The sequence below is a fragment of the Pseudomonas sp. GW823-FHT02C02 genome, assembly GCF_058797635.1.
Map to the genome: position 1 here is coordinate 1 of NZ_JBXAJV010000025.1, position 56716 is coordinate 56716.

Here is a 56716-nt window from a genome sequence, read left to right on the forward strand (position 1 = left end):
CCCCCCCCCCCCCCCCCCCCCCCCCCCCCCCCCCCCCCCCCCCCCCCCCCCCCCCCCCCCCCCCCACTCCTACAGTTGTTTTGTGTCGGTTGGGAGATTGTATATCCGGCCTCACGGCTTATTGGGAATGCCGTACTTGCGCAGTCGATGGGCGATCGCCGTGTGGGAAGTTTGCAGGCGGCTGGCCAGTTGCCGAGTAGAAGGGTAGCTGACGTAGAGTTTTTCCAGCAGCGTCTTTTCGAACTCTTCCATCGCTTGCTCCAGGCTATCGACATCGCTGTCACTCTGGCGCGCCACCGAGGTGCCGGCGATGTCGAGGTCGCCGATGTCCACCAGGCTGCTTTCGCAAATCGCCGCCGCACGGAAGATCACGTTCTGCAATTGCCGCACGTTGCCCGGCCAGCGGTTACCCAGCAGTGCAGGATAAGTCCCGGGCGCCAGACGACAGACCGGGCGCTGGATCTGTGCGCAGGCCTGCTGCATGAAATAGCGCGCCAGCAGCAGGATGTCCTGACCGCGTTCGCGCAGGGGCGGGACTTCGACATTCAGGACGTTGAGGCGATAGAACAAGTCTTCGCGGAACGAACCTTCGCTGACCATTTTTTCCAGGTTGCGGTGAGTTGCGCTGAGGATTCGCACATTGACCTTTACCTCGCGATCACCCCCGACTCGCCGGAAGCTGCCGTCATTGAGGAACCTCAGCAACTTCGCCTGCAGGTACGGCGACATTTCACCGATTTCATCGAGAAACACCGTGCCCTGGTTGGCCAGTTCCATCAGCCCCGGTTTGCCGCCCCGTTGCGCACCGGTAAAGGCGCCAGGGGCGTAGCCGAACAGTTCGCTTTCGGCGAGGTTCTCCGGCAATGCGGCGCAGTTCAGCGCCAGGAACGGCGAACCGTGCCGGGCGCTGATGGCGTGGCAGGCCCGCGCCACCAGTTCTTTGCCGGTTCCGGTTTCGCCCTGGATCAGCAACGGCGCATCCAGTGCTGCCACGCGCTGGGCGCGTGCCTTGAGGGTACGGATCGCCGGGGACTCGCCGAGCAACGCGTCGAAACCTTCGGCATGGTCGTGGTGCAGCGCCGAGAGGCGTTCGCCGATGCGGTTCGGTTGATACAAGGTCAGCAGGGCGCCGGCGTCGGTGATCGGGGTGGCGTCCAGCAGCAGGGTCTGGCCGTTGACGGTGATCTCGCGCAGCGGCAGGCGGAAGCCGTTTTCGAGTAATACGCCAAGCAGCGCCGGGTCGGCAAACAGATCGGCGACGCTTTCACCGGCCGGTTCGCGACCATACAACGCGATCAGCGCCGGGTTGGCCAGCAGCACTTTGCCGTCACTGTCCAGGGCCAGCACCGGGTCGGTCATGGCGGCGAGCAGCGCATCGAGCTGCAAGTGCCGCCGTTGCCCCGGAAGGATGTCGACCACCGTCATCGCTTGCACGCCGCGCACGCTGAGCAACGCATCGCGCAGCTCTTCGAGCACTTCCGGGCTCAGGGTCGGAGCGTCGATGTACACGTTGGGCGGGACCATTTCCACCGCATCCAGATTGAGATTACGCCCACCGAGCAGGGCCAGGACTTCCTGGGTAATGCCGACGCGGTCGATGAAGCTGACGTGGATACGCATGGGGCGGTTTTCAATCTGGCAAGCGGAGGGGGGCAAGTATGCCTTGGGGCGGGTCTCAGGTGAAATGCACGTGTTCAACCTGCAGGAGCGAGGCTTGCCCGCGTAGAGGCCATCAAGACCACTAAAAGCTTCGCGGGCAAGCCTCGCTCCTACAGGTCGTGGGGCCGCAGTCTTTCAGTCGGCATCCATAGCGAATGAAAGTCCGTCATCGCGAGCAGGCCCGCTCCCACAAGGGGACGCAGGCTACTCAAAGTTTTTGAGATCTACCGGGTCGCCGGATTTCATATCCAGCTTCTTCCGAATGTCTTCAAATACCTCGTCGTAATTTTTGTGAACCGAGCCGATCTGGCTGTGTGTCCTTGGAATACCGTACTTCTCGGCGATATTCGTTATGTTGTTGGCGAAGTTGTAGGCCTCAACCTTGGGTAGAAAGAAGGTTTCGCTCATATCCTTTCCCTGAATGCTGCCATGCATGGTGAACTGGATGCCTTTTTCCCCTTTGTCGTTATTGCTGACCTCATAGTCGAAGTGCAGGTTGTAGCTGACATCATCCGAGGTCAGCGCGTGGCGCTCGATGTGCAAGTGACCGGGGGCGAACGTTGCCATTGACGTTTCTCCTTATAAATAAGTAATGCCAGGTGTCGCCGTGCTGATGCGCGTGCCGGCCGTGCCCTGGACGATCGCTTCGATGTCCGAGAGTGAACCGATCACCGCGGTTTTTCCAGTATGGCGGGCAAACTCGCAGGCGGCCTGCACCTTCGGTCCCATGGAGCCGGCGGCGAAGCCGAGTTTTTCCATTTCGTCAGGGTGGGCTCGGGCGATGGCTTTCTGGGTCGGTTTGCCGAAGTCGATGCAGGCGGCGTTGACGTCGGTGGCGATCACCAGCAGATCGCTTTCCAGCTGTTCGGCCAGCAGCGCCGAGCACAGATCTTTGTCGATCACTGCTTCCACGCCTTGCAGTTTGCCGCTGGCGCCGTACATCGTCGGGATGCCGCCACCGCCCGCGCAGATCACGATGCTGCCTTTTTCCAGCAACCATTTGATCGGGCGGATTTCGAAGATGCGTTTCGGTCTCGGGCTGGCCACCACGCGACGGTATTTGTCGCCGTCCGGGGCAATCGCCCAGCCTTTTTCGGCGGCAAGTTTTTCCGCTTCGGCCTTGGCGTAGACCGGGCCGATGGGTTTGGTGGGGTTCTGGAACGCCGGGTCGTTGGCGTCGACTTCGACCTGGGTCAGCAAGGTGGCGAAGGGCACTTCGAAGTCCAGCAGGTTGCCCAGTTCCTGTTCGATGATGTAGCCGATCATGCCTTCGGTTTCGGCGCCGAGTACGTCCAGCGGATAAGGCGAAACCGAGGTGTAAGCGGCGGCCTGCAACGACAGCAACCCGACTTGCGGGCCATTGCCGTGAGCGATCACCAGTTCGTTGCCAGCATAAATCTTGGCGATCTGTTCAGTGGCGATCCGGATGTTGGCGCGTTGATTGTCCGCGGTCATGGGTTCACCACGGCGGAGCAGGGCGTTACCGCCCAGAGCAACGACGATACGCATAATGCAGTCCTTCTAAATGAGGTGACTCGGTCTCCCTGGTGAAACCCGATCAGTGTGGGAGTGAGCGTGCTCGCGATGACCATTTAACACTCAACAGAGACGTTGACTGTTACTCCGCTATCGCGAGCAGGCTCGCTCCCGCAGGGGCTTTGTTCCAGCCGGGAGAGCCGGGTGGGCCGTTAGATATCCGCCAACGCCGACACCAGGATCGCCTTGATGGTGTGCATGCGGTTTTCCGCTTGCTCGAAGGCGATGTTGGCCGGCGATTCGAAGACTTCTTCAGTCACCTCCACGCCGTTGGCCAGGTGCGGATAGCGTGCGGCGATGTCCTTGCCGACCTTGGTTTCGCTGTTGTGGAACGCCGGCAGGCAGTGCATGAATTTCACCCGCGGGTTGCCGGAGGCTTTCATCATCGCGGCGTTGACCTGGTACGGCAGCAGTTGCTCGATGCGCTCGTCCCACGCTTCTACCGGCTCACCCATCGACACCCAGATGTCGGTGTGGATGAAGTCCACGCCCTTGACCGCTGCTTTCGGGTCTTCGGTGATGGTGATGCGCGCGCCGCTTTCTTCGGCGAAGGCTTTGCACTGGGCGATGAAATCAGCGTGCGGCCACAAGGCTTTGGGCGCGGCGATGCGCACGTCCATGCCGAGTTTGGCGCCGATCATCAGCAGCGAGTTGCCCATGTTGTAACGGGCGTCGCCCAGGTAGGCGTAGCTGATGTCGTGCAGCGGCTTGTCGCTGTGCTCACGCATGGTCAGGGTGTCGGCGATCATTTGTGTAGGGTGGAATTCAGCGGTCAGGCCGTTGAACACCGGTACGCCGGCGAACTTGGCCAGCTCTTCGACGATTTCCTGTTCGAAGCCCCGGTACTCGATGGCGTCGAACATCCGCCCCAGCACGCGGGCGGTGTCTTTCATGCTTTCCTTGTGGCCGATCTGCGACGACACCGGGTCGATGTAGGTGACGTGGGCGCCCTGGTCATGGGCCGCGACTTCGAAGGCGCAACGGGTGCGGGTCGAGGTTTTTTCGAAGATCAGCGCGATGTTTTTGCCTTGCAGGTGCGGACGCTCGGTGCCGGTATATTTGGCGCGCTTGAGGTCGCGGGACAGGTCCAGCAGGTAGTTGAGCTCGCGAGTGGTGTGGTGCATCAGCGAGAGCAGGCTGCGGTTGCGCATATTGAAAGCCATTTTGGATCTCCTTGGGTTTCGGTTATCCGCCTGCTTCGCGCTTTATGAGCGCGAAGCAGGGCATAAAAATTAATAGTCGATAGGGTCACGAATGATCGGGCAGGTCATGCAGTGGCCGCCGCCACGGCCGCGTCCGAGTTCACCGGCGCTGATGGTGATGACTTCCACACCGGCCTTGCGCAGCAGGGTGTTGGTGTAGGTGTTGCGGTCATAACCGATCACCACGCCGGGCTCCACGGCCACCACGTTGTTGCCGTCGTCCCATTGCTCGCGTTCGGCGGCGAAGCTGTTGCCGCCGGTTTCCACCACGCGCAGCGCCTTGAGGTTGAGGGCCTTGGCGACGGTGTCGAGGAAGTTGGTTTCTTCGCGGCGGATGTCGATGCCGCCCGGCTTGCTGTCGTCAGGGCGCAGGGTGAAGGCGACGATCTGGTTTACCACTTCCGGGAAAATCGTCACCAGGTCGCGGTCGCAGAAGCTGAACACAGTGTCCAGGTGCATCGCTGCGCGGGACTTGGGCAGGCCGGCGACGATGACTTTCTCCACGGCGTTGTGCTTGAACAGGTTCACCGCCAGTTGGCCGATGGCCTGTCGGGACGAACGTTCGCCCATGCCGATCAATACCACACCGTTGCCGATGGGCATCACGTCGCCGCCTTCCAGGGTGGCGCTGCCGTGATCCTGGTCCGGGTCGCCGTACCAGATTTCAAAATCGGCGTTGGTGAACTGTGGGTGGAATTTGTAAATGGCGGTGGTCAGCAGGGTTTCCTGACGTCGCGCCGGCCAGTACATCGGGTTCAGCGTCACGCCGCCGTAGATCCAGCAGGTGGTGTCGCGGGTGAACTGGGTGTTGGGCAGCGGCGGCAGAATGAAGCTGGAGTGGCCGAGGAAGTCGCGGAACATCTGGATGGTCTTGCCGCCGAAGCTGTCCGGCAGGTCATCGGCGGAGACACCGCCAATCAGGAACTCGGCGATATGCCGCGGTTCCAGGCTACGCAGCCACGAACCCACTTCGTTGATCAGGCCGAGGCCGACCGAGTTGGCGGTGACCTTGCGTTCCAGAATCCAGTCGAGGGCTTCGGGGATGGCGACGATGTCGGTCAGCAGGTTGTGCATTTCCAGCACTTCGACGTTGCGTTCGCGCATCTTGGTGACGAAGTCGAAATGGTCACGCTTGGCCTGGGCCACCCACAGCACATCATCGAAAAGCAGTTCGTCACAGTTGTTCGGAGTCAGCCGCTGGTGGGCCAGGCCTGGGGAGCAAACCATGACTTTGCGCAGTTTGCCGGCTTCGGAATGGACGCCGTACTTAACTTTTTCGGTGGTCATTACAGTGATCCTCCAGATGACAAATGAGTCGAGTGTTACAGGGTCAGGAAGCCGTCATACAGGCCGTAGGCCGCCACCAGGGCGCCAGCGACAACAGCGGCGAAAATCAGCTTCTCGACGTTGGTGAAAATCGGTTTGTTGAGCTCCATCTTGGCCTTGGCGAACAGGATCGCGCCGGGGGCATAGAGCAGGGCAGAGAGCAGCAGGTATTTGACGCCGCCGGCATAGATCAGCCAGACCGCGTAAATCAACGCGACGGCACCGATGAACAGGTCTTTGCGACGTTCAGCCGCAGCGTTTTCATAGCTCTCGCCACGCACCGCCAGCAGCAGGGCATAAGCCGCGGACCACAGATACGGCACCAGAATCATCGAGGTGGCCAGGTAGATCAGCGACAGGTAAGTGCTGGCCGAAAACAGGGTGATGACCAGGAACAGCTGCACCATTGCGTTGGTCAGCCACAAGGCGTTGACCGGCACCTGTTTGGCGTTTTCCTTGCGCAGGAACGCCGGCATGGTGTGGTCCTTGGCGGCGGCGAACATGATCTCCGCACACAACAGTACCCACGACAGCAGCGCCCCGAGCAGCGAGATGATCAGGCCGACGCTGATCAGCACGGCGCCCCATGGACCGACGACGTGTTCCAGCACCGCGGCCATCGACGGGTTCTGCAGTTTGGCCAGTTCCGGTTGGGTCATGATGCCCAGCGACAGCACGTTCACCAGCACCAGAAACAGCAACACGGTGATAAAACCAATTACGGTGGCCTTGCCGACGTCGCTGCGTTTTTCTGCTCGGGCCGAGAAAATACTCGCGCCTTCAATGCCGATGAACACCCACACGGTGACCAGCATCATGTTGCGCACCTGGTTCATCACACTGCCCAGGTCCGGGTTTTTCAGGCCCCAGATGTCGGCGGTGAAGATGTCCAGTTTGAAGGCGAAAATCGCGATCAGCACAAACAGCACCAGTGGCACGACCTTGGCGACGGTGGTCACCAGGTTGATGAACGCCGCTTCCTTGATCCCGCGCAACACGAGGAAATGCACGCCCCAGAGCAGCACCGACGCGCCGATCACCGCAGCGACGGTGTTGCCTTCGCCGAAGATCGGGAAGAAATAGCCGAGGGTGCTGAACAGCAACACGAAATAACCGACGTTGCCCAGCCACGCACTGATCCAGTAACCCCAGGCAGACGAGAAACCCATGTAGTCGCCGAAACCGGCCTTGGCGTAGGCGTAGACACCGCCGTCCAGGTCAGGCTTGCGGTTGGCGAGGGTCTGGAACACGAAGGCCAGGGTCAGCATGCCGACCGCGGTAATCGCCCAACCGATCAGCACGGCACCGACATCGGCACTGGCGGCCATGTTTTGCGGTAAAGAGAAGATCCCGCCACCAATCATTGAGCCGACAACCAGCGCCACAAGTGCGCCGAGTTTCAGTTTACCGGGGGATTCAGACATTGCATGACCTCCAATGCAGGAGAAAAGAGACAGCAGATTAATGCTGTTAGCTATTCAGACATCTGACATAGATCAGTACATCGACACATTCCAATGTTAATGAAAGACTTATGAAACTTTTACGGGCATAAGGATATCGCTGGAAAAGCCCTTTCCAGAGGCTTCGGCCAGTTCAGGCGTGAATGATGCATAGCACTTTTGAATTTTGACCTTAGTCCGGTTTTGGCTTTCTGCCAATTTTGTCATCTGTTTTCGGTGTGGAATGGATTTATCAAAATTGACATACAAAACTGTTACACACCGATCCCATAGAATTATCGGCTATAAATAGAAGGCGTTATTTTCCGTTAGTTAATAAACGCTTAAACCCGTTATCCATTTAGTTAAAGTTATGCCTCAATGGCCATGCCGTAAAAAAGGGACGCAAGATGGTGCAAACGACGCAAAAGCTTCGCCTCAGTGCGCTGATCGCCCTGGTCGTCGGTTCTATGATCGGCGGCGGGATTTTTTCCTTGCCGCAAAACATGGCGGCGCGTGCCGATGCCGGGGCGATATTGATTGGTTGGGCGATCACTGCGGTCGGCATGCTGACCCTGGCCTTCGTGTTCCAGACCCTGGCCAATCGCAAACCCGAACTGGATTCCGGGGTGTACGCCTACGCCAAGGCCGGGTTCGGCGATTACATGGGGTTTTCATCCGCCTGGGGTTACTGGATCAGCGCCTGGCTGGGCAATGTCGGTTATTTCGTGTTGCTGTTCAGCACCCTCGGTTATTTCTTTCCGGTGTTTGGCCAGGGCAACACGCCGATCGCCATCGGTTGCGCCTCGGTGCTGCTGTGGGCCGTGCATTTTCTGGTGCTGCGCGGGATCAAGGAGGCGACGTTCATCAACCAGCTGACCACCGTGGCCAAGATCGTGCCGCTGATCATGTTCATCGTCATCGCCGCCGTGGCCTTCAAGGCGGACGTCTTCACCCGCGATATCTGGGGAAGCAGCAACCCGAATTTCGGCGGTGTCATGGAGCAGGTGCGCAACATGATGCTGGTCACCGTGTTCGTGTTCATTGGCATTGAAGGCGCCAGTGTGTACTCGGCCAGGGCGGAGAAACGCTCGGACGTCGGCCGGGCAACGGTGATCGGTTTTCTCGGCGTGTTGGCATTGCTGGTACTGGTGAATGTGTTGTCCCTGGGGATCATGAGCCAGCCGGAATTGGCCACCCTGCAAAACCCGTCACTGGCGGCGGTGCTGGAGCACATTGTCGGTCCTTGGGGGGCGCTGCTGATCAGCATCGGCCTGGCGATTTCGCTGTTGGGTGCATTGTTGTCCTGGGCGCTGCTTTGCGCCGAAATCCTTTTCGCCACGGCTAAAGACAAGACCATGCCGGCCTTTCTCACCAAGGAAAACGCCAACCATGTACCGGTCAATGCGCTGTGGCTGACCAACGTAATGATCCAGATTTTTCTGCTGATCACGCTGTTTTCGGCAGGCACTTACACCAGCCTGATCTACCTCGCGTCGTCGATGATCCTGGTGCCGTATCTGTGGTCGGCAGCGTATGCGGTGCTGTTGAGCGGACGCGGCGAAACCTACGAACACGCGTCGGCCGAGCGGACCAAGGACCTGATGATCGGCGGCATCGCCCTGGGTTACGCGGTGTGGTTGTTGTATGCGGGCGGGGTGAAATATCTGCTGCTGTCGGCGTTGCTGTATGCACCGGGGGTGATCTTGTTTGCCAAGGCCAAGCGAGAGCAAGGCGAGCCGCTGTTTACCCATATTGAGAAAGGCATTTTCACCTGCGTCATCAGCGGGGCGGGGCTGGCGGCGTATGGGTTGTACAGCGGGTTGCTGTCGTTGTGAGGTGGCGGCTGGCACCGGTTTTGTATTGAGTGTTCTGGCCCCATCGCGAGCAAGCTCGCTCCCACAGGTTTTGTGTTCGACGCAGATCCAATGTGGGAGCGAGCCTGCTCGCGATAGCTATCTGACGGTCACCACCACTGCGCGCGATGGGCACCCAATTCCGAAGCCGGAAGTGTCCACTGCAACGGTGTGCCGGTGATTTTCAAAGGCACATGAAGCCGATGCGCCGGCCCCCAAGGCGTTTGCTCGATCAACATCCCCTGATCATTTTCATCTTCAGCTCGTAGCGCCTCATCCGTCCCTGCACCGTTTTCAATCAACAATTTCGCCGTTCGCGCCAACGACAACCTGGCCGACCCACCCCGTCCCAATAACGTGATCGCTGCAGCCGCCATCAAATACCCGGTCGCATGATCCAGCGCCTGAACGGGCAGCGGCGTCGGTTTGTCCGCTTTCTTCCACTGCCGGCCCGCGTCGGCAATGCCGCTGCTCATCTGTACCAGGCTGTCGAAGCCACGGCGGTTGCGCCACGGGCCGCTCCAACCGTAGGCGTTGAGGCACACATCAATCAGGCCCGGCGCCAGTTTTTCCCGCTCGGCGACACCGTAACCCAACTTTTCCAGTGCGTCGGCGCGGTAGCCGTGGAGCACGATATCGGCGTCCTTGAGCAGGCTTTCGAACACCGCTCGATCGTCGTTGTTGTGCAGGTCCAGCCGTGCGCAGCGTTTGCCCAGCGTGACTTCGGGCACCACGCCGGGTTCGTTCCAGGTCGGTGGGTCGATGCGCAATACATCGGCGCCGAGGCCGGCGAGAAAACGACTGGCGACGGGGCCGGCCAACACGCGGGTCAAGTCCAGCACCTTGATGCCTGCCAACGGTTGCGCCACAGAACCTTTCCAGGGTTTCGCGTGTTGACCGCTGCCGGCGCTGAACTGAATCAACGGCTCGGCGTTCACCGCCAAGCCTTGGGGATGCGCCTGCCATTGTGCCCAGCTGCGCATCTCGGCGGCGCAGCCGCCGGCATCGACCACGGCCTGTTCCAGATCGGTTTTCGCCCATTGCGCAACCTTGCTCGCCATCGCCGCACGGTCGGCACAAGTGCCGAGCACGCTTTCGGCGGCGGCGCGGTGATGCGGCGCGTTGGTGTGCAAGCGGATCCAGCCGTCCTGGGTCGCGTAATCACCGGCCACCGGGTCCCACAGCGGCGGAACGCTCCAGCCCTCGGGGCGGATCGAGGTGGCGAACCAGAAAGAGGCCAGGCGGCGGTCGACTTCAAGGCTGGGCAAGCGACCGGTGTGTTGTTGCAGTAATTCGCTGACTGCCTGGCCGGCGGCGGCGATGCTGGCACAGGCCAGATCAGTGACGGCAAACGCCGAGGGCAGGGCGCCGCTCGACGTAAAGGGAATTGGCGTGTGAGGCAAGCCAAGCGCGGCTTGAATGGACGTGAGTAAACCAGTCATCGAAGGCCCTCCGGAACGAGAGCCCGAGCATAGATCAAACAGGTGATGAAGCGGATGAAACCTGTAGGAGCGAGGCTTGCCCGCGAAGAACGATAATGCGGTCTATCTGAAAACCGCAGCGCTCCCTTCGCGGGCAAGCCTCGCTCCTACAGGGCTGTGGCTGTTACACCCGGAACTGATCCATCAATTTCATCTGGTGGGTGGTCAGCGAGTTGAGCTGGCTGCTGATCTGCGCCGATTCGGTGGCCTGGCCGGTCAGGGTTTCGGTGACGGTGCGGATCGCCGAGACGTTACGGTTGACCTCTTCGGCCACCGCGCTTTGCTGTTCGGCGGCGCTGGCGATTTGCAGGTTCATGTCGCTGATCACGGTGACCGCGTCGCTGATTTTGCCCAAGGCCTGGACCGCTTGCTGGATCTGTCCGGCATTGCTGTGGGCCTGGGTCTGGCTCGAATGCATGGTGGCCACCACGCCGCGTGTGCCGGTCTGGATGCGCTCGATCACGACGCGGATTTCTTCCACCGAGTCCTGGGTGCGTTTGGCCAGGTTGCGCACTTCGTCGGCCACCACGGCAAACCCACGACCGCTTTCGCCGGCACGGGCCGCTTCGATCGCCGCGTTGAGGGCGAGCAAGTTGGTTTGTTCGGCAATGCTGCGGATCACTTCCAGCACCGAACCGATCTGCTCGCTGTTCACCGCCAGCGCCTCGACTTCGGTCACAGCCTTGCTGACTTCGTCGGCCAGTTGATTGATGTCGCGGGTGCTGCGCTCGATGATCGACATGCCATCGCGCGCCGATTGATCCGCACCTTTGGCCGCATTGGCCGCGTTCGACGCACTGTTGGCGACTTCGTGGGCGGTGGCGCTCATTTCGTTTGACGCTGTGGCGACCTGGTCGATTTCGCGGAACTGCACCTGCATGCCTTCGCTGGTCTGACGGGCGATTTCCGAGGATTGGTCGGCGGTGCCACGAGCGTCGGTGATGCTTTGTTTGATCTGCGCGATGGTCGGTTGCAGCTTGTCGAGGAAGCGGTTGAACCAGCTGACCAGTTCGCCCAGTTCATCTTTTTTGCTGTAGTGCAGGCGTTGGGTCAGGTCGCCGTCGCCGCTGGCAATCGCCTTGAGCATCTCGGCGACGCTGTTGATCGGCCGGGTCACGCCGGACGCGGTGAGCCAGATCAGCAACAGACCGACCAGGCCGGCCGCGACAGCCACCAGCACCGCTTTGATCGTGCCGCTTTGCTGGGCGTCATCGAGCACCGCTTGCAGCTTGACCGAATCGGCCAGCAGCACTTGCTTGGGCAGGTCAATCACCACGCCCCAGGCTTTGGAGTCGCTGATCGGGCTGACCGGGTACACCGCACGAATCACTTCGCCTTGTTCGAGGATCTTCGGCGTGCCGCCGCTGAGCAGTTGCAGGATGTCCTTGCCGTCAGCGCCGAGGGTCGCATCAATGCCTTTGCCGACCTTGCTCGCATCGACGCTGTAACCAGCCAATACACCGCTGCCGGAGACAATCAGCATGTGCCCGGCGCTGTTGAACAGGTCACGCTGGGAATCGACCGCGGCCGCTTGCAGGGCGTCGAGGGCGATGTCGACACCGACCACGCCGATGGACTTGCCGTCCACCAGCAGCGGGACGGAAATGGTGGTCATCAGCATTTCCTTGCCGCCGACGGTGTCGGCATACGGGTCCAGCAAGCAGGTGCGTTTGCTGTCGCGAGGGCAGGTGTACCAGCTGTTGTACGGCGTGCCGCTGAGGCTCAGGGTGGTTTTGGTCATGTCGTCTTCGACCATGATCGTGTTGATCCCGGCCCCGCCGGCACGGCTCCAGTAACTGGCAAAACGCCCGGATTCGTTGGACTGGCGGGCCGCATCGTTGGCGAACTCGCTGTCCTTGCCGTCCAGGCCGTTGGGTTCGAACGCCAGCCAGATCCCCAGCACTTTGCTGTTGCGCTCAAACGCGGTTTTCAGGCTCTGGTTCAACTCCTCACGCAGGGCCCCGGCCTCAAGCGAACGCTTGGCGGCCATGGCGCGCATGTCCTTGATCTGATCGGCCAGGGCAGTCACCACCAACAGGCTTTCACCGAATGTCTTCTGCACCCGCACCGCTTGCTCGGCGGCCTTGGCCTGGAGCAGGTCCTGCACGCTGGTGGTGAGCATCTTGCGGCTGGAGGCGCTGACCAGCTCATCGTTCTGATTGGTCTGGTAGAAGTTCATACCGACGATCAACGCGACCACGCCAAGCAGGCACAGGCCGGACAGCAAGACGATTTTCAGACGGATAGAGAGAGAGTCGAACATAGGGCGAACTCGCGAAGGGATGAAGTGTTGGCTGTGGGCCGATGTCGACCCGGTTCGCCAAGTCCATTCAGCGCCATTCAATGCTCATCGGCGTGGGACGAGGATGCATGATGGTGGCCCCGACGAACGGTAGGGGTTGAACGTTTGCGCGGAAAAATCTGCCGAAAACAGGGCTTAAAACGGGGGAAATCGCGGGGAGATTCTGAGGCTGGCGTACCTGATCCTTCTTGAACGGACGATGATGTCCATTATCCGTTCAAGGGGGTCAGTGATGGATCCGAAAGCGGTTCAGGCGCGACCCAACAGATAGGTCGCGTAATCGGGGATGCGGTGGGCGTGAGCCTGCTCCATCATCGGGCTGCTGAGCAGGTAGTCGGCGCTGCATTCGTTGCACGCCACCGGAATGTTCCAGACCGCCGCGACCCGCAGCAACGCCTTGATGTCCGGGTCATGGGGTTGCGGTTCGAACGGGTCCCAGAAAAACACCAGCATGTCGACCCGCTGCTCGGCAATGCGCGCACCGAGTTGCTGGTCGCCGCCCAAGGGGCCGCTGATCATGCTTTCCACCGGCAGCTCCAGGCGTTGTTGCAACAACAGCCCGGTGGTGCCGGTGGCGACCAGTTCATGTTGCGCAAGCTTGTCCTTCTGCCGCTCGGCCCAGTCCAGCAAAAATACCTTGCAGTGGTCATGGGCGACCAGGGCGATACGCTTGCGCGCCGCCATGGTCTTTTGCGTGAAGCTGATACCGATCATCGGTTTAGCTCCCCGTTACTCAGCGTTGCACAGCGCCAGGCAGTTATCGAGCATGCGGTTGGAGAAGCCCCATTCGTTGTCGTACCACGCCAGTACCTTGAGCAGCTTGCCGCTGGATTTGGTGTGGTTGGCGTCGAAGATCGACGACAGCGGGTTGTGATTGAAGTCGCTGGATACCAGCGGCAGGGTGTTGTAGCCGAGAATCTTCGAGTGCTGGGCGGCTTCTTTGAGCAGTGCATTCACTTCATCGGCCGACGCTTCGCGCTTGAGCTGCACGGTCAGGTCCACCAGCGACACGTTGATCACCGGAACACGTACCGCCATGCCGGTCAGTTTGCCGGCCAGTTCCGGCAGCACCAGGCCGACCGCTTCAGCGGCGCCGGTCTTGCTCGGGATCATGTTCTGGGTGGCCGAACGGGCGCGGTACGGGTCGGTGTGGTAGACGTCGGTCAGGTTCTGGTCGTTGGTGTAGGCGTGGATCGTGGTCATCAGACCGCTTTCGATGCCCAGTTCGCGGTGCAGCACCTGCGCCACCGGGGCCAGGCAGTTGGTGGTGCACGATGCGTTGGAAATGATCTGGTGCGATTGGCGCAGAATGTCGTGGTTGACCCCGTAGACAACGGTGGCGTCGGCGCCTTTGGCCGGGGCCGAGATAATCACTTTGCGCGCGCCGGCCGTAATATGCGCGGCGGCTTTGGCACGGTCGGTGAACAGACCGGTGCACTCGAACACCACATCAATTTTTTCCGCGGCCCAAGGCAACTCGGCCGGGTTGCGAATGGCACTGACGGCAATACGGTCACCGTTGACGGTCAGGCTTTCCTGATCGTGCTGGACATCGGCGTCGAACGTGCCGTGAACGGTGTCGTACTTGAGCAGATGAGCGTTCATCGCGCTGTCGCCAAGGTCATTGATGGCAACGATCTGCAGATCCTGGCGATAGCCTTGGGTATACAGTGCGCGCAGGACGTTGCGGCCAATTCGGCCAAAACCATTGATTGCGATTCGAAGAGTCATTTAACAGGGCCGCCGTCGTTTTGTTGTTGGAATTACAAGATTATTCGCATAAAAATAGAAAACAAGCCTTTTTAATGGCAATATTTTGTTCAATCTACAACGAGTGACCTGAATCAACTGGTCCGACCGATCAAGAAAACCGTCTGTCATCCCATCGACACCGGCTCTTGCTCAGCATAGACAATCAGGTCGCCACATCCGTTAGCCTGGAGTTCTACACATGCATCCCCGCGTCCTTGAGGTCACCGAACGGCTTATCGCCCGTAGCCGCGCAACCCGTGAGGCTTACCTTGCGCTTATTCGCGATGCAGCCAGCGACGGTCCGATGCGCGGCAAGCTGCAATGCGCCAACTTCGCCCACGGCGTGGCCGGTTGCGGCACTGAAGACAAGCACAGTCTGCGGATGATGAACTCCGCCAACATTGCGATTGTTTCGTCATATAACGACATGCTCTCGGCGCATCAGCCTTACGAAGTCTTTCCTGAACAGATCAAAAAAGCCCTGCGCGAGATCGGCTCCGTCGGCCAGTTCGCCGGCGGCACCCCGGCCATGTGCGATGGCGTGACCCAAGGCGAGCCGGGCATGGAGCTGAGCCTGCCGAGCCGTGAGGTGATCGCGCTGTCCACCGCCGTGGCGCTGTCCCACAACATGTTCGATGGCGCGCTGATGCTCGGCATCTGCGACAAGATCGTCCCGGGCCTGATGATGGGCGCACTGCGTTTCGGTCATCTGCCGACGATCTTCGTCCCGGGCGGGCCGATGGTGTCGGGCATTTCCAACAAGCAGAAAGCCGATGTGCGTCAGCGTTATGCCGAAGGCAAGGCCAGCCGCGAAGAGCTGCTGGAATCGGAAATGAAGTCCTACCACAGCCCGGGTACCTGCACTTTTTACGGCACCGCCAACACCAACCAGTTGCTGATGGAAGTCATGGGCCTGCACTTGCCGGGCGCCTCGTTCGTCAACCCGAACACCCCGTTGCGCGATGCCCTGACCCGCGAAGCGGCGCATCAGGTGACGCGTCTGACCAAGCAGAACGGTGACTTTATGCCGATCGGCGAAATCGTCGACGAGCGTTCGCTGGTCAACTCCATCGTGGCGCTGCACGCCACCGGCGGATCGACCAACCACACCTTGCACATGCCCGCCATCGCCATGGCGGCCGGCATTCAACTGACCTGGCAGGACATGGCCGACCTCTCCGAAGTCGTGCCGACCCTGAGCCACGTCTACCCGAACGGCAAAGCCGACATCAACCATTTCCAGGCGGCGGGCGGCATGTCATTCCTGATCCGCGAACTGCTGGAAGCCGGGCTGCTGCACGAAAACGTCAACACGGTGTTGGGCCACGGCTTGAGCCGTTACACCATGGAGCCGTTCCTCGAAAACGGCGAGCTGGTCTGGCGCGAAGGCCCGATCGAAAGCCTCGACGAAACCATTCTTCGCCCGGTCGCGCGTGCGTTCTCGCCTGAGGGCGGCTTGCGGGTGATGGAAGGCAACCTCGGACGAGGCGTGATGAAAGTCTCCGCCGTTGCCTTGGAAAACCAGATCGTCGAAGCGCCAGCCATGGTGTTCCAGGATCAGCAGGACCTGGCCGACGCGTTCAAGGCCGGTTTGCTGGAGAAGGATTTTGTCGCGGTGATGCGCTTCCAGGGCCCGCGCTCCAATGGCATGCCGGAGCTGCACAAAATGACGCCGTTCCTCGGCGTGCTGCAGGATCGCGGCTTCAAAGTCGCGCTGGTGACCGACGGGCGCATGTCCGGCGCGTCGGGGAAAATCCCGGCAGCGATTCATGTCAGTCCCGAAGCTTATGTCGGCGGTGCTCTTGCGCGGGTGCAAGAGGGCGATATCATCCGCGTCGATGGCGTCAAAGGCACCCTGGAGCTTAAGGTGGACGCCGAAGAATTTGCAGCGCGCACCCCGGCCAAGGGCCTGTTGGGCAACAACATTGGCAGCGGTCGCGAACTGTTTGGTTTCATGCGCATGGCCTTCAGCTCCGCAGAGCAGGGCGCCAGCGCCTTTACTTCTGCCCTGGAGACGCTTAATTGAAACTGGCTTTGGTCGGTGACATCGGTGGGACCAACGCACGTTTCGCGTTGTGGAAAAACCAGCAGCTGGAAGCGATCCAGGTGCTGGCAACGGCCGACCACGCCAGCCCGGAAGAGGCGATTGCCCTCTATCTGGGCGGGCTTGGCCTGGCGCCGGGTTCGATCGGCTCGGTATGCCTGTCGGTGGCCGGCCCGGTAAGCGGTGATGAATTCAAGTTCACCAATAATCACTGGCGGCTCAGTCGCAAAGATTTTTGCAAGGCATTGCAGGTCGATCAGTTGTTGCTGGTCAATGATTTTTCGGCGATGGCGCTGGGCATGACCCGTTTGCAGCCTGGTGAGTTTCGGGTGGTTTGCGAAGGCACGCCTGAGCCGCTGCGACCTGCCGTGGTGATCGGTCCGGGCACGGGGCTGGGTGTCGGCACCTTGCTGGACCTGGGCGAAGGCCGTTTTGCCGCCTTGCCAGGGGAGGGCGGTCACGTCGATCTGCCCTTGAGCAGTCTGCGTGAAACCCAACTGTGGCAACACATCTTCAATGAGATCGGGCATGTCAGCGCTGAAACGGCGTTGAGCGGCAGCGGTTTGCCGCGGGTCTACCGGGCGATTTGTGCGGTGGACGGTCATGAGCCGGTGCTCGATACTCCGGAATCGATAACCGCTGCCGGTCTGGCGGGTGACCCGATTGCGCTGGAAGTGCTGGAGCAGTTCTGCTGCTGGCTCGGTCGTGTCGCCGGCAACAACGTGCTGACCACGGGGGCTCGCGGTGGCGTGTATATCGTCGGCGGAGTGATTCCGCGGTTTGCCGATTTCTTCGTTGAAAGCGGCTTTGCCCGGTGCTTCGCCGACAAGGGCTGCATGAGCGATTACTTCAAAGGCATCCCTGTGTGGCTGGTGACGGCGCCGTATTCCGGGTTGATGGGTGCGGGTGTGGCGCTCGATCAGGCCTGAAATGCGATCAACCTGTAGGAGTGAGCCTGCTCGCGATAGCGGTGTATCAGTCAACCAATGCGTTGAATGTAAAACCGCAATCGCGAGCAGGCTCACTCCTACAGTAGTTTTGTGGTGTTTGTGAAAACGGTGCTTAAGGCATAATCCGCCCAATTCAAACAACAAGGACGCCGCCCCGTGAGCTCAGTCAACAAGTCGATTTTGTTGGTCGATGATGATCAAGAGATACGCGAGTTGCTGGACACCTACCTGACCCGCGCCGGTTTCCAGGTCCGCACCACGCCCGATGGCGCGGGCTTTCGCCAAGCGATGAACGAAGCGCCGAGCGATCTGGTGATCCTCGACGTGATGCTGCCCGACGAAGACGGTTTCAGCCTTTGCCGCTGGATCCGCCAACACCCGCGTCAGGCGCAGGTGCCGATCATCATGCTCACCGCCAGCTCCGACGAGGCCGACCGCGTCATTGGCCTGGAACTGGGCGCCGACGACTACCTCGGTAAACCATTCAGCCCCCGTGAATTGCAGGCGCGCATCAAGGCCTTGTTGCGCCGCGCGCAGTTCGGTCAGGAACGTTCCGGCGGTGAAGTGCTGGCGTTCGACGACTGGCGGCTGGACATGGTCAGCCACCGGCTGTTCCACATTGACGGCGAAGAAGTGATTCTCTCCGGCGCCGATTTTGCGCTGCTGAAACTGTTCCTTGATCATCCGCAGGAAATCCTCGACCGCGACACCATCGGCAACGCCACCCGTGGCCGCGATCTGATGCCGCTGGATCGCATCGTCGACATGGCGGTCAGCCGTTTGCGTCAGCGCCTGCGTGATACCGAAAAACCGCCGCGATTGATCCGTACCGTGCGTGGCAGCGGCTACCAACTGGCCGCCAATGTGGTTGCCAGCAATGGCCACTGAGTGGTTGCGCAAGCTCGCCGCCCGCGTGCCGATGCCGCGTTCGCTGCTCGGGCGCATGTTGCTGCTGACCCTGTTGGCGGTGCTGTTCGCGCAGACCTTGTCGAGCGTGATCTGGGTGTCGCAACTGCGTGCCACCCAACTTGAAGGCCTGGTCACCAGTGCCCGCAGCCTGGCCCATTCGATGACGGCCAGCGTCAGTTATTTTCGTTCGCTGCCGGTGGCGTTTCGTCCCTTGGTGCTCGACCAATTGCGCAGCATGGGCGGCACCCGTTTCGTGGTGACCCTCAACGACAAGCCGCTGGGCATGGAAGTGTTGCCGATCACCCCGCGCAAGGAAGCCGTGCTCAAGGCCGTGGATCAGGTGTTGCGCGAGTCCCTCGGCCAAGACACGGATATCTCGGTGACCTTCGTCAGCCCCGAAGACCTGCGGATCTTCAACAGCGGGCTGAAACTCGATGAGTTGCCGCGCTCATGGGCGCATTACGCGCTGACGCTGGAGCCGGTGAACCCGCCGGTGCTGGTCACGCAAATCCAGATGGCGCCGGGCGAGTGGTTGTACATCGCCTCGCTGTTGCCCGAGCCCTACACCAGCCTTGAAGAACAGGGCCTGCCGGCGCAGCAGGTCTGGTTCATTGTGCTCACCAGTGGCTTTTTGCTGTTGTTCATCGGCCTGTTGGTGCACTGGCAGAGTCGTCCGCTCAAACGCCTGGCGCGGGCGGCGCGGGACATGTCCCTCGGTGCCGAAGTCGAACCGGTGGCCGAAGGCGGCGGCAGTGAAGTGGTCGAAGTGGGCCGCGCTTTCAATGCGATGCGCGAGCGCATCAGCCGTTACCTGACCGAGCGCAGCCAGTTGTTCAGCGCGATTTCCCATGACCTGCGCACGCCGATTACCCGGTTAAGGCTGCGGGTCGAATTGCTTGAAGACGAACAGCTGCAAGCCAAGTTCGGCCGCGATCTGGATGAGCTGGAATTGCTGGTCAAGGGCGCGCTGCAATGCGTGAAAGACACCGATATTCACGAAAACATCGAGCCGGTGGATCTGAACCATGTGCTCGATTGTCTGGTGGAACCGTACCTGGCGCCCAACGGCAATGGTCGCGTCACCCAGCAGGGCCGGGCGCTGGCGGCGTACCCGGGCAAACCGCTGGCGCTCAAGCGCTGCATCGGCAACCTGATCGACAACGCATTGAAGTATGGGCAGAACGCGCATTTGCATATCGATGACGACGAGAGCGCCTTCATCCTGCATGTCGATGACGAAGGGCCAGGCGTGCCGGAGCAACGGATGGAGCAGGTGTTCGAACCGCACTTCCGGTTGGCCGGGCAGCAGCAGGGATATGGCTTGGGGTTGGGGATTGCGCGCAACATTGCCCATAGCCATGGCGGTGAAGTCAGCCTGCAAAACCTGCGTGAAGGCGGGTTGCGGGTGACGTTGCAGTTGCCGCGCAGTGTTGACTAGATTGACCGCGTTATCGTTCTTCGCGAGCAGGCTCGCTCCCACAGGGGATTTGTGTGCACCGCGGAACCCATGTGGGAGCGAGCCTGCTCGCGAAGGCGTCAGACCATTAAACAAATCTCTCAAGCTAAATGTCACAAACCGGTGACATAACTCGCCCCCTTCGTTACAAGCCCGCCCCCGCCCGTTGTTTAGACTGCCCTCAGTCAAAACAACAAAAAAGGCACCCCATGGACACCTTCCAACCTGCCTTCAGCAGTTGGCTGAATGCACCTGCCCATCAGCAATGGCTCGCGGCCGAAGGCTTGCGCCTGTTGGCATTTGCCAAGGCTTCAAAGCTTGCCGAAGGCTTCGGCAATCTCGATGAAAAGGGCCGTCTCCCGGCCAACGCCCACGCCGAAACCATGAACACCGCCCGCATGACTCACAGCTTCGCCATGGCGCATATTCAGGGTTTGCCGGGGTTTGCCGAGCTGGTCGATCACGGCATTCAGGCGCTCAGCGGCCCGTTGCGTGATGCCGAACACGGCGGCTGGTTTGCCGCTGCCCATCATCACGATGACAACACCGACAAGGCCGCTTACCTGCATGCCTTCGTGGCCCTCGCGGCCAGTTCGGCGGTCGTCGCCCGGCGCCCCGGTGCACAGGCGTTGCTCGACGATGCGATAAACATCATCGACACGCATTTCTGGAGCGAGGAGGAGGGCGCAATGCGCGAATCCTTCGAGCGCGACTGGAGCGGTGAAGAAGCCTACCGCGGCGCCAACAGCAACATGCACGCCACCGAAGCCTTTCTCGCCCTGGCCGATGTCACCGACGACCACCGCTGGCTGGTCCGCGCTCAGCGCATCGTCGAGCGCGTCATTCATGGTCACGCCGCTGCCAACGACTACCTGGTGGTCGAGCATTTCGATCGCGATTGGCAGCCGCTGCGCGAGTACAACCACGACAACCCGGCCGACGGTTTCCGCCCTTACGGCACCACGCCGGGCCACGGTTTCGAATGGGCGCGGCTGTTGCTGCACCTCGAAGCGGCACGCGTGCAAGCCGGCATGCTCACGCCGGGTTGGCTGGCCACCGACGCGCAAAAACTCTTCGATCACAACTGCCGTCACGGCTGGGATATCGACGGGCTGCCCGGGATTGTCTACACCCTCGACTGGGACAATCGCGCGGTGGTTCGCCATCGCTTGCACTGGACCCATTGCGAAGCCAGTGCCGCCGCCAGCGCGTTGCTTAAACGCACTGGGGATACGCAATACGAAACCTGGTACCGGCGGTTCTGGGATTTCTGTGACAGTCATTTCATCGACCGCTGCGATGGCAGTTGGCACCATGAGCTCGACCCGCAAAACCGTCCAAGTGCCGATATCTGGGCCGGTAAACCGGATCTGTATCACGCCTGGCAAGCCGTCCTGATCCCGCGCCTGCCACTGGCGCCGAGCATGGCCACGGCCTTGGGGCAGTTGTCCCAGAGCGCTCCTGTGTAACCATGTGGTGACATTCAAGCGTCCCTTCGTTACCTGCGAGGGGATAACTCCTGTTTAAAATCCTATGCAGCGCAAGCACCAGACTTGCATGCATAACAACAAGAAAGGTAATTCTAGATGAATGCGATTTCTCGCCTCGCTACTGTCATTTCTCTTGCCTCATTGCTCCCTATCTCTGCATTCCCTGTCAGTGCGCTTGCCGCCGATTCCAAAGGTTCGGTAGAAGTCGTTCACTGGTGGACCTCCGGTGGCGAAAAAGCGGCCGTTGATGTCCTCAAGGCCCAAGTCGAAAAAGACGGTTTCACCTGGAAGGACGGCGCCGTTGCCGGTGGTGGCGGTGCGACCGCCATGACCGTGCTGAAGAGCCGCGCCGTTGCAGGCAACCCACCGGGCGTCGCACAGATCAAAGGCCCGGACATCCAGGAATGGGCGTCTACCGGTCTGCTCGACACCGACGTCTTGAAAGACGCGGCCAAAACCGAGAAGTGGGACAGTCTGCTCGACAAGAAAGTCTCCGATACCGTGAAGTACGAAGGTGACTACGTGGCCGTGCCGGTGAACATTCACCGCGTCAACTGGCTGTGGATCAACCCGGAAGTCTTCAAGAAAGCCGGCATCGAAAAAGCGCCAACCACCCTTCAGGAATTCTACGCCGCCGGTGACAAGCTCAAGGCAGCGGGCTTCATTGCCCTTGCCCACGGCGGCCAGCCTTGGCAGGACAGCACCGTGTTCGAAGCGGTGGTCCTGTCGGTCATGGGCGTCGACGGCTACAAGAAAGCCCTGGTCGACCTGGACAACGCAGCACTGACCGGTCCTGAAATGGTCAAGGCGCTGACCGAGCTGAAGAAAGTCGCGACCTACATGGACGCCGACGGCAAAGGCCAGGACTGGAACCTGGAAGCGGCCAAAGTCATCAACGGCAAGGCCGGTATGCAGATCATGGGCGACTGGGCCAAGAGCGAGTGGACTGCCGCCAAGAAAGTCGCCGGCAAGGACTACGAGTGCGTAGCGTTCCCGGGCACCGACAAGGCGTTCACCTACAACATCGACTCCCTGGCCGTGTTCAAGCAGAAAGACAAAGGCACTGCTGCTGCTCAACAGGACATTGCCAAGGTCGTGCTGGGTGAGAACTTCCAGAAAGTCTTCAGCATCAACAAGGGCTCGATCCCGGTTCGAATCGACATGCTGAACGACATGGGCAAGTACGGTTTCGACTCCTGCGCCCAGACCGCTGCCAAGGACTTCCTGGTGGACGCCAAGTCCGGCGGCCTGCAGCCGAGCATGGCGCACAACATGGCGACCACGCTGGCGGTACAGGGCGCGTTCTTTGATGTGGTGACCAACTTCATCAACGACCCGAAAGCCGATCCGGCGACTGCCGCCAAGCAATTGGGCACGGCCGTCAAAGCTGCCAAGTAATGCTTGGCCCCTGTAGGAGCGAGCCTGCTCGCGATAGCGGTGTATCAGTTGATACATCCAGAGTCTGACACTCAGCTATCGCAAGCAGTCTCACGCCTGCAAGGGTCAGCATTTCCAACGTAAATTTTCTCTCGTACGGGATCTTCCCATGAGTTCTGTTGCTGTGTTCAGCAAGGCCTCGCCGTTCGATGCACTGCAGCGCTGGCTACCGAAACTGGTGCTGGCGCCGAGCATGTTCATCGTCCTGGTGGGCTTCTATGGCTATATCCTGTGGACGTTCATCCTGTCGTTCACCACCTCGACCTTCCTGCCGACTTACAAATGGGCGGGCCTGGCGCAGTACCAGCGGCTGTTCGACAACGACCGTTGGTGGGTAGCGAGCAAGAACCTGGCGGTGTTCGGCGGCATGTTCATCGGCATCACCTTGGTGATCGGTGTGCTGCTGGCGGTGTTTCTTGACCAGCGCATTCGTCGCGAAGGTTTCATTCGCACCATTTACCTGTACCCGATGGCGCTCTCGATGATCGTCACCGGTACCGCCTGGAAGTGGCTGCTCAACCCGGGCATGGGCCTGGACAAATTGCTGCGTGACTGGGGTTGGGAAGGCTTTCGCCTGGACTGGCTGATCGACCCGGATCGCGTCGTGTATTGCCTGGTGATCGCGGCGGTCTGGCAAGCCTCGGGCTTCATCATGGCGATGTTCCTCGCCGGCCTGCGTGGCGTGGATCAATCGATCATCCGTGCTGCCCAGATCGATGGCGCGAGCATGCCGCGCATTTACCTGAAAGTGGTGTTGCCGAGCCTGCGCCCGGTGTTCTTCAGCGCGGTCATGATCCTGGCCCACATCGCGATCAAGAGTTTCGACCTGGTGGCGGCAATGACTGCCGGTGGCCCGGGTTATTCCTCTGACCTGCCTGCGATGTTCATGTATTCCTTCACCTTCAGTCGCGGCCAGATGGGCATGGGCTCGGCCAGTGCGATTCTGATGCTCGGTGCGATTCTCGCAATCATCGTGCCTTACCTGTACTCCGAGCTGAGGACCAAGCGTCATGACTAATTTCGCTGCCAAACCATCCATCAGCCTGAGTCGCATCGCCATCTACGGCGTGCTGATCCTGGCGGTATTCCTTTACCTGATACCGCTGGTGGTCATGCTGTTGACCAGTTTCAAGACGCCGGAAGACATCAACTCCGGCAACCTGCTGAGCTGGCCGACCGTGGTCAGCGGCATTGGCTGGGTCAAGGCCTGGGGCACGGTTGACGGGTACTTCTGGAACTCGATCAAGATCACCGTTCCGGCGGTGCTGATCTCCACCGCCATCGGTGCACTGAACGGCTATGTGCTGTCGATGTGGCGCTTTCGTGGCTCGCAACTGTTCTTCGGTCTGCTGCTGTTCGGTTGCTTCCTGCCGTTCCAGACCGTCCTGCTGCCGGCCTCGTTCACCCTCGGCAAGATGGGCCTGGCCAGCACCACCACCGGCCTGGTGTTCGTGCACGTGGTCTACGGCCTGGCGTTCACCACGCTGTTCTTCCGTAACTACTACGTCAGCGTTCCCGATGCGCTGGTGAAGGCGGCGCGGCTCGATGGCGCGGGTTTCTTCACCATCTTCCGCTTGATCATCCTGCCGATGTCCACCCCGATCATCATGGTCTGCCTGATCTGGCAGTTCACCCAGATCTGGAACGACTTCCTGTTCGGCGTGGTGTTCTCCAGCGGTGATTCGCAACCCATTACGGTGGCGTTGAACAACTTGGTCAACACCAGTACCGGCGCCAAGGAATACAACGTTGATATGGCGGCGGCGATGATCGCCGGGCTGCCGACCCTGCTGGTCTATGTGGTCGCAGGCAAGTATTTCGTGCGCGGGCTGACGGCCGGCGCAGTCAAGGGGTAATCATGGCTACGCTCGAACTTCGCAATGTAAACAAGACCTATGGTCCCGGCCTGCCGGACACCCTCAAGAACATCGAACTGTCGATCAAGGACGGTGAGTTCCTGATCCTGGTCGGACCTTCGGGTTGCGGTAAATCGACCCTGATGAATTGCATCGCCGGCCTGGAAACCATCACCGGCGGCGCGATCATGATCGGTGATCAGGACGTCAGCGGCATGAGCCCGAAAGACCGCGACATCGCCATGGTGTTCCAGTCCTACGCGCTGTACCCGACCATGAGCGTGCGCGAGAACATCGCTTTCGGCTTGAAGATCCGCAAAATGCCCGCCGCCGATATCGAAGCGGAAGTGGCGCGGGTATCCAAGCTGTTGCAGATCGAACACTTGCTCAACCGCAAGCCCGGTCAGCTCTCCGGTGGTCAGCAGCAGCGCGTGGCGATGGGCCGTGCCCTGGCGCGTCGGCCGAAGATTTATCTGTTCGACGAACCGCTGTCCAACCTCGACGCCAAGCTGCGCGTCGAGATGCGCACTGAAATGAAACTGATGCACCAGCGCCTGAAAACCACCACGGTCTACGTGACCCACGACCAGATCGAAGCGATGACCCTGGGCGACAAGGTTGCGGTGATGAAGGACGGGATCATTCAGCAGTTCGGTACGCCAAAGGACATCTACAACAACCCGGCCAACCTGTTCGTGGCGAGCTTCATCGGTTCGCCGCCGATGAACTTCATTCCGCTGCGTTTGCAGCGCAAGGACGGTCGTCTGGTGGCGCTGCTCGACAGCGGCCAGGCGCGTTGCGAATTGCCGATGGGCATGCAGGACGCCGGTCTGGAAGACCGTGAAGTGATCCTCGGCCTGCGCCCGGAGCAGATCGTTCTGGCGGGCAGCGAGCCGAACGGTTTGCCGACCATTCGCGCCGAAGTCCAGGTCACCGAACCGACCGGTCCCGACACCCTGGTGTTCGTCAATCTCAACGACACCAAAGTCTGCTGCCGCCTGGCGCCGGACGTCGCGCCGAACGTGGGCGAGACCCTGACCCTGCAATTCGATCCATCGAAAGTGCTGTTGTTCGATGCCAAGACCGGGGAGCGCCTGGGGGTGGCCGGTCAGCCAAAAGCCGAGAGCCACGGCGCGAACGTTGCCCAATTCAAGGGCCGCTGAAGATTAAAACTGTAGGAACCAGGCTTGCCGACGAAGGCGATTTCAGGGTCGCCTTCGCCGGCAAAACTGGCTCCTGCAGGGGGGATATGCGGTGAGCGGCCTGTCGCTCTCCGCACCTGATGTAACCGCGTTAAATAAAAACAGTTAATAACAATAAAACGAGGATGTAGGGATGAAGAAGAACAACAACGCTCAGCTTATCTGCCAGTTGTCCGCGGTTGCGGCCATGATGCTGGCCGGTAGTGTGCACGCGGCTGACGCGTTCAGCGCCGATTCCGAATGGATGACCGGCGATTGGGGTGGCGAGCGGACCAAGCTGATCGAGCGGGGCATCGACATCAAGATGGACTACGTCGGTGAAGTCGGTAGCAACCTTCACGGTGGCTACAACAACGACAAGACCGCGCGTTACGCCGACCAGTTTGGCCTGGGCGTGGCGCTGGACCTGCAAAAGCTGTGGGGCTGGGATAACACCCAGGCCAAGGTCCAGCTCACCAACCGTAACGGTGAGAACATCTCCAATGACCGTGTCGGCGATCCGCGTGCCGGCACCTTGAGTTCCTCCCAGGAAGTCTACGGCCGTGGCCACATGGTTCGCCTGACCCAACTGTGGATCAAGCACCAGTTCCTCGATGGCAAACTGGACGTCAAGGCCGGTTACTTCGGCGAAGGCGAAGACTTCAACACCTTCCCGTGCGAGTTCCAGAACCTGGCGTTCTGCGGTTCCCAAGCGGGTAACTGGGCGACCAACATCTGGTACAACTGGCCGGTCATGCAGGCTGCGGTCCGCGTGAAGTACAACATCTCGCCTGAGTGGTATGCGCAGATCGGCGCGTACAACCAGAACCCGTCGCAACTGGAGCACGGTAACGGCTTCAAGCTTAGCGGCAGTGGTACCAAGGGCACCGTGTTGCCGGTCGAACTGGTCTGGTTGCCTAACCCTGGCAACCTGGCGGGCGAATACCGTGTCGGTTACTACAAAAGCACGGCCAAGGCCGATGACGTTCGTGAAGACGACAACGGTAATGACGCCGCAACCAGCGGTAACGCCTATCGCAGCCACAGCAGCAAGTCCGGCTACTGGTTCGTGGCGCAGCAACAACTCACCACCCACAACGGTGACGCTTCCCGCGGTCTGAACATTGCTGCCAACGCTACCTTCCACGACAAGGACACCAACTTCGTCGATAACTACCAGTCGCTGATGCTGGTGTACAAGGGCCCGTTCGATGCACGGCCGAAGGATGACTTCGGTATCGGTGCCGCCCGTATCCATGTCAACGATGACGTTAAGAAAAACTCAGAGTTGGTCAACGCCTCCAACAATGTCACTGACTATCAGGACCCGCTGTTCGCGCCGCTGCGTAACACTGAGTACAACTACGAGATCAACTACGGCTTCCACGTCACCAACTGGCTGACCGTGCGTCCTAACCTGCAATACATCACTCACCCGGGCGGTGTGGATGAAGTCGACAACGCGCTGGTGGCCGGCCTGAAAATTCAGTCGGTGTTCTAACGCTGTTGCGATAAGCTCTTCTCTATGTGCGCATTTTTGCGGACAGCCTTGGCTGTCCGCTTTTTTTTGGGGCGGCGCACCCCGGATGATTTTCAGGACCGTGGCACATGCATGAGCATCCGCTACAACGCTTCTTCAAATCCTTGCGCGAACGTCCGGTGTTTGCGTGGGAGCGCTATCAGAAGCGCGATGTGCTGGTGATTGATCACCCGCTGTGTCAGGCGGTGTTCAGTCGGCAGGGCGCGCAGTTGCTGCACTTCCAGCCAAAGGGCCAGAAGCCCTGGCTCTGGTGCGCGGCGAAGTGGCCACAAGTCGGCGCGATTCGTGGCGGTGTGCCGGTATGCTGGCCGTGGTATGGCCGTCATCCAAGCGAAAACGCCTGGCCTTCTCATGGCTGGGCACGGTTGATCGACTGGAAACTGCTCGACAGCAGCCATGACGACGATGGCGTGCGCCTGCATTGGCAACTTCAGCTGTGTGACTGGCAAGTGGACCTGCACGCACACTTGGGCGAACGCATGGATCTGCGCCTGAGCACCGAGCATCAGGACAGCCTGCCGTGCCAATTGAGCCAGGCGTTGCATGCCTATTGGCGTATTGGTGATGTCGGTGAGATAGCGCTGTCCGGGCTCGATGGCGCTCACGGTTACGACCAGTTGAACCGCCAGGTTTGCCAGCAGGAAGGCGAGTTGAGAGTCGACGGTGGGTGTCAGCGGGTGTTCCAGCATGACGGTGAATTGCAGCTCAAGGACCACGCCTGGCAGCGCGAGTTGTGCATCGACACCGGCGACCATGCGGACACGGTGGTCTGGCATCCGGGGGCGCGACCGTTGCTGGGGGTGAGCTGGAACGAGATTTCAGAATTTGTGTGTGTCGAGGCGGCGAGTGGCGGGACCGACAGTTTGAGCCTGGCGCCGGGGCAGAAAGCGCATTTGAGTTTGCAGGCGCGGGTGGGGGTTTAGTTCCAGAATCTTTGCGCCTGGGCTGGCCCTTTCGCGAGCAGGCTCGCTCCCACAGTGGACCTGCTTTGAATACAAATACAGTGTCCACCGAAGATCTAATGTGGGAGCGAGCCTGCTCGCGATGAGGCCAGGACAGGCAATGAAGATATTGACCTAGTTAAACTCATCCCCAACCGGATACCGACTGGCATTGAGGCTCTCTTTGATCTTGCGCAAATGCGGCTGGAAGTCCACGCCACGGCGCAAGGTCATGCCGGTGGCCAGCACATCCAGCACGGTCAGCTGGATGATCCGCGACGTCATCGGCATATAGATGTCGGTGTCTTCCGGCAACGGAATGTTCAGGCTCAAGGTGCTGGCCTTGGCCAAAGGCGACCCCTCGGCCGTCAGCCCCAGCACTGAAGCGCCGTTCTCCCGGGCGATACGCGCCACTTCCACCAGTTCGCGGGTGCGGCCGGTGTAGGAAATGATCACGAACAACTCGCCGGTATGCGCCACCGACGCAATCATGCGCTGCATCAGCACGTCGGCATGGGCGGTGACCGCCAGGTTGAAGCGGAAGAACTTGTGCTGCGCGTCCAGAGCCACCGGGGCCGAGGCGCCAAGGCCGAAGAAGTGGATCTGCCGGGCCTGGATCAACAGGTCGACGGCGCGGCTGATCAGGTTCGGGTCCAGTGCCTGCAAGGCGCTGTCCAGCGACGCAATGGCGCTGCCGAAAATCTTCTTGGTGTACGCCTCGGGATTGTCATCGGCCTCGACAGCACGGCTGACATACGCCGCGCCGCTGGCCAGGCTCTGGGCCAGTTGAAGCTTGAGCTCCGGGTAGCCACTGACGCCGAACGAACGGCAGAAACGGTTGACCGTCGGCTCGCTGACCTTCGAGGCCTGGGCAAGCGCGGCAATGCTGAACCGGGTGGCCAGCTCAGGGTTGAGCAGGATCACTTCGGCGACTTTGCGTTCCGCCTTGTTCAGGTCTTCAAGGCGATTCTGGATCTGTTCCAGTAAATTTCGCACGCGGTCCATATATGTTCCTTAGCTCCGCAAACAAGAGAGCAATGCAAATAAGGGCCCCGGCTATGCAAATTGGGACTTTGATCGGGCCCGTCACGGTGGCCTATCCTACTGATGGCTCCGACCGACCACCACTCGGAATCTGTATTTTGCGAAAATGTTGTGGTTATTACTACATTTTCCCTTGAGTGATGCCTTGAAAAAAGGTATTTGTAGCTTAACTTGATAAAAGAACAAACATCATGCCTTCGATTACGGTTGAACCGTGCACCTTTGCCTTGTTCGGCGCCCTCGGTGACTTGGCCCTGCGCAAATTGTTTCCTGCCCTTTATCAACTCGATGGCGCAGGCCTGCTGCACGAGGAAACGCGGATTATCGCGCTGGCCCGTGAGCCAGGCAGCGAGCAGGAACACCTGGCGTTCATCGCCTCCGAACTGCGCCGTTATGTAGGCGCCAAAGAGCTGGACGAAGCTGTGGTCGAACGCTTCCTGGCCCGTTTGAGCTACCTGCATGTCGACTTCCTCAAGGCCGACGATTACGTCGCCCTGGCCGAAATGGCCGGCAGCGCCCAGCGTGTGATTGCCTACTTCGCCACGCCGGCCGCCGTTTACGGCGCGATCTGCGAGAACCTGTCGAAGGTCGGCCTGACTGAAAACACCCGCGTGGTGCTGGAAAAGCCCATCGGTTCGGACCTGGAATCCTCGCGCAAGGTCAATGACGCCGTGGCGCAGTTTTTCCCGGAGAACCGCACCTACCGCATCGATCACTACCTGGGCAAAGAGACCGTCCAGAACCTGATCGCCCTGCGTTTCGCCAACAGCCTGTTCGAAACCCAGTGGAACCAGAATTATATCTCCCACGTGGAAATCACCGTGGCCGAGAAGGTCGGCATCGAAGGCCGCTGGGGTTACTTCGACAAGGCTGGTCAGCTGCGGGACATGATTCAGAATCACCTGCTGCAACTGCTCTGCCTGATCGCCATGGACCCGCCGGCCGACCTGTCCGCCGACAGCATCCGTGACGAGAAAGTCAAAGTGCTCAAGGCCCTGGCGCCTATCAGCCCGGAAGGCCTGACTACACAAGTGGTGCGCGGCCAGTACATCGCCGGGTACAGCGAAGGCAAACCGGTTCCGGGGTATCTGGAAGAACCGAATTCGAACACCCAAAGCGACACCGAAACCTTCGTCGCCCTGCGTGCGGACATCCGCAACTGGCGCTGGGCCGGCGTGCCGTTTTACCTGCGCACCGGCAAGCGCATGCCGCAGAAGCTGTCGCAGATCGTCATCCACTTCAAGGAACCGTCGCACTACATCTTCGCCCCCGAGCAGCGCCTGCAAATCAGCAACAAGCTGATTATCCGCCTGCAACCGGATGAAGGCATTTCCTTGCGTGTGATGACCAAAGAACAAGGCCTGGACAAGGGTATGCAGTTGCGCAGCGGTCCGTTGCAGCTGAATTTTTCCGACACTTATCGCAGCGCACGGATTCCCGATGCCTACGAGCGGTTGTTGCTGGAAGTGATGCGCGGCAATCAGAACCTGTTTGTCCGTAAAGATGAAATCGAAGCCGCGTGGAAGTGGTGTGACCAGTTGATCGCCGGGTGGAAAAAATCCGGTGATGCGCCCAAGCCGTATGCGGCTGGGTCCTGGGGACCGATGAGCTCCATTGCTCTGATCACGCGGGATGGGAGGTCGTGGTATGGCGATATCTGAATTGAAACTGCCTCAGGGCGTCAGCGCCCATGAGTTCAAAAGCCCGGTGTTGCTGGCCGATGGTCTGGCGCTGAATGTGGCCAAGCAACTGAGTGACGCCATCGACGCTCGCGGCAGCGCGACGCTGGTGGTGTCCGGTGGCCGCAGCCCGGTGGCGTTCTTCCAGAACCTGGCGAAGCAGAAACTCGACTGGTCCAAGGTGGTCGTCACCCTGGCCGACGAGCGTTGGGTGCCGGTCGAGCATGCCGACAGCAATGCCGGTCTGCTCAAGCGTTACCTGTTGCAAGGCCCGGCAGCCAAGGCTCAGTTTCTGAGCCTCTACAGCGCCACCGCGAACCTTGAGCTGGCCGCCGAGCAGGCCGACCGTTTGCTCGCCGAATTGCCGCCGATCGATGTGTTGATCCTCGGCATGGGCGATGACGGTCACACCGCTTCGTTGTTCCCCAACAGCCCGAACCTGATCGATGCCTTGAAAGTCGACGGCACCCGTCGGTGCTATCCGATGCTGGCACCGACCGTGCCGCATCAGCGACTGACCATGAGCCGCGCGCTGCTGGCCTCGGCCAAGACCACCGTTCTATCGATTTCCGGTCAGTCCAAACTGACCACTTTGAGTGCCGCATTGGCCGGTGACGATGTCGCCGCCATGCCGATTCGCGCGTTTCTGCAACCTACGTTAGAGATTTACTGGTGCCCATGAGCCAAGGATCAGCCGCTATGACAATCACATCCCCGACCGTTTCCATGGCGGACAAAATTGCCCTGATCGACAGCCTCTGCGCCAAGGCGCGGATCCTGCCGGTGATCACCATCGCCCGCGAACAGGACGTCCTGCCGCTGGCCGATGCCCTGGCCGCCGGTGGCCTGACTGCCCTGGAAGTGACCCTGCGTTCGCAGTTCGGCCTCAAGGCCATCCAGATTCTGCGTGAGCAGCGTCCGGAGCTGGTGACCGGTGCGGGTACTGTGCTGGATCGCACGATGCTCGCCGCTGCCGAAGCGGCCGGCTCGCAGTTCATCGTCACCCCGGGTATCACCCGTGACCTGCTCGAAGCCAGCGTCGATAGCCCGATCCCGCTGTTGCCAGGCATCAGCAACGCTTCCGGCATCATGGAAGGCTATGGGCTGGGTTATCGCCGCTTCAAGCTGTTCCCGGCGGAAGTCAGCGGTGGCGTTGCCGCCATCAAGGCCCTTGGCGGCCCGTTCGGTGAAGTGAAATTCTGCCCGACCGGCGGCGTCAGCCCGGCCAACATCAAGAGCTACATGGCGTTGAAAAACGTGATGTGCGTGGGCGGTAGCTGGATGCTGGATCCCGAGTGGATCAAGAACGGCGACTGGGCCCGCATTCAGGAATGCACCGCCGAGGCCTTGGCGCTGCTGGACTGATCGGCTTTTACCAAACACTTCGTTGTGTGTTCTACGGCTTTACGGTGCGCTTGGTCGGTGCACCGTTTTTTTTTGCCTGATGAAATACCGCTCCTGCAAGGGAAATGATGCGATACATAGTTACCGCCTCTCGCCGCCCATCCAGCGTTAACCTGCGTTCATCTTATGGAAGAGAGAACGTCATGGACGACACCACCTCCGCAACACCCGCACCCTCCGTTTACCTGCTGTCTCCCGAGCAAATTGCCGGCCCGTATTTCCGCAATCCGAAACTGATCAGGCGCAACATCAGCGAGAGCGCCGATGGCATTCCCCTGGTGCTGCGACTGTCGATTGTCGATGCCATGACGGGGGAGCCGGTGACCGGAGCCCTGGTCGATATCTGGCATTGCAATGCGCGCGGTGCGTATTCGGGCTGGAGCAAGGTCAATCCGGACCAGGAAGTCGATGTCGGGGACATCGGCTCCATCCCGCGCACCGACGACGACACCTATCTGCGTGGCGGACAATTCACCGACAAAAAGGGCATTGTGCGGTTTACCACCATCTACCCGGGGTTCTATGCCGGCCGCACCTTGCACATCCATGTCGCCGTGCGCATCACGTCCGGCAACAATTTTCTCGAAGAGCGGCATGTTGCCTGGGTCGGTCAGCTCTACTTCCCCGAACCCGCCTCGCGTTCGGTGCTAAACGCCCGGGACTACAGCGGCCGATCGGTCTCGCCGCTGAGCAACAATGAAGACACTTATTACCGCGAGCAGGGCGGCGAGGCTTCGACATTGACGGTCCACACCCTCGGTCGAGACTCGAACGAGGATGGCTTTTTCGGGCATACGACCATCGGTATCGACACGTTCGCCGCTTCGACGCAAATCAAGCCGGAGGACTTCGACAAATACACGGTCTGACGTCAGCGCAACTCGCTCAGCGCCCTGGCCAGCAGATCCATGTCGGCAGCGGTGGTGGTGAGCCCTGGTGTAATGCGAATGCAGGGCCCGCTCGCCGCGCCACTGCGGACCACGGTGAACAGGTTGTAATCGCTGAGCAGCCGCTCGACCATCGCCTGTTGATCGGTATGCCGGGTAAAGCGCATCGAGGTAATGCCGCAATACAGTCGCGGGTCATCGGGTGTCATGATCTCGATCCCCGGTAGCTCGCGAACGGCGCTGACCCACCGGTTGCGCAGGTAGTTGAGGCGTGTGCTCTTGGCAGCGGCCCCGCCCATGGCCAGGTGCTCCTCGAACACTAGCGGCAGCGTCAGCAGGGCCGGGATGTTCGGTGTGCTGTAGGGCGTGCGGGCGCGGATATCGGTGACCGGGAAGTGCATCTCGCCCATGTCCGGGTCGATGTCGGCCAAACGCTCGGGGTCTATATAGATAAAGCCCAGCGTCAGGGGCGCGCCAATCCACTTGTGCAGGTTGAAGCCGGCGAAAGAAACGCCCAGCTCATCCAGATTGAACTCGATCTGGCCGAGGGCGTGCGCGCCGTCAAGGATCACGTCGATGCCGTATTCTTTGGCGGCAGCAGCAATGGCCTGCACGGGCATGACCAATCCGGTGCGATGGGTGACATGGGTCAGGGCCATCAATTTGAGCTTTGGATAACGCGCGAAAGCGTCGCGATAAGTCGCCAGCAAGCTGTCAAACGTTGCGGGGTGCGCGTGGTCGATTTCGATCACTTCCACGCCGCGATGCCGCGCCAGCCAACGCATCGCGCCTTTGACCGTGTCGTACTCCAGATCGCAAATCAGCACCTGATCGCCCGGCTGAAGGCGATTGTAATTGCGGATCAACGATTGCAGGCCGTCCGACGCGTTGCGGGTGAGGGCCACGGTGTCGACTGGAACGTCGATCAGGCGGGCGAGCTGCGCCCGGATCTCGAGACTTTCGATCTGTTCGAAACGCTGGCGTACATGCACCGAGTTGCTGCGGTTGATCAGCTCGATATTGCGCTCGTACTCCTCGACCACGGTGCGCGACATCCGTCCGAAGTAACCGTTTTCAAGGTTGATGGGCCCGGGTTCGACCGAGTAGCGGTCGGCAAAGGTTTTCCAGAAATGTTCATCACGGGCGCGACGGGTGTTATCGGGCATGAGCTACTCGGCTTTTTTGATGACGATGTCAGTGGCGCGGGGCAGGTTTGCCGTGTTTGGCGCGCAGCGGTTCGAGCAGGTCCGACAGACCGTTGTGGTCGATCTCCTGCATCAGGGCCAGCAATCCGCCCAGCTCACCGTGCGGGAATCCTTCACGGGCGAACCAGTTCAGGTATTGGCCGGGCAGGTCGGCAATGATGCGACCCTTGTATTTGCCGAAGGGCATTTCACGGGTGATCAACAGTTCGAGCTTTTCAGGGTTCATCTATCGGTCGTCTTGATTCATCAGGCTGGAAAATACAGGCATTCTGCATGCAGGCCAATTGACAGTTCATGCAAAAAAAGCGGATACAGATTTGGTCGCTATAACTAACTTGTTGAAATATAACGCATAAATTCTCAGTTCGAAGCTGGCATGCAGGGTGCAATAGCTATTGCATCTTTCATCAACCCGCAAGGAATTGAAAAATGACCGACATGAATAAAGAAGCGATCTCTGTACTCAACGACCTGATTGAAACCAGCAAAGACGGTCAGGAAGGGTTCAAGACTTGCGCTGAAGACATCAAACACCCTGAACTCAAAACCCTGTTCGTGCAACGCTCCGCCGACTGCGCCACCGCCGCTGCCGAACTTCAGAGTGCCGTGCGTTCGATGGGCGGCGATCCGGAAACGTCCACCAGTGTCAGCGGTGATCTGCACCGTCGTTGGGTCGACGTCAAAGCGATGTTCACCGGCAAGGATGAAGAAGCCGTGCTGAACGAAGCCGAACGCGGTGAAGACCATGCACTGAAGGCTTACAAAGAAGCCCTCGAAAAAATCAACAAGCACAATCTGGTGGGCATTCGTGACCTGGTTGAACGTCAATACCACGGCGTGCAACGCAATCACGATCAGGTAAAAGCCCTGCGCAACCAGGCTCGCGCACGCTCTTAAGCGTTCGTAGCCTGTCAAAAACGCCAGCCAGTCTGGCGTTTTTTTGTGTCTGGGATTTAACGCTGGACGGAATATAGATAGCTCGCTAATAATTTGTTTTTCAAGTGACTTCAGTGAACCCGACTATCGTTAAAAACGTCCTTTCAAGAGTCTTTTACGTGCCTATCACTTTGCAGGCTTTGTTTGCGCCTGACCGCCGCGCCCTACAGTTCGCAATCAAAACCCTGATCGGTGGCGGTCTGGCCCTGTGGCTGGCATTGCGCTGGGGGCTTGAGCAACCCGCCTGGGCATTGATGACGGCGTTCATCGTCGCTCAGCCATTGTCTGGAATGGTGGTGCAGAAGGGGCTGGCACGGCTGCTGGGCACGCTGGTCGGCACGATTATGTCGGTGGTATTCATGGGCTTGTTCGCCCAGACGCCTTGGCTGTTTTTGCTGGCCTTGGCGTTGTGGCTCGGGTTGTGTACGGCGAGTTCAACGTTGCTGCGCAGTGCCTGGTCCTATTCATTTGTGCTGGCCGGTTACACGGTGGCGATCATCGCATTGCCGGCCATTACCCATCCGCTGACGGTGTTCGACCAGGCCGTGGCGCGCTGCACGGAAATCTGTCTGGGCATCCTGTGCGCCACGGCGGCCAGCGCGTTGCTGTGGCCGATGCGCGTCGAGCGACAACTGGCGGATCAGGCGCGAGCCGCCTGGAACAGCGGGATGAATGCTGCGCGTGCAACGCTGGCCGGCGATGCTCAGGCCCGTAAGGGGTTGCTGGAGATCCTCGGGCGAATTGTCGCGGTCGATGCCCAGCGCGAACATGCCTGGTTTGAAGGTGGCCTGGGTCGGCAGCGGGCACGAGCCATCAGCGGCTTGAGCCAGAAGCTCTTGATGCTGCTGCGCATTGCCCGTTCGGTGCGCCGTCAGTGGAAGCAACTGGAACCACAGGAAGCCGAGCAACTGTCGCCGTGGATGACCGAGGTTCAGGTTGCGCTCAGCGGCGACGATACGGCGACCCTGCAAGCGTTGCGGCCGAGGTTGCTCGATGCGTCCCATGACCCGCACATCAGCTCGGCGCAGAGTTATTGCCTGGCCCGTTTCACCTTGTTGCTCGATACCGCGATGGCGGCCACTGCGGCGATGAAAGCGGTGGAGGAGGGGCGCGAAACGGTCGATCCGCCACGCACCCTGGCGCCGCACCGCGACCTGTCATTGGCGCTGGTGTTTGGCGCGCGTAGTGCCCTGGCGTTTCTGGTGGTGTCGTGCTTCTGGCTGGCGACGGCCTGGCCCGCCGCGTCGGGCGCCCTGGTGCTGACGTGCGTGGTGTGCAGCCTGTTCGCCAGTCGAGAGAACGGTGCGCAGATCGGCATGAGTTTTATGCGTGGCATTTTCCTGGCGATTCCCGCGGCGTTTTTCGTCGGGCAGATTCTGCTGCCGCAATGGAGCGGATTTGCCTTGCTCTGCATGGGCATGGGCGTGCCGTTGTTTTTCGGTGCGCTGGGCATGGCCAAGCCGCAGATTGGGGCCACGGCGACTTCGTTCTGTCTGCATTTCATCGTGCTGGTGTCGCCGCTGAACGCGATGAAATTCGACGTCGCCACGTTCTTCAACAGCGCCCAGGCGATGGTGGTCGGTGTCGGCGCGGCGGTGCTGGCGTTTCATTTGCTGATCCTGCGTAACCCGGCGTGGCATGGCCGCCGCTTGCTGGCAGCGACGCTCGACGATCTGGTGCGGCTGACCCGACGTAACCTGCGGGGTGCCGAAAGCTGGTTTGGCGGACGCATGGCCGACCGCTTGCTGCAACTGGCGCGGCACTATCCCGAGTTGCCGGAACCGGCGCGCAGTCGCTGGGATGACGGCTTGCTCGGCCTCGATATCGGCGATGAATTGTTGCATCTGCGGTTGAGCCTGGCGGTGGCGCAAGTGCCGGTCAGCGCACCGCAGCGGCGTTATCTCGAGCAGTTGGAAAAAGTCCTTGAGCAGGGCCCTGCGGGCAACTGCGCCGATGCGCTCGAACGACCCAGCGCAGATTTCTTGAAGACCTTGTACGCGTTGCCACCCAGCGACGCGGTGAAACTGGCTCAGGGCGCGGTGCTGCAACTGCAGAGCAGTTGGCGCGCCTGGTGCCGTCAGCAGGAGCAAAGCCATGGGCTTGCGTGAGTGGTCGGTGGGCGGCGTGCTGCTCAGTCCGTTTTTGATTTACGTGCTGCTGGCACTGCTGGTCACCGGAGCCTTGCGCATGCTGTTGCGCCTGACACCGGTCGGCCGCTGGATCTGGCACGAAGCACTGTTTGATTGCGCCTTGTACGTCTGTGTATTGACCTTGATCACCGTCGTCCTCGGACCTTTATAAGGAGTTGAACATGCGTACCCCCGTACGTGTCGCGGTAACCTTGAGCCTGGTGGCGGTGGCGATCTTTGCCGGCTTCCATTTGTGGCAGTACTACATGCTCACGCCCTGGACCCGGGATGCGCGGATCCGCGCCGACGTGGTGGTCATCGCCCCGGACGTCTCGGGGTGGGTGCGTGAGCTCAAGGCGTTCGATAACCAACCGGTCAAGGCGGGCGACCTGTTGCTGAGCATCGATCGTGACCGGTTCGAAGCGGCGCTGGAGAAGGCCCAGGCGGTGGTGCAGACCCGCCAGCAACAACTCAATCTGCGCGAACGCGAAGCCAGTCGCCGCGCCAGCCTCGGGCCGCAAGCCATCAGTGCCGAACTGCGCGAGAACGCACAAATCAACGCCGGTATCGCCCGGGGCGAATTGCGTGAAGCTCAGGCGGAAGCCAAGGTTGCCGAACTCAATCTGGCGCGCAGTCAGGTCCATGCGCCTCGCAGCGGCCACATCACCAACCTGCGCCTGGCCCAAGGCAATTATGTGAACGCCGGGCAACCGGTGATGGCATTGATCGATGATTCGACCTTCTATGTGCAGGCGTATTTCGAGGAAACCAAGTTGTCGCGGATTCGGGTGGGCGATCCGGTGAAGATCTGGTTGATGAGCGCGGGAGAAGCGCTGGACGGGCATGTGGAAAGCATCAGTCGCGGGATTACCGATCGCAACACCACGCCAGATGGGCAGTTGTTGGCGGAGGTAGAACCGACGTTTAACTGGGTGAGGCTGGCACAGCGGATTCCAGTGCGGATCAAGATTGATAAATTGCCGGAGGGCATGAATCTGAGTTCGGGGATGACGGCGAGTGTGCAGGTAAGCGAACGCTAAATACGCTGCGCCGCAATCATTGTGGCGAGGGAGCTTGTCGGAACGCCACACCGTCCCGCTCGGCTGCGAAGCAGTCGTAAAAACTAACGCCGCGGTTGATCAGATCAAACGCGGCGCCTGATTTGGGGGCGCTGCGCCCCCCAACGGGACGGTGCGGCGTTCCGACAAGCTCCCTCGCCACAGGTGAGAGGTGAATCAGCCGATGCTGATCGCCGGCAGAGTAGGCAGCGTCACCGTCTGCTGCTTGCGCGGCGCCAGAATCTCGGCCTCGCCATCCACTACCAATTCATCGCGCTGGTTAAACACCCGCGTGGCGATCCGCACACGAAACTTCGGCAGTTTCTCGAGGATTTCCAGGCGCACGGTCAGGGTGTCGCCAATCTTCACCGGCTTCTGAAAGCTCATCTGCTGACCGATATAAATAGTCCCCGGCCCAGGCAACTCGCAAGCCACGGCCGCGCTGATCAGCGCACCGCTGAACATGCCGTGAGCGATGCGCTCCTTGAACATGGTGCCGGCGGCGAATTCCGCGTCCAGGTGCACCGGGTTGTGATCACCCGACATCGCGGCGAACAACTGAATGTCGCGCTCTTCGACCGTCTTGCTGTAGCTGGCGGTCTGGCCGACTTCGAGGGCTTCGTATGGGGTGTTGGTAACCTGGGTCATCTGTTTCAATTCCTGTGACGAATAAAAAATCCACAAAAAACTATTCCGATCTGGGTGGCCGGCGGTGGCTCAGCGCCTGGGCGATCCAGTTCAACACGTCATTGATCACTTCATCGCGGTTGCTCTCGTTGAACAGTTCATGCCGTGCCTGCGGGTAAATAGTCAGTTGCAGGTTCTGGCTGCCGGCCGCGCGTAGTGCATCGGCCAGATCCTTCAGACGTTTGCCTTCGCTCACCGGATCACATTCACCGCCAATCACCAGCAACGGCAGGCCCGGATCAATCTGAGCGAGATTGGACGCTTTGCTGATTTGCTGCAACCCACCGAGCAAATCGATCCACAGCTGATTGGTGCAACGAAAGCCGCAGAGCGGGTCGTTGGCGTACCGATCGACTTCCGCCGGATCGCGGCTGAGCCAGTCGAAACGCGTGCGCACCGGTTTGAATTTTTTGTTGAACGAGCCAAACGACAGCCACTCGATCAGCGCACTGCGGCCCTTGGGCCCCTGACGCAGTTTTTCGACACGGGCAATCTGACGTGCCGCACGATAGAGCGCGATGGGCTGGAAGTTCGAACCGCTGAGCACCGCACCGTGCAGGCTGGCGCTGTGATGCAGCAGGTAGGCCTGGGCGATGTAGCTGCCCATGCTGTGGCCGAGTAGCACGATCGGCACGCCAGGATGTTGCTGGCCGATGTGCTGGTTGAGGCTCGCCAGATCGCCAACCACTTTGCACCAGCCATCGTCATCGGCGAAATGGCCGAGCGTCCCGTTTTCGGCAGTTTTGCCATGTCCCCGCAGGTCCGGCGCGTAGACACCGTAACCCTGCGCGCAGAGTTTTTCCGCCAGGCGGGCGTAGCGACCGCTGTGTTCCGCCATGCCATGGGCCAGCAGAATCACGGCTTTCAAAGGCGGATCGGGCAGCCACTGGTTGACGAAGAGGCGGCTGCGGTCACTCGCGGTCAGCCAGAAAGTGTCGTGGATCATGGCGATTCCTTTGCATGGGGCTGCCGGGTATGAAAATAGCCTCGATGCATTGTATAGCGCATCCAGCGCTTGCCGTCTGATCAGGCCACGCCGCTGCAGCAAGATTCACGCGGTCAATGACGCCCATTGGCATATTTGCCTGATTCGCCATAGCTGCTAGTGTCCGTGAAGCCCCGCTTTTACAAAAGTGACAGAAAAGCGGCCCGGATAGGCTCAGGTAAAGAGGACAAGAACAATGCAACCTGATTTCTGGAATGACAAACGCCCGGCCGGCGTGCCCCTGGACATTGACCTTGGGGCCTATAAGTCGGTGCTTGAGGTGTTCGAGCGTTCCTGCAAGAAATTCGCTGATCGCCCCGCCTTCAGCAACATGGGCGTGACCCTGACCTACGCCGAACTGGAGCGCTACAGCCTGGCGTTCGCCGGTTACCTGCAAGCCCACACCGACTTGGTGCCGGGGGATCGCATCGCGGTGCAGATGCCCAACGTTTTGCATTACCCGATTGCCGTGTTCGGTGCCTTGCGCGCCGGGCTGATCGTGGTCAACACCAACCCGCTGTACACCGCGCGGGAGATGCGTCATCAGTTCAAGGACTCCGGTGCCCGGGCGTTGGTGTACCTGAACATGTTCGGGGCCAAGGTCCAGGAAGTGCTGCCCGACACCGACATCCAGTACCTGATCGAAGCGAAGATGGGCGACCTGATGCCTGCCGCCAAGGGTTGGCTGGTCAACACGATGGTGAGCAAGATCAAGAAAATGGTCCCGGACTATTCCTTGCCCCAGGCGATTTCCTTCAAGAGCGCGCTGCGTCTGGGCCGGGGCCTGGGCATCAAGCCGCTGAACGTCAGCCTCGACGACATCGCGGTGTTGCAATACACCGGCGGCACCACCGGCCTGGCCAAGGGCGCGATGCTGACCCACGGCAACCTGGTGGCGAACATGCAACAGGCGCGGGCATGCCTCGGACAGTTCGGCAGCGACGGTCAGCCATTGCTGCGCGAAGGTCAGGAAGTGATGATCGCGCCGCTGCCGCTGTACCACATCTATGCCTTCACGGCGAACTGCATGTGCATGATGGTGACCGGCAACCACAACGTGTTGATCACCAATCCACGCGACATCGGCGCCTTCATCAAGGAGCTGAAGAACTGGCGGTTCTCGGCACTGCTGGGGCTTAACACGCTGTTCGTTGCATTGATGGATCACCCCGACTTCAAGACCCTGGATTTCTCCAGCCTCAAGCTCACCAACTCCGGTGGCACCGCGCTGGTCAAGGCCACCGCCGAGCGCTGGGAACAGCTCACCGGCTGCCGCATCACCGAGGGTTATGGCCTGACCGAAACCTCACCGGTGGCCTGCACCAACCCCTACGGCGACAAATCGCGGATCGGCACGGTCGGCCTGCCGGTGCCGGGCACCACCCTGAAAGTGATCAACGATGAAGGCGTCGAGCAGCCGCTGGGCGAGCGAGGCGAACTGTGCATCAAGGGCCCGCAGATCATGAAGGGCTACTGGCAGAAACCGGAAGCCACCGCCGAGGTGCTGGATGCCGAAGGCTGGTTCAAGTCCGGCGATATCGCGGTGATCGACCCGGACGGTTTTGTGCGCATCGTCGATCGCAAGAAAGACATGATCATCGTCTCGGGCTTCAACGTGTACCCGAACGAGATCGAAGACATCGTGATGGCTCACCCGAAAGTCGCCAACTGCGCGGTGATCGGCGTGCCGGACGAGCGTTCGGGGGAGGCGGTGAAGCTGTTTGTGGTGGCCCGCGAATCAGGGGTCAGCCTTGAAGAGCTGAAGGCGTACTGCAAGGAAAACTTCACGGCGTACAAAGTGCCCAAGCACATTGTGTTGCGGGAGTCGTTGCCGATGACGCCGGTGGGCAAGATCCTGCGGCGGGAGTTGCGGGATATCGCGTAGTCGGTGAATGGCCGCGCTTCGCGCGTTCGCGGGCAAGCCTCGCTCCTGCAGGTTCGTGTCGTTCGTTAAGTCAGCGAACGATGCGAGCCTGCAGGAACGAGGCTTGCCCGCGAAGCTTTTAAACATCTGAAGCCCCCGGTTTCACAGGCTTTTCAGGGGTGTATAGAATTTTTGCTCTAAAATGACCGCTAGCAATTCTTGAGTCACAATTGTGACCGTAGAGGCCGCTTTTGGCTCTAGTCGACCCTTGGCAAAGCTGCTACTCTCGGCGCGCTTTGTGACGTCTCGGGCTTATGAAAGCGCTAGATTCACCGACAAACACACACCAATAATAATCGCATCAAATGCGGTGCTGAATTCGCGTTGCTGAGGAGTGGGCTTCCATGAACGAAGACTTTTGGAAGGATAAGTACCCTGCCGGGATTGCTGCCGAGATCAATCCAGACGAGTATCCGAATATTCAGGCAGTGTTGAAACGTTCCTGCCAGCGCTTCGCCGACAAACCGGCATTCAGCAACCTGGGCAAGACAATCACCTACGGTGAACTGTACGAATTGTCCGGTGCCTTTGCCGCTTACCTGCAACAGCATACCGACTTGCAGCCGGGCGATCGAATCGCCGTGCAACTGCCCAACGTGTTGCAGTACCCGGTCGCCGTATTCGGTGCCATTCGCGCCGGGCTGATCGTGGTCAACACCAACCCGCTGTACACCGCGCGGGAAATGGAACACCAATTCAACGATTCCGGTGCCAAAGCCCTGGTCTGCCTGGCCAACATGGCGCATCTGGCCGAAATCGTCGTGCCGAAAACCGGCGTCAAGCACGTGATCGTCACCGAAGTGGCCGACCTGCTGCCACCGCTCAAGCGCCTGCTGGTCAATAGCGTCATCAAGTACGTGAAGAAGATGGTCCCGGCGTATCACTTGCCCAAGGCGATCAAGTTCAACGACGTGCTGAGCAAGGGCCACGGCCAGCCAGTGGCTGAAGCCAACCCGGCCAGCAGCGACGTTGCCGTCCTGCAATACACTGGCGGCACCACCGGCGTAGCCAAGGGCGCGATGCTGACCCATCGTAACCTCGTGGCGAACATGTTGCAGTGCAAGGCGCTGATGGGTTCCAACCTCAACGAAGGCTGCGAGATCCTGATCACGCCGCTGCCGCTGTACCACATCTATGCTTTCACCTTTCATTGCATGGCGATGATGCTGATCGGCAACCACAACATCCTGATCAGCAACCCGCGCGATTTGACGGCGATGGTCAAAGAACTGTCGAAGTGGAAGTTCAGCGGCTTCGTCGGCCTCAACACCCTGTTCGTGGCGCTGTGCAACAACGAAGCGTTCCGCAAGCTGGACTTCTCGGCGCTGAAAGTCACCCTGTCCGGCGGCATGGCCCTGCAACTGGCGGCAGCCGAGCGCTGGAAAGCGGTCACCGGTTGCGCCATCTGCGAAGGTTACGGGATGACCGAAACCAGCCCGGTCGCCACCGTGAACCCGATCCAGCACATCCAGATCGGCACCATCGGTATTCCGGTTCCATCGACCGTGTGCAAAGTCATCGACGATGCCGGCGTTGAACAGCCGCTGGGCGAAATCGGCGAACTGTGTGTGAAAGGTCCGCAAGTGATGAAGGGCTACTGGCAGCGTCAGGACGCCACCGATGAAATGCTCGACAGCGAAGGCTGGTTGAAGACCGGTGACATCGCGCTGATCCAGCCGGACGGCTACATGCGAATTGTCGATCGCAAGAAAGACATGATCCTGGTCTCCGGTTTCAACGTTTACCCGAACGAGCTGGAAGATGTGCTGGCGACCCTGCCGGGCGTGCTGCAATGCGCGGCCATCGGCGTGCCGGACGAGAAGTCGGGCGAGGCGATCAAGATCTTCATCGTCGCCAAACCGGGCGTGACGTTGACCAAGGAGCAGGTGATGGAGCACATGCGTGCGAACGTCACCGGTTACAAGGTCCCGCGCGCCGTGGAGTTCCGCGATGCGCTGCCGACCACCAACGTCGGCAAGATCCTGCGCCGCGAATTGCGCGACGAAGAGCTGAAGAAGCTCAACGCCAGGAAAGTCGGCGCGTAACAAACAAGAAGCCCCGCAGATGCGGGGCTTTTTTTTAACGCTATCAGGACCGCTTTTGTGGCGAGGGAGCTTGCTCCCGCTCGACTGCGAAGCAGTCGCAAACCCGGCGTATGCGGTGCATCTGACGAAACGGGGTTGCAGGTTTCAGGGCCGCTTCGCAGCCCAGCGGGAGCAAGCTCCCTTCGCCACAGGGGGCTCGTTATTTACAGGCGAAACGGCGCGAAATTGACGTTGGTGCCCGCTGGACGCATGTCCTGGAGGTACGAGTCCTTGTCGGCGCTCAGCTCCAGGCTCAAGGCGGCTTTGCGCTTGCCTTCGTTGCGCACCACCAGGCCTTCAAGCTTCTCGCGCAGGAACACCGTCGGCACTTTCAAGTGCAGCAGTTCGTCGGTTTCCGGCGTGTGCATCAGCAGGTGAACCCATTCGTACTGACCAATGGCCAGGCGCGCCACCGGGATATCGAACCACCAGATGTTGCGGTTGCGGTTCAGTTCGGTGAAATGGCAGTTGTTGACGCCAAGCACAGCACCGCCGAGTTCCTGGTTTCTGCGGGCAATGGCCTGCTTTTTATCGAGTTTCATAACATTCCTACGGGATTGGATCTTCAGCGCCATGGCCTGAATACGTTGCGCATTCTCGGGGGTTGGTCGGCAAACATAAAGCCCAACCTGCACTGAACGATGAAATGTCGCCGTGAAAATAAATGAAACTCCGTGCAAATGCCCCCGGTCAATCTTTGTGTAACGACTTTTTCCGTTGAATTGTTCACAGGAGAAACACCATGAGCAGCACTGGCGATAAAGTAAAAGGCATGGCCAACGAAGCCGCCGGCAACGTCAAGCAAGGCGTCGGCAAGGCCACCGGTAATGACAAAATGCGCGCAGAAGGCGTCGTGCAGGAAAGAAAAGGCGAGGCCCAGCAAGCGGTCGGCAAAGCCAAGGACGCGATTAAGAAAGGCGTCGACAAGGCTTGATTCGGCCTTTGATGAACAACATGAACGGCCATCCACGGATGGCCGTTTTTGTGTCAGCCTGAACTTGCGCACGGAAATTGTTTCAAAGTCGCCAAGTAGGCTACTTTGATGTAGAAAACGGCCCCTGAGTCGCCTCGACTTCAACCCAACCTGCGGCGAAAGGAGACGCTAATGTTTTTCCCCCACATGAAAGGCCTGCGCCTGCACCGTGTCATGATGCGCACGGTCACCGAGTTCGTCGACGATGAGATGTCGACCTATGCCTCGGCGCTGGCCTATCAAATGCTGTTTTCGCTATTTCCCTTCATCCTGTTCCTGATCGCTCTGATCGGTTTCCTGCACCTGCCGGACTTCTTCTCGTGGCTGCGTCTGCAATCGGAACTGGTCCTGCCGCCTCAGGCGCTGGAGCAGGTGAACCCGGTGATCGACCAACTCCAGCAGTCCAAGGGTGGCTTGCTGTCGATTGGTATCGTGATTGCCCTGTGGACCGCATCCGCCGGCGTGCGGCTGATGATGAGCGCGATGAACGCCGCCTACGACGTGGTCGAAGGCAGGCCCGCGTGGAAGCGTTTTCCGCTGTCGATCATCTACACCGTTGGCATCGCCGGCATGCTGTTGATCGCCGCCGCGTTGATGGTGCTCGGGCCGCAACTGATGGGCTGGATTGCCGCGCAAGTCGGCATGGAAGACTTCATCGTGACCCTGTGGACCATCGTGCGCTGGCCCGTCGTGGTGATTTTGCTGATGGTGGCCGTGGCGCTGATTTATTACGTGATGCCCGACGTTAAACAAGAGTTTCGTTTTATCACCCCAGGTTCGGTGCTGGCGGTGGTGGTGTGGATCCTTGCCTCCGTGGGCTTTGGCCTGTACGTCAAGGAGTTCGCCAACTACAACGCCATGTATGGCAGTATCGGCGCGATCATCGTGTTGCTGCTCTATTTTTATATTTCCGCCGCGGTGCTGTTGCTGGGCGCGGAGATGAATGCAGTGATCGAGCACATGTCGACCGAAGGCAAGAATGACGGTGAAAAAGTCCCCGGTGAGCTCGATCACGAACCCAAACACCACGTTTCCGGACTGGGTCGGGATCACTCGATCAAGCCGCACACTGACGAAACCATAAAATGATCCGTGAAATCCTGAAAATGGGCGATGAACGCCTGCTGCGCATTGCTCCGCCGGTGCCGGCCGAGATGTTCGACAGCCCTGAATTGTGGCAACTGATCGACGACATGTTCCAGACCATGGAAAGCGTCGGTGGCGTCGGCCTGGCTGCGCCGCAGATCGGCGTCGATCTGCAACTGGTGATCTTTGGGTTCGAACACAGCGAACGCTACCCGGACGCTGAAGCGGTGCCGCAGACCATTCTGATCAACCCGCTGATCACACCTTTGAACTCGCTGATGGAAGAGGGCTTTGAAGGTTGCCTGTCAGTGCCCGGCCTGCGCGGCGCGGTAGACCGTTATCAGCAGATTCGCTACGAAGGCTTCGATCCCAAGGGCCAGCCTATCTTGCGGATCGCCGAGGGATTCCATGCGCGGGTGGTGCAGCATGAATGCGATCACCTGATCGGCCGGTTGTACCCGTCACGGATTACCGACTTCAGCCAATTCGGGTTCACCGAAGTGATGTTCCCGGACCTCGACCCTGACGCCGACGACTGAGCCGAAAACACCACAAACCACGGTGGGAGCGAGCCTGCGCGCGAAGGCGGCGGGTCATTCACCGATGATGTCGAATGACACGCCGCCTTCGCGAGCAGGCTCGCTCCTACATGTCGAATTCACAGACGGTTCCAGGCCCATGGCAATCATCGGTTTGCTGCGGGCATAACGGCTCAGGCGTTCGGTCATGGCGTAGGGCATTGGCGGATCGAAGGAAAACCCTCGGCGTTCATAAAAGCCCCGCAAGTCCGGGTGGCAGAACAGCCAGACCGGTTGGTCGAGACCGCGCACCGCTTCGGCGATCAACGCCGCCGCGATGCCCTGTTCGCGACAGGCCGGATCGACGAACAACCCCGTCAACCAATGCCCGCCCGAGACCGGCCGCAAACACAGCGCGCCAATGATCTCCTCGCTTCTGGCGACCCACAGCTGAGCGTCGCGAACCGCTTTCATCGGCGATTGGTGGGCGCGATAAAACTTGTTCATCAGCGGCCATAACGGCTCGGCGAGCAGGGTGTACTGGGTGTCGGGCATGGGTTCGATCTGTCGGTGCGCAAAGCGGGTGATTATAAAAGAACGCGCGGCCGGCGATAGGTGTATACCTGATCTCACATCCCGTATGAGTGGAGTACGTATCATGGCCAAAGGCATGGATTCAAAAAAAGCGGCAAAGAAGAAACCGGCGAAAACCGCCGATGAAAAGCGTGCAGACAAGAAGGCCAAGAAGGTGGATGTGTTCGGTCATTGATCTCGCCACAAGGGAGCCCGGTCTTCGGGCTCCTGCTGCATGCCTAAAGAAGTAACCCAATAATCCGCAAGATTTCCCTGCGCCATTGCACAGAGGGGGACCGGTCCCCGATCTGAGCAACGCCATGCCCCATTACTTCGATGCCGCCCACGGGCAGACATTGCGAGTTCGTTTGATGCGCTGCAGCGCTACAGGCATTCCTGATTTTCCTCGCTGAACCGATTTTGTCCTCAATACTGGCCGACTAGTGGCCTTGCGCCCCTCTATCGACTGTCTACGCTGACTTCTAACTACCCATGTCGCTCGCCATATGAAAGATGGCGCAGCAAGAGTGCCCAACCCAAGGCGCCGACAGGGAGTAACAAGGAGCTGGCCGGTAAAGGGAATTACTTATGAAACAGTTAGGGCTGGCCCGGTCCCGGGCTATCAAGAGAAGGATGTCTTGATGAGTGCGTTGCTGCATGGACACTCCGATTGAACATCATTGATCACCTGACACTTCCTCCCGTGGAGGAACGCGTGTGCCTGTTCCATAGAACGTTGTGGTGGATCCGTTGAAAGACCAAAGACCTTTCATCAATCAAAAGAACGCGCTGAAGGTGATACGACCATGTTTAACCTACATCACAAGGCTGACCTGCTGGAAATCGAGCGCTATAGCTGCGCGTTGAGCGAAGCCAACGCCAAGTTGGCGGCGGTCAGTCGATCAATGGCGATGATCGAGTTCACGCCGGACGGCATCGTGCTGGATGCCAACGACAACTTTTGCAGTGTCATGGGGTACAGCGCCGACGAAGTGCGCGGCAAACATCATCGGATCTTTTGCGAGGAAGCTTTTTATCGCAGCGAGGCTTACGCGAAGTTGTGGCGCGACCTGGCCCGTGGCGAACCGGTGGGCGGGAGCTTCTTGCGCTTGAACAAGCGCGGCAAGGAGGTCTGGCTCGAAGCCAGTTACATGCCGGTGTTCGGTCCCGACCGTCAGGTTAAAAGCGTGATTAAAGTTGCCACTGACATCTCCGCCAGGGTTTACAAGGAACACGAAGAAGAAAGCATGCTCGCCGCCATAGGTCGTTCCATGGCGGTGATCGAGTTCACCCCCGAGGGCAACGTCATCACGGCCAACGATAACTTTCTGAAGACGATGCATTACTCGCTCAACGAAGTGGTGGGGAAACACCACAGCCTGTTTTGCCACCGCGCCGAATCCGAGTCGTCGGCTTACAAAGCGTTCTGGGCATCACTCAATCGCGGCGAGTATCACTCTCATCGTTTTGAACGCAAAGATAAACACGGCCATACCGTGTACCTCGAAGCGTCCTACAACCCTTTGTTCGACGCCAAGGGCCGACTCTACAAAGTGGTGAAGTTTGCCAGCGACATCACCCGGCAAATCGCCACGTTGCAAACCGCTGCGGAGTCGGCGCACAGCACGTCGGTGCAAAACGACGCCTGTGCACAGAAAGGTTCTCAGGTGGTGCAGCAAACGGTGCAGATCATCCAGGACATTTCCCGGGATTTGAACGAAGCCGCGCTCAGTATTGATGCCGTCAGCAAACAGTCCGACATCATCGGCACCATCGTGCAGACGATTCGCGGCATTGCCGACCAGACCAACTTGTTGGCGCTCAATGCAGCCATCGAAGCGGCCCGGGCCGGCGAGCATGGGCGGGGTTTTGCGGTGGTCGCCGATGAAGTACGCAGCCTCGCGGCACGCACGAGTCAGGCGACGCTGGAGATCGTCGATGTGGTGCGCAAGAACCATGACCTGTCGTTGAGCGCGGTGACCAGCATGCAGTCGAGCTTGAGCAGAACCGGACTTGGGGTGGAACTGGCGAACGAGGCGGGGGAGGTGATCCTGGAGATTCAGCAGGGATCGCGGCATGTGGTGGATGCGATCAGTCAGTTCAACGAAACGTTGCAGTTGAACTGACTGATCGCGTCGCGTCTCTTGTAGCAGCCGGCTGTGCCGGTTGCTGCATGAAGTGCAGGGCTCCCTGCCGTTAAAGCGAAGCGAGGAACTTGTCGACCACTTGGCTACTGCCTTTCTCACTGTTGGCGTTTTCTTTCTCGACCTGCGCCAGTTTGACCTTGTCCTCCGTGCGCTCGGCGATCTCTTTGGCGATCGCCTGTTGTTTCTCCGGTGGCATGGCTTGTACTTCTTCTTCAGTCAGCCCCATCTCTTGCAGAATGCTGTCGCGCAGGCGCTGCTCCGGCGTTTTGCTCATGTAGTCCTTGAAGTCGCTCATGGCGGCGCTGTCCGTGACCCTGGCTTTAACATCGGCCGGCAGTTGGAAAGACTCGAGCGCTTGCAATTGCACGCGGGTTTTGGCGAACGCTTCATCCACGTTGTCGCTGATTTTGCTCGCCTCGCTGACTTGCCGGGTGGCGTCCCGGGTGGCGGAAGTCTGCACCTGCGCGGTTTGCGCCTGAACGTTGCTTTGCAACGTTTGCAGCATCGCCCCCTGAAGGCCGGCAGCGGCTTCAGCCGCAGGATCATCGCCGGGCTTCTTGGAGAGCGGGATCATTAACGTTTGTTGTTTGGCACTGACCAACATGATGAATAGACCTTGCAGGTAGTTGTGGTGCGGTGCTTTGAGCAAATAGTATGCCTATAAGCAAAAACCACTATAAATCAACCAGTTAGTGAGTGCTGGCCGAGGGGGTGACGTGGGTTCTGCGGTTAGCCTTTGCCGCTTGGCGGCAAACAAGGCAGGGCATCAAGGCAGGCCATTGCAGCCGAACTTGAGGAACCCCGGACGTTGTGCCAGTCGCTGAAAATACTCGTCGATGGCCGGGTAATCGGGCCGCTCCATCGGGGTCATCAGCCAGCGGTTGACGGACAGCCCGATGACAATGTCGGCGAGGGTGAAGCGTGGCCCGGCGACGTAAGCTTTGGTCGCCGCGAGCTGGTGTTCGAGGATGCCCATCTTCTGGTTCCAGCCACGTACACCAGCAGCAATGTGATGCGGGTCCTGGAACTCCGGATCTTTACGCACCAATGCCGTGAACGCATAGCTCCATGAGGCATTGAGTTCAGTGGCTTGCCAATCCATCCATTGCTCGACCCGAGCGCGCGCGGCCGGTTCGTGGGGGAGCAGATCGGTGTTCTGGTGTTTGCCGGCCAGATAACGGCAGATGGTGTTGGACTCCCACAGCACTCCAGCGTCGTCGATGATCACCGGCACCAGCGCGTTGGGATTGAGCCGCAGAAACTCCGGTGTGTGGGTTGAGGTATAACCGCTACCCCAATCCTCGCGTTCGTAGGCAACGCCCAGTTCTTCACAGGTCCACAGGACCTTTCTGACATTGATGGACGACGCCTTACCCAAAATCTTCAGTGCATGTTCCATTGAGCTACTCCGTTAGCGATTCGACGCTTCAGGAATCTGACAGACATTGCGCGGTTTTCAAACCGGATCCGGCAACGCCGAGGCGGGCAAACCAAATGTGCGATCAAACAGCCAGTTGAACGCGAAGGTGTAGCACGGGATGAAAATGATCAGCGCCAGGTCCAGCAGGAAAGCCTGCACCAGGCTGATGTTCATCCACCAGGCGATCAGCGGGATGAGAAACACTATCAAGGTTAGTTGAAATCCCACGGCATGGGCGATGCGCCGTTTAACGGTGCGGGTGCGCGATGGCTGACGACGTTCCCAGCGCTCGAACACTGTGGTGTAGATGAAATTCCAGGTCACTGCGATGGTGGTGATGATGACGGCCAACGGCCCGGTGCTGCCAGGCGAGGTGCCGGACAGCAATGCCAGGCCCAGCGTCGAGAAGATCATGCCAAAGACTTCGAACAGCGACACGTAGACCAGTTTTCGTTTAACGCCTTGCATGGAGTTTTGCCTCTTTCTCGCGAACTTGAAGCCAGCAGCACTGGCGAAGGCGACGAAAGATAGCTTCAATAGTACTGACAGAAAAAGTCAGCAGCTTTCAGTTTTATTGATAGGACGAGGAATGAATTTCAACAGCGACAGCATCGAGTTGTTCCTGGCCGTGATCGAGCGCGGTTCGTTTTCGGCGGCGGCGCGTGCGCTGGGCAAAGTGCCGTCGGCGGTGAGCATGGGCATTGCCAACCTGGAAGCCGAGCTCGGATATCCGCTGTTCGATCGCAGCCATCGCGAACCGGTGCCGACGGCGATGGCCAGTGCGTTGGTGCCGCACGCGCGGTTGATCGCCGAACAGCTCAAGCAGCTGCAGGTGCATGCGATCGAGCTGTCGCTGGGGCTGGAAAGCAAGTTGTCCATTGGCGTCGTGGCAGACCTCGACAAGCGCCATTTGCTGGCCGCGATCAAGGTCATCGCCCAGCGTCATCCGCTCCTGGAGATAGAACTGCTCAGCGCGCCCCAGGACGATGTGCTGGCGATGCTCCACAGCGGTCGCGTCAGCGTTTGCCTGGCCTTCGCGGGGTTGAGCATGAACGTACTGGAGCGATTCCAGTTCGTCGGCACCGAGCGCGTGATCGCGACGCTTGCAGCGAACAATCCGATGTTTCAGGGCGAAGATTTGTTTCTGGAGGATCTGGTTCACGTGCGGCAAATCATCGTTGCCAGTCGCGACCTGCCGATCAGCGAAACCCGGCCTTTGGTGGGCGAATCCTATTGGCGCACCGACACCCTCGCCATGGCGCTGGAAATGGTCGAAGCCGGATTGGGCTGGGGCAATTTTCCGTTGTCGGTGGTCCAACCGTTACTCGATGCCGGAAGACTCAAGCGCCTGAGTTTCCGCAACATCGAGAACGGTCTGGTGCTGCCGGTGCACGCGGTATGGCTCAAGAGCCAGCCGTTGCAGAAAGGCGCGATGGCGTTTGTTGAACTGATGGGTCGCTGAGGCAATCCCTTGTGGGAGTGAGCCTGCTCGCGATGAGGACCTGACAGTCAACATTGATGGTGACTGACCCACCGCCATCGCGAGTAGGCTCGTGCCAACCTGGGTCAGGTACTTTCGCGCACCTTCAACTCAAACCCCATGTCCTGCACCGGTTTCGCCACGGTGTTGCCCGCCAGCAAGGTCAACATCAACTCCGCCGAACGTCGGCCAATCGCCTCGCGCGGGGTGCTGATGCTGCTCAGGCGCGGGACCATGTGCGCCGAGGCGGGCAGGTCGTTGAAACCGAGGATCGCCACTTGTTCGGGGATTTTGATCCCGCAACGCATCGCTTCAAGCAGGGCGCCCTGGGCCAGGTCGTCGTTGCCGAAGAAAATGGCATCGACATCAGGATGATTGGCGAGCAGTTGCAGGAACAGTTCGCCCCCCAGGCCGACGGAGGAGGCGCGCGGCGTCAGCACTTCCAGGTCCGGGTCATACAAACCGGCCTTTTGCAGGGCTTTGCGGAAACCTTCGCCGCGCAGCAAGGTGCGTTGATCCAGCTGCGCGCCGATGTAGGCCAGGCGCTTGCGCCCACGTGACAGCAAATGGTGCGCCGCCGTTTCACCCGCCGCGAGTTGCGAGAAACCCACGCAATTGAGCCCGGCGGCGCTGTCCAGTTCCATCATGTACACGCACGGAATGTTGCTCGCCTCGATCATCCGTCGCGAACTTTCGGTGCGGTCGAAACCGGTCAGCAGCAAACCGCGAGGCTGATACGCCATGTAATTGCGCAGCAGGTTTTCTTCTTCATCGCGCGAATAATGGAAGTTGCCGATGAGCACTTCGAAGCCCTTGGGGCGCAAAACCTGATGAATGGCTTCCAGCGTATCGATGAACAGCAGGTTGGACAGCGAAGGCACCAAAACCACCACCGAATGGCTCTGGGCCGAGGCTAAGGCGCGGGCGGCAGGGTTGACCACGTAGTTGAGTTCAAGGGCCGCTTTCTGCACTTTTTCCACCAGTTCGGTGGCCACCGTGCTGACGCCGCGCAAGGCGCGGGAGGCGGTGATCGGGCTGACACCGGCCAGGCGTGCCACTTCGTTCAGGGTAGGGCGGCCAGTGGTGCGCGTATTCTTATCGTTTTTAGTGGAGATCATCGGACGGCTTGCCAAACAAAATTCGAGGCACTAAGGTAGCGCTGTCTCGATGCAGCTGCAAATGCGTGAGGGGGTTTGCCTGATCCCCGCTTTTTGGCATTGGGAACGAACATGCTGCAACCCACAAAAATGACAAGAAGGCGTCGGCAACTTCTGCTTTTGCTCAAGCGTCATAACTGGCAAAGGTAGCGCTGTCTGCGCGCTGAGGTGTTACATGAATCATTCCATCACCGCCCTGGTCATCATGGGTGTTGCCGGTTGCGGCAAGACTTGCGTCAGCGAGGCCTTGTGCCAACTCAGCGGCGCGACCGCCATTGAAGGCGACACTTTCCACCCTGCCGCCAATATCGAAAAGATGAGCGCGGGCATCCCCCTGAACGACGAAGACCGTGCCGGCTGGCTCGACAGCCTGTGCGATGAATTGCGCCGCGTCGACGCTCAAGGCCAGCGCCCGGTGCTGACCTGCTCGGCCCTCAAACACAGTTACCGCGAACGTCTGCGCAGCGCCTTGCCGGGCCTGGGCTTCGTGTTCCTTGAGCTGACCCCTGAAGTCGCCGCTGATCGTGTCTCCCACCGGCCGGGCCACTTCATGCCTTCGACCCTGATCGACAGTCAGTTCGCCACCCTTGAATCCCCCGTTGGCGAGCCCTTGACCCTGGCGCTGGACGCTTCGAACCACAGCGTCGAGCAACTGGCGAAGCAAGCGCATGTCTGGTGGCAGGCCCATGGCCTGAAACAGGCCGTATGAGTTTTTTCCGAAGAGATAGCGCTGTCCTGATGGCGTGCGAGTTACCCGCTTTAATAACAACAACAACCAGGAGACACCCCTAATGTTTGGCATGTCCCACGAGACGTTCCTGCTGCTCGATGCAGTGGTCACGGTGATCGGGCTTATCGTCCTGATCACCAAGTTCAAGTTCCACCCGTTCATTGCCCTGATCATCGCCGCAGCCTTTCTCGGGCTGACCTCCGGCATGCCGATCGGCACCATCATCAAGGCGTTCCAGGACGGCTTCGGTGGGGTGCTCGGTTTTGTCGGGATCATCCTCGCGCTGGGCACGATGCTCGGCAAAATGATGGCCGAGTCGGGCGGGGCGGATCAGATTGCCCAAACCCTGATTCGTGCATTCGGCAAGGACAAGGTGCAGTGGGCGATGATGTTCGCCGCGTTCCTGGTCGGCATTCCGCTGTTCTTCGAAATCGGCTTCGTGCTGCTGATCCCGCTGGTGTTCATCGTCGCCCGACGTACCGGCGTGTCGATCATCAAGATCGGTATCCCGCTGCTGGCCGGTCTGTCCGCCGTGCACGGCCTGGTTCCGCCGCACCCGGGTCCGTTGCTGGCCATCGGCGTGTTTGGCGCTGACATCGGTAAAACCATTCTTTACGGTCTGATCGTTGCGCTGCCGACGGCCATCATTGCCGGTCCGATCTACGGCACGTTCATCGCCAAATACATCCCCGGCCATCCTAACCAGGAACTGGTGGATCAACTGGCACGTGAAAACGAATCTGCCGATCTTCCGAGTTTCTCCATCACCTTGATCACCGTGCTGTCGCCGGTTTTCCTGATGTTGCTCAAAACCTTTGCCGATGTGGTGCTGCCGGACGGTAACTTCTTCCGCACCTTCATGGACCTGATCGGTCACCCTATCTCGGCCCTCCTGCTGGCGTTGCTGCTGTCGCTATATACCTTCGGCTACAAGCAAGGCATTAGCTCCAACCAGATGCTCAAATGGCTGGACGCGAGCCTTGCGCCGACCGCTGCGATCATTCTGATCATCGGTGCCGGTGGTGGCTTCAAGCAGATGCTGGTGACCAGCGGTGTGGGTGACGTGATCGGCCACATGGCGGTGGAAGCGCAGATCTCGCCGATCCTGCTGGCCTGGCTGGTGGCGGCGGTGATTCGTGTGGCAACCGGTTCTGCAACCGTGGCGACCATTACTGGCGCAGGCATCGTGGTGCCGGTGGTGGGGATGATTCCGGGTGTGAACCGTGAGCTGCTGGTGCTGGCCACCGGTGCCGGTTCGTTGATTCTGTCTCACGTCAACGACGCGGGTTTCTGGCTGGTGAAGCAGTATTTCAACATGACCGTGGCGGAAACCTTCAAGACCTGGACCGCGATGGAAACCATCCTGTCCATCGTTGCGCTGGGCTTTATCCTGTTGCTGTCGATGTTCGTTTAAGCGGCTCTTTGTTTAAGCAAGGCGCAGGCACAAAAAAACCGCAGCAATGCGGTTTTTTTGTGGGTGATGATTTCATGGCCCAACACATCACCCTTGTAGGAGTGAGCCTGCTCGCGATAGCGGTGCGGCAGTTGACACTTCAATTGGATGTGATGGCCTCATCGCGAGCAGGCTCACTCCTACAGGTTAAGTGTTAGCCGGCGGATTTCGGGGCCAGGCCATCCGCCCGAAACATCCCGCGAATCCCACGCACGGCCTGACGAATCCGGTCCTGGTTTTCGATCAGCGCAAAGCGCACATGATCATCCCCATACTCACCAAACCCGACGCCTGGCGAGACGCAGACCTTGGCCTCGGCGAGCAATTTCTTGGCGAACTCCAGCGAGCCCAAGTGCGCATAGGCTTCGGGGATCTTGGCCCAGACATACATCGACGCTTTCGGATTCTCGACCATCCAGCCCAGTTCGTGCAGGCCTTTGACCAGAACGTTGCGACGCTGCCGATACTGCTCGGCGATGTCCTTGACGCACTGCTGATCGCCTTCCAGCGCCGCAATCGCCGCGACCTGCAGCGGGGTGAAGGTGCCGTAGTCGTGGTAACTCTTGATCCGCGCCAGGGCGTTGACCAGTTCAGCGTTGCCGACCATGAAGCCGATGCGCCAGCCCGCCATGTTGTAGCTCTTGGACAGGGTGAAAAATTCCACCGCGATGTCCTTGGCGCCGGGCACCTGCATGATCGACGGGGCTTTCCAGCCGTCATAGACGATGTCGGCGTAAGCGAGGTCGTGCACCACCAAAACGTCATACTGCTTGGCGAGGGCGATCACCCGCTCGAAG

50 protein-coding genes and 3 pseudogenes (1 of these 53 cut by a window edge) are annotated in these 56716 nt (G+C 59.8%); 30 read left to right on the forward strand and 23 right to left on the reverse strand.

All coding sequences use genetic code 11. The features are described from left to right. Positions 1-111: 111 nt before the first annotated feature. The 6 genes from gcsR to arcD (AC1ROI_RS31015) form a co-directional block, all read right to left on the reverse strand. The gene (gcsR, locus tag AC1ROI_RS30990; protein WP_077748702.1) at positions 112-1620 is read right to left on the reverse strand and encodes a transcriptional regulator GcsR; all 1509 of its coding nucleotides are present in this window, start codon (positions 1618-1620) and stop codon (positions 112-114) included. 243 nt (positions 1621-1863) lie between these two features. Further along, a complete protein-coding gene (locus tag AC1ROI_RS30995) occupies positions 1864-2226 on the reverse strand; it encodes a DUF5064 family protein (protein WP_077748701.1) in 363 nt (120 codons plus the stop codon). A gap of 12 nt (positions 2227-2238) precedes the next feature. After that, a complete protein-coding gene (arcC, locus tag AC1ROI_RS31000; RefSeq protein ID WP_010457419.1) occupies positions 2239-3168 on the reverse strand; it encodes a carbamate kinase in 930 nt (309 codons plus the stop codon). 179 nt (positions 3169-3347) lie between these two features. Next, complete coding sequence (locus AC1ROI_RS31005) at positions 3348-4358, reverse strand: ornithine carbamoyltransferase (protein WP_017340452.1); 1011 nt, start codon at positions 4356-4358, stop codon at positions 3348-3350. 69 nt (positions 4359-4427) lie between these two features. Continuing rightward, positions 4428-5684, reverse strand: coding sequence for an arginine deiminase (gene arcA, locus AC1ROI_RS31010; RefSeq protein ID WP_083375889.1), 1257 nt, complete (start codon positions 5682-5684; stop codon positions 4428-4430). Positions 5685-5719: 35 nt separating this feature from the next. Then, positions 5720-7147: an arginine-ornithine antiporter gene (gene arcD / locus AC1ROI_RS31015; protein ID WP_010457413.1), complete on the reverse strand. Its 1428-nt coding sequence runs from the start codon at positions 7145-7147 to the stop codon at positions 5720-5722. A 428-nt stretch (positions 7148-7575) separates the two neighbouring features. On the opposite strand from arcD (AC1ROI_RS31015), the gene arcD (AC1ROI_RS31020) reads away from it, so the two are divergent. Then, positions 7576-9003 carry an arginine-ornithine antiporter gene (arcD, locus tag AC1ROI_RS31020; protein ID WP_077748698.1) on the forward strand — a complete coding sequence of 476 codons (1428 nt, stop codon included), beginning with the start codon at positions 7576-7578 and terminating at the stop codon, positions 9001-9003. 128 nt (positions 9004-9131) lie between these two features. Here the strand turns inward: arcD (AC1ROI_RS31020) and AC1ROI_RS31025 are convergent, their stop codons facing one another. The 5 genes and pseudogenes from AC1ROI_RS31025 to gap form a co-directional block, all read right to left on the reverse strand. Continuing rightward, entirely contained in the window at positions 9132-10463 is a 1332-nt protein-coding gene (locus tag AC1ROI_RS31025; RefSeq protein ID WP_102595466.1) for a CoA transferase, read from the reverse strand. Between the two features lie 163 nt (positions 10464-10626). Beyond that, positions 10627-11382 (reverse strand): methyl-accepting chemotaxis protein, encoded by a 756-nt coding sequence (locus AC1ROI_RS31030; RefSeq protein WP_370654441.1) that lies wholly within the window; start codon positions 11380-11382, stop codon positions 10627-10629. A gap of 102 nt (positions 11383-11484) precedes the next feature. After that, a pseudogene (locus tag AC1ROI_RS31035) lies at positions 11485-12765 on the reverse strand (methyl-accepting chemotaxis protein); the annotation flags it as partial. 288 nt (positions 12766-13053) lie between these two features. Then, positions 13054-13518, reverse strand: coding sequence for a methylglyoxal synthase (locus tag AC1ROI_RS31040; RefSeq protein WP_077748695.1), 465 nt, complete (start codon positions 13516-13518; stop codon positions 13054-13056). 15 nt (positions 13519-13533) lie between these two features. Continuing rightward, the gene (gap, locus tag AC1ROI_RS31045) at positions 13534-14535 is read right to left on the reverse strand and encodes a type I glyceraldehyde-3-phosphate dehydrogenase (protein ID WP_077748694.1); all 1002 of its coding nucleotides are present in this window, start codon (positions 14533-14535) and stop codon (positions 13534-13536) included. Positions 14536-14755: 220 nt separating this feature from the next. Here gap and edd point away from each other — a divergent pair, with 220 nt between their 5' ends. From edd to AC1ROI_RS31100, 11 genes are all read left to right on the forward strand, one after another. Continuing rightward, on the forward strand, positions 14756-16582 hold the full coding sequence (edd, locus tag AC1ROI_RS31050) for a phosphogluconate dehydratase (protein ID WP_010457401.1): 1827 nt from the start codon (positions 14756-14758) through the stop codon (positions 16580-16582). Then, complete coding sequence (locus AC1ROI_RS31055) at positions 16579-17529, forward strand: glucokinase (protein ID WP_010457399.1); 951 nt, start codon at positions 16579-16581, stop codon at positions 17527-17529. Before edd ends, AC1ROI_RS31055 begins: the two co-directional genes overlap by 4 nt. Before the next feature lie 177 nt (positions 17530-17706). Continuing rightward, on the forward strand, positions 17707-18438 hold the full coding sequence (locus AC1ROI_RS31060; protein ID WP_010457397.1) for a response regulator: 732 nt from the start codon (positions 17707-17709) through the stop codon (positions 18436-18438). After that, the gene (locus tag AC1ROI_RS31065; protein WP_042932631.1) at positions 18428-19897 is read left to right on the forward strand and encodes an ATP-binding protein; all 1470 of its coding nucleotides are present in this window, start codon (positions 18428-18430) and stop codon (positions 19895-19897) included. Before AC1ROI_RS31060 ends, AC1ROI_RS31065 begins: the two co-directional genes overlap by 11 nt. Before the next feature lie 227 nt (positions 19898-20124). After that, positions 20125-21384: a D-mannose isomerase gene (locus AC1ROI_RS31070; protein ID WP_102594227.1), complete on the forward strand. Its 1260-nt coding sequence runs from the start codon at positions 20125-20127 to the stop codon at positions 21382-21384. 117 nt (positions 21385-21501) lie between these two features. Further along, positions 21502-22803: an ABC transporter substrate-binding protein gene (locus AC1ROI_RS31075; protein ID WP_010457391.1), complete on the forward strand. Its 1302-nt coding sequence runs from the start codon at positions 21502-21504 to the stop codon at positions 22801-22803. Between the two features lie 148 nt (positions 22804-22951). After that, on the forward strand, positions 22952-23860 hold the full coding sequence (locus AC1ROI_RS31080) for a carbohydrate ABC transporter permease (RefSeq protein ID WP_010457390.1): 909 nt from the start codon (positions 22952-22954) through the stop codon (positions 23858-23860). After that, the gene (locus tag AC1ROI_RS31085) at positions 23853-24698 is read left to right on the forward strand and encodes a carbohydrate ABC transporter permease (RefSeq protein WP_077748691.1); all 846 of its coding nucleotides are present in this window, start codon (positions 23853-23855) and stop codon (positions 24696-24698) included. The genes AC1ROI_RS31080 and AC1ROI_RS31085 overlap by 8 nt, the downstream gene beginning before the upstream one ends. Positions 24699-24700: 2 nt before the next feature. Continuing rightward, on the forward strand, positions 24701-25861 hold the full coding sequence (locus tag AC1ROI_RS31090; protein ID WP_010457386.1) for an ABC transporter ATP-binding protein: 1161 nt from the start codon (positions 24701-24703) through the stop codon (positions 25859-25861). Between the two features lie 172 nt (positions 25862-26033). After that, positions 26034-27380, forward strand: a complete 1347-nt coding sequence (locus AC1ROI_RS31095) for a carbohydrate porin (protein WP_102594226.1) — start codon at positions 26034-26036, stop codon at positions 27378-27380. Positions 27381-27487: 107 nt separating this feature from the next. After that, on the forward strand, positions 27488-28342 hold the full coding sequence (locus AC1ROI_RS31100; protein WP_010457382.1) for a D-hexose-6-phosphate mutarotase: 855 nt from the start codon (positions 27488-27490) through the stop codon (positions 28340-28342). Positions 28343-28495: 153 nt separating this feature from the next. Here the strand turns inward: AC1ROI_RS31100 and AC1ROI_RS31105 are convergent, their stop codons facing one another. Next, positions 28496-29356, reverse strand: a complete 861-nt coding sequence (locus AC1ROI_RS31105) for a MurR/RpiR family transcriptional regulator (protein WP_169858048.1) — start codon at positions 29354-29356, stop codon at positions 28496-28498. Between the two features lie 239 nt (positions 29357-29595). Between AC1ROI_RS31105 and zwf the strand changes: the two genes are divergently transcribed. From zwf to AC1ROI_RS31125, 4 genes are all read left to right on the forward strand, one after another. After that, positions 29596-31065 carry a glucose-6-phosphate dehydrogenase gene (gene zwf / locus AC1ROI_RS31110; protein WP_010457378.1) on the forward strand — a complete coding sequence of 490 codons (1470 nt, stop codon included), beginning with the start codon at positions 29596-29598 and terminating at the stop codon, positions 31063-31065. Continuing rightward, positions 31052-31765 (forward strand): 6-phosphogluconolactonase, encoded by a 714-nt coding sequence (pgl, locus tag AC1ROI_RS31115; protein ID WP_077748690.1) that lies wholly within the window; start codon positions 31052-31054, stop codon positions 31763-31765. The genes zwf and pgl overlap by 14 nt, the downstream gene beginning before the upstream one ends. A 17-nt stretch (positions 31766-31782) precedes the next feature. Continuing rightward, positions 31783-32448, forward strand: a complete 666-nt coding sequence (locus tag AC1ROI_RS31120; protein ID WP_010457374.1) for a bifunctional 4-hydroxy-2-oxoglutarate aldolase/2-dehydro-3-deoxy-phosphogluconate aldolase — start codon at positions 31783-31785, stop codon at positions 32446-32448. A gap of 182 nt (positions 32449-32630) precedes the next feature. After that, positions 32631-33356, forward strand: a complete 726-nt coding sequence (locus tag AC1ROI_RS31125) for an intradiol ring-cleavage dioxygenase (protein ID WP_102594225.1) — start codon at positions 32631-32633, stop codon at positions 33354-33356. A gap of 2 nt (positions 33357-33358) precedes the next feature. On the opposite strand, the gene AC1ROI_RS31130 is transcribed toward AC1ROI_RS31125, so the two are convergent. Both AC1ROI_RS31130 and AC1ROI_RS31135 read right to left on the reverse strand, forming a co-directional pair. Next, entirely contained in the window at positions 33359-34540 is a 1182-nt protein-coding gene (locus tag AC1ROI_RS31130; RefSeq protein WP_083375896.1) for an aminotransferase class V-fold PLP-dependent enzyme, read from the reverse strand. Positions 34541-34568: 28 nt separating this feature from the next. Continuing rightward, positions 34569-34805, reverse strand: a complete 237-nt coding sequence (locus AC1ROI_RS31135; protein WP_010457368.1) for a DUF3820 family protein — start codon at positions 34803-34805, stop codon at positions 34569-34571. 203 nt (positions 34806-35008) lie between these two features. On the opposite strand from AC1ROI_RS31135, the gene AC1ROI_RS31140 reads away from it, so the two are divergent. The 4 genes from AC1ROI_RS31140 (at position 35009) to AC1ROI_RS31155 (ending at position 38684) form a co-directional block, all read left to right on the forward strand. Beyond that, a complete protein-coding gene (locus AC1ROI_RS31140; RefSeq protein WP_010457366.1) occupies positions 35009-35476 on the forward strand; it encodes a ferritin-like domain-containing protein in 468 nt (155 codons plus the stop codon). 158 nt (positions 35477-35634) lie between these two features. Then, positions 35635-37623: an FUSC family protein gene (locus AC1ROI_RS31145; RefSeq protein WP_010457364.1), complete on the forward strand. Its 1989-nt coding sequence runs from the start codon at positions 35635-35637 to the stop codon at positions 37621-37623. Further along, on the forward strand, positions 37610-37816 hold the full coding sequence (locus AC1ROI_RS31150) for a DUF1656 domain-containing protein (protein WP_008151119.1): 207 nt from the start codon (positions 37610-37612) through the stop codon (positions 37814-37816). Before AC1ROI_RS31145 ends, AC1ROI_RS31150 begins: the two co-directional genes overlap by 14 nt. Positions 37817-37826: 10 nt before the next feature. Next, on the forward strand, positions 37827-38684 hold the full coding sequence (locus AC1ROI_RS31155; RefSeq protein ID WP_077748686.1) for an efflux RND transporter periplasmic adaptor subunit: 858 nt from the start codon (positions 37827-37829) through the stop codon (positions 38682-38684). Between the two features lie 195 nt (positions 38685-38879). On the opposite strand, the gene AC1ROI_RS31160 is transcribed toward AC1ROI_RS31155, so the two are convergent. Then, positions 38880-39350 (reverse strand): MaoC family dehydratase, encoded by a 471-nt coding sequence (locus AC1ROI_RS31160; RefSeq protein WP_008151121.1) that lies wholly within the window; start codon positions 39348-39350, stop codon positions 38880-38882. 40 nt (positions 39351-39390) lie between these two features. Then, positions 39391-40335, reverse strand: coding sequence for an alpha/beta hydrolase (locus tag AC1ROI_RS31165; protein WP_010457358.1), 945 nt, complete (start codon positions 40333-40335; stop codon positions 39391-39393). Between the two features lie 235 nt (positions 40336-40570). Between AC1ROI_RS31165 and fadD2 the strand changes: the two genes are divergently transcribed. Together fadD2 and fadD1 are read left to right on the forward strand one after the other, a co-directional pair. Beyond that, complete coding sequence (gene fadD2, locus AC1ROI_RS31170; RefSeq protein WP_102594224.1) at positions 40571-42259, forward strand: long-chain-fatty-acid--CoA ligase FadD2; 1689 nt, start codon at positions 40571-40573, stop codon at positions 42257-42259. A 383-nt stretch (positions 42260-42642) separates the two neighbouring features. Further along, complete coding sequence (fadD1, locus tag AC1ROI_RS31175) at positions 42643-44343, forward strand: long-chain-fatty-acid--CoA ligase FadD1 (RefSeq protein WP_010457354.1); 1701 nt, start codon at positions 42643-42645, stop codon at positions 44341-44343. Positions 44344-44546: 203 nt separating this feature from the next. Here fadD1 and AC1ROI_RS31180 read toward each other — a convergent pair whose 3' ends face one another. Next, complete coding sequence (locus AC1ROI_RS31180; protein ID WP_010457352.1) at positions 44547-44924, reverse strand: hypothetical protein; 378 nt, start codon at positions 44922-44924, stop codon at positions 44547-44549. A 200-nt stretch (positions 44925-45124) separates the two neighbouring features. Between AC1ROI_RS31180 and AC1ROI_RS31185 the strand changes: the two genes are divergently transcribed. From AC1ROI_RS31185 to def, 3 genes are all read left to right on the forward strand, one after another. Further along, positions 45125-45316 (forward strand): CsbD family protein, encoded by a 192-nt coding sequence (locus tag AC1ROI_RS31185; RefSeq protein ID WP_010457349.1) that lies wholly within the window; start codon positions 45125-45127, stop codon positions 45314-45316. Positions 45317-45487: 171 nt separating this feature from the next. Further along, positions 45488-46444, forward strand: coding sequence for a YihY/virulence factor BrkB family protein (locus tag AC1ROI_RS31190; protein WP_010457347.1), 957 nt, complete (start codon positions 45488-45490; stop codon positions 46442-46444). Then, entirely contained in the window at positions 46441-46980 is a 540-nt protein-coding gene (gene def / locus AC1ROI_RS31195) for a peptide deformylase (RefSeq protein ID WP_010457345.1), read from the forward strand. Before AC1ROI_RS31190 ends, def begins: the two co-directional genes overlap by 4 nt. A 54-nt stretch (positions 46981-47034) precedes the next feature. Here the strand turns inward: def and AC1ROI_RS31200 are convergent, their stop codons facing one another. Continuing rightward, on the reverse strand, positions 47035-47514 hold the full coding sequence (locus AC1ROI_RS31200) for a GNAT family N-acetyltransferase (RefSeq protein ID WP_102594223.1): 480 nt from the start codon (positions 47512-47514) through the stop codon (positions 47035-47037). A 929-nt stretch (positions 47515-48443) separates the two neighbouring features. On the opposite strand from AC1ROI_RS31200, the pseudogene AC1ROI_RS31205 reads away from it, so the two are divergent. Beyond that, positions 48444-49106: pseudogene (locus AC1ROI_RS31205) on the forward strand (PAS domain-containing protein); the annotation flags it as partial. A 126-nt stretch (positions 49107-49232) separates the two neighbouring features. After that, a pseudogene (locus tag AC1ROI_RS31210) lies at positions 49233-49658 on the forward strand (methyl-accepting chemotaxis protein); the annotation flags it as partial. Between the two features lie 70 nt (positions 49659-49728). Here AC1ROI_RS31210 and AC1ROI_RS31215 read toward each other — a convergent pair. From AC1ROI_RS31215 to AC1ROI_RS31225, 3 genes are all read right to left on the reverse strand, one after another. After that, entirely contained in the window at positions 49729-50283 is a 555-nt protein-coding gene (locus tag AC1ROI_RS31215; protein ID WP_083377273.1) for a hypothetical protein, read from the reverse strand. A gap of 162 nt (positions 50284-50445) precedes the next feature. Then, positions 50446-51078 (reverse strand): glutathione S-transferase family protein, encoded by a 633-nt coding sequence (locus tag AC1ROI_RS31220; RefSeq protein WP_102594221.1) that lies wholly within the window; start codon positions 51076-51078, stop codon positions 50446-50448. Between the two features lie 57 nt (positions 51079-51135). After that, the gene (locus AC1ROI_RS31225; protein WP_102594220.1) at positions 51136-51567 is read right to left on the reverse strand and encodes a PACE efflux transporter; all 432 of its coding nucleotides are present in this window, start codon (positions 51565-51567) and stop codon (positions 51136-51138) included. 121 nt (positions 51568-51688) lie between these two features. Here AC1ROI_RS31225 and AC1ROI_RS31230 point away from each other — a divergent pair, with 121 nt between their 5' ends. Then, on the forward strand, positions 51689-52561 hold the full coding sequence (locus AC1ROI_RS31230) for a LysR family transcriptional regulator (RefSeq protein WP_102594219.1): 873 nt from the start codon (positions 51689-51691) through the stop codon (positions 52559-52561). A 104-nt stretch (positions 52562-52665) separates the two neighbouring features. Here AC1ROI_RS31230 and gntR read toward each other — a convergent pair whose 3' ends face one another. Beyond that, positions 52666-53697 (reverse strand): HTH-type transcriptional regulator GntR, encoded by a 1032-nt coding sequence (gene gntR, locus AC1ROI_RS31235; protein WP_010457329.1) that lies wholly within the window; start codon positions 53695-53697, stop codon positions 52666-52668. Between the two features lie 214 nt (positions 53698-53911). On the opposite strand from gntR, the gene AC1ROI_RS31240 reads away from it, so the two are divergent. After that, the gene (locus AC1ROI_RS31240) at positions 53912-54445 is read left to right on the forward strand and encodes a gluconokinase (RefSeq protein WP_010457327.1); all 534 of its coding nucleotides are present in this window, start codon (positions 53912-53914) and stop codon (positions 54443-54445) included. A gap of 82 nt (positions 54446-54527) precedes the next feature. Further along, on the forward strand, positions 54528-55880 hold the full coding sequence (locus tag AC1ROI_RS31245; RefSeq protein WP_102594218.1) for a GntP family permease: 1353 nt from the start codon (positions 54528-54530) through the stop codon (positions 55878-55880). A 193-nt stretch (positions 55881-56073) separates the two neighbouring features. Here AC1ROI_RS31245 and alaC read toward each other — a convergent pair whose 3' ends face one another. Continuing rightward, positions 56074-56716, reverse strand: partial view of an alanine transaminase gene (gene alaC / locus AC1ROI_RS31250; RefSeq protein ID WP_102594217.1) — the 3' portion only. The gene runs 575 nt beyond the window's last position; 643 of the gene's 1218 nt are visible here — the last part of the coding sequence; its start codon lies off the right edge, out of view — the gene reads right to left on this strand; its stop codon occupies positions 56074-56076.

What these genes read in the sequence shown, in the direction of transcription:
- fadD2 (WP_102594224.1), top strand. Translation starts at nt 40,571, where the DNA reads ATGCAACCTGATTTCTGGAATGACAAACGCCCGGCCGGCGTGCCCCTG.
- AC1ROI_RS31125 (WP_102594225.1), top strand. Translation starts at nt 32,631, where the DNA reads ATGGACGACACCACCTCCGCAACACCCGCACCCTCCGTTTACCTGCTG.
- AC1ROI_RS31090 (WP_010457386.1), top strand. Translation starts at nt 24,701, where the DNA reads ATGGCTACGCTCGAACTTCGCAATGTAAACAAGACCTATGGTCCCGGC.
- AC1ROI_RS31025 (WP_102595466.1), bottom strand. Translation starts at nt 10,463, where the DNA reads ATGACTGGTTTACTCACGTCCATTCAAGCCGCGCTTGGCTTGCCTCAC.
- zwf (WP_010457378.1), top strand. Translation starts at nt 29,596, where the DNA reads ATGCCTTCGATTACGGTTGAACCGTGCACCTTTGCCTTGTTCGGCGCC.
- arcD (WP_010457413.1), bottom strand. Translation starts at nt 7,147, where the DNA reads ATGTCTGAATCCCCCGGTAAACTGAAACTCGGCGCACTTGTGGCGCTG.
- arcA (WP_083375889.1), bottom strand. Translation starts at nt 5,684, where the DNA reads ATGACCACCGAAAAAGTTAAGTACGGCGTCCATTCCGAAGCCGGCAAA.
- gap (WP_077748694.1), bottom strand. Translation starts at nt 14,535, where the DNA reads ATGACTCTTCGAATCGCAATCAATGGTTTTGGCCGAATTGGCCGCAAC.
- AC1ROI_RS31075 (WP_010457391.1), top strand. Translation starts at nt 21,502, where the DNA reads ATGAATGCGATTTCTCGCCTCGCTACTGTCATTTCTCTTGCCTCATTG.
- edd (WP_010457401.1), top strand. Translation starts at nt 14,756, where the DNA reads ATGCATCCCCGCGTCCTTGAGGTCACCGAACGGCTTATCGCCCGTAGC.
- AC1ROI_RS31100 (WP_010457382.1), top strand. Translation starts at nt 27,488, where the DNA reads ATGCATGAGCATCCGCTACAACGCTTCTTCAAATCCTTGCGCGAACGT.
- AC1ROI_RS31070 (WP_102594227.1), top strand. Translation starts at nt 20,125, where the DNA reads ATGGACACCTTCCAACCTGCCTTCAGCAGTTGGCTGAATGCACCTGCC.
- AC1ROI_RS30995 (WP_077748701.1), bottom strand. Translation starts at nt 2,226, where the DNA reads ATGGCAACGTTCGCCCCCGGTCACTTGCACATCGAGCGCCACGCGCTG.
- AC1ROI_RS31080 (WP_010457390.1), top strand. Translation starts at nt 22,952, where the DNA reads ATGAGTTCTGTTGCTGTGTTCAGCAAGGCCTCGCCGTTCGATGCACTG.
- AC1ROI_RS31225 (WP_102594220.1), bottom strand. Translation starts at nt 51,567, where the DNA reads ATGCAAGGCGTTAAACGAAAACTGGTCTACGTGTCGCTGTTCGAAGTC.
- AC1ROI_RS31130 (WP_083375896.1), bottom strand. Translation starts at nt 34,540, where the DNA reads ATGCCCGATAACACCCGTCGCGCCCGTGATGAACATTTCTGGAAAACC.
- AC1ROI_RS31040 (WP_077748695.1), bottom strand. Translation starts at nt 13,518, where the DNA reads ATGATCGGTATCAGCTTCACGCAAAAGACCATGGCGGCGCGCAAGCGT.
- AC1ROI_RS31065 (WP_042932631.1), top strand. Translation starts at nt 18,428, where the DNA reads ATGGCCACTGAGTGGTTGCGCAAGCTCGCCGCCCGCGTGCCGATGCCG.
- AC1ROI_RS31120 (WP_010457374.1), top strand. Translation starts at nt 31,783, where the DNA reads ATGACAATCACATCCCCGACCGTTTCCATGGCGGACAAAATTGCCCTG.
- arcC (WP_010457419.1), bottom strand. Translation starts at nt 3,168, where the DNA reads ATGCGTATCGTCGTTGCTCTGGGCGGTAACGCCCTGCTCCGCCGTGGT.
- AC1ROI_RS31200 (WP_102594223.1), bottom strand. Translation starts at nt 47,514, where the DNA reads ATGCCCGACACCCAGTACACCCTGCTCGCCGAGCCGTTATGGCCGCTG.
- AC1ROI_RS31095 (WP_102594226.1), top strand. Translation starts at nt 26,034, where the DNA reads ATGAAGAAGAACAACAACGCTCAGCTTATCTGCCAGTTGTCCGCGGTT.
- AC1ROI_RS31240 (WP_010457327.1), top strand. Translation starts at nt 53,912, where the DNA reads ATGAATCATTCCATCACCGCCCTGGTCATCATGGGTGTTGCCGGTTGC.
- AC1ROI_RS31160 (WP_008151121.1), bottom strand. Translation starts at nt 39,350, where the DNA reads ATGACCCAGGTTACCAACACCCCATACGAAGCCCTCGAAGTCGGCCAG.
- AC1ROI_RS31220 (WP_102594221.1), bottom strand. Translation starts at nt 51,078, where the DNA reads ATGGAACATGCACTGAAGATTTTGGGTAAGGCGTCGTCCATCAATGTC.
- AC1ROI_RS31180 (WP_010457352.1), bottom strand. Translation starts at nt 44,924, where the DNA reads ATGAAACTCGATAAAAAGCAGGCCATTGCCCGCAGAAACCAGGAACTC.
- AC1ROI_RS31215 (WP_083377273.1), bottom strand. Translation starts at nt 50,283, where the DNA reads ATGTTGGTCAGTGCCAAACAACAAACGTTAATGATCCCGCTCTCCAAG.
- AC1ROI_RS31245 (WP_102594218.1), top strand. Translation starts at nt 54,528, where the DNA reads ATGTTTGGCATGTCCCACGAGACGTTCCTGCTGCTCGATGCAGTGGTC.
- pgl (WP_077748690.1), top strand. Translation starts at nt 31,052, where the DNA reads ATGGCGATATCTGAATTGAAACTGCCTCAGGGCGTCAGCGCCCATGAG.
- AC1ROI_RS31085 (WP_077748691.1), top strand. Translation starts at nt 23,853, where the DNA reads ATGACTAATTTCGCTGCCAAACCATCCATCAGCCTGAGTCGCATCGCC.
- AC1ROI_RS31135 (WP_010457368.1), bottom strand. Translation starts at nt 34,805, where the DNA reads ATGAACCCTGAAAAGCTCGAACTGTTGATCACCCGTGAAATGCCCTTC.
- AC1ROI_RS31150 (WP_008151119.1), top strand. Translation starts at nt 37,610, where the DNA reads ATGGGCTTGCGTGAGTGGTCGGTGGGCGGCGTGCTGCTCAGTCCGTTT.
- AC1ROI_RS31140 (WP_010457366.1), top strand. Translation starts at nt 35,009, where the DNA reads ATGACCGACATGAATAAAGAAGCGATCTCTGTACTCAACGACCTGATT.
- AC1ROI_RS31155 (WP_077748686.1), top strand. Translation starts at nt 37,827, where the DNA reads ATGCGTACCCCCGTACGTGTCGCGGTAACCTTGAGCCTGGTGGCGGTG.
- AC1ROI_RS31230 (WP_102594219.1), top strand. Translation starts at nt 51,689, where the DNA reads ATGAATTTCAACAGCGACAGCATCGAGTTGTTCCTGGCCGTGATCGAG.
- AC1ROI_RS31005 (WP_017340452.1), bottom strand. Translation starts at nt 4,358, where the DNA reads ATGGCTTTCAATATGCGCAACCGCAGCCTGCTCTCGCTGATGCACCAC.
- AC1ROI_RS31190 (WP_010457347.1), top strand. Translation starts at nt 45,488, where the DNA reads ATGTTTTTCCCCCACATGAAAGGCCTGCGCCTGCACCGTGTCATGATG.
- AC1ROI_RS31185 (WP_010457349.1), top strand. Translation starts at nt 45,125, where the DNA reads ATGAGCAGCACTGGCGATAAAGTAAAAGGCATGGCCAACGAAGCCGCC.
- AC1ROI_RS31030 (WP_370654441.1), bottom strand. Translation starts at nt 11,382, where the DNA reads ATGCAGGTGCAGTTCCGCGAAATCGACCAGGTCGCCACAGCGTCAAAC.
- arcD (WP_077748698.1), top strand. Translation starts at nt 7,576, where the DNA reads ATGGTGCAAACGACGCAAAAGCTTCGCCTCAGTGCGCTGATCGCCCTG.
- AC1ROI_RS31165 (WP_010457358.1), bottom strand. Translation starts at nt 40,335, where the DNA reads ATGATCCACGACACTTTCTGGCTGACCGCGAGTGACCGCAGCCGCCTC.
- def (WP_010457345.1), top strand. Translation starts at nt 46,441, where the DNA reads ATGATCCGTGAAATCCTGAAAATGGGCGATGAACGCCTGCTGCGCATT.
- gntR (WP_010457329.1), bottom strand. Translation starts at nt 53,697, where the DNA reads ATGATCTCCACTAAAAACGATAAGAATACGCGCACCACTGGCCGCCCT.
- gcsR (WP_077748702.1), bottom strand. Translation starts at nt 1,620, where the DNA reads ATGCGTATCCACGTCAGCTTCATCGACCGCGTCGGCATTACCCAGGAA.
- fadD1 (WP_010457354.1), top strand. Translation starts at nt 42,643, where the DNA reads ATGAACGAAGACTTTTGGAAGGATAAGTACCCTGCCGGGATTGCTGCC.